Annotated in this window: 38 protein-coding genes (2 of these 38 cut by a window edge); 14 read left to right on the top strand and 24 right to left on the bottom strand. The window is 49.0% G+C overall.

Going from position 1 to position 57,671, the window contains the following annotated elements:
- From AC2YIT_RS12825 to AC2YIT_RS12790, 8 genes are all read right to left on the bottom strand, one after another.
- Window positions 1–3,159, bottom strand: partial view of a SusC/RagA family TonB-linked outer membrane protein gene (locus AC2YIT_RS12825; protein ID WP_430845165.1) — the 5' portion only. 30 nt of this gene lie to the left of the window's left edge; only the first 3,159 of its 3,189 coding nucleotides appear in the window; the start codon lies at window positions 3,157–3,159; the stop codon falls past the left edge of the window.
- Window positions 3,160–3,652: 493 nt separating this feature from the next.
- On the bottom strand, window positions 3,653–7,204 hold the full coding sequence (locus AC2YIT_RS12820; protein ID WP_487279416.1) for a CRTAC1 family protein: 3,552 nt from the start codon (window positions 7,202–7,204) through the stop codon (window positions 3,653–3,655).
- Between the two features lie 103 nt (window positions 7,205–7,307).
- Window positions 7,308–9,047, bottom strand: coding sequence for a RagB/SusD family nutrient uptake outer membrane protein (locus AC2YIT_RS12815; RefSeq protein WP_487279415.1), 1,740 nt, complete (start codon window positions 9,045–9,047; stop codon window positions 7,308–7,310).
- A 51-nt stretch (window positions 9,048–9,098) separates the two neighbouring features.
- Entirely contained in the window at window positions 9,099–12,332 is a 3,234-nt protein-coding gene (locus AC2YIT_RS12810; RefSeq protein WP_430845159.1) for a SusC/RagA family TonB-linked outer membrane protein, read from the bottom strand.
- Between the two features lie 350 nt (window positions 12,333–12,682).
- Entirely contained in the window at window positions 12,683–13,813 is a 1,131-nt protein-coding gene (locus AC2YIT_RS12805; protein ID WP_487279414.1) for a carboxypeptidase-like regulatory domain-containing protein, read from the bottom strand.
- A gap of 116 nt (window positions 13,814–13,929) precedes the next feature.
- Window positions 13,930–14,406 carry a hypothetical protein gene (locus AC2YIT_RS12800; RefSeq protein WP_430845156.1) on the bottom strand — a complete coding sequence of 159 codons (477 nt, stop codon included), beginning with the start codon at window positions 14,404–14,406 and terminating at the stop codon, window positions 13,930–13,932.
- A 20-nt stretch (window positions 14,407–14,426) separates the two neighbouring features.
- Window positions 14,427–15,845, bottom strand: a complete 1,419-nt coding sequence (locus AC2YIT_RS12795; protein WP_487279413.1) for a SusD/RagB family nutrient-binding outer membrane lipoprotein — start codon at window positions 15,843–15,845, stop codon at window positions 14,427–14,429.
- Between the two features lie 6 nt (window positions 15,846–15,851).
- A complete protein-coding gene (locus tag AC2YIT_RS12790; protein ID WP_487279412.1) occupies window positions 15,852–18,971 on the bottom strand; it encodes a SusC/RagA family TonB-linked outer membrane protein in 3,120 nt (1,039 codons plus the stop codon).
- A 221-nt stretch (window positions 18,972–19,192) separates the two neighbouring features.
- Between AC2YIT_RS12790 and AC2YIT_RS12785 the strand changes: the two genes are divergently transcribed.
- A complete protein-coding gene (locus AC2YIT_RS12785; protein WP_430845152.1) occupies window positions 19,193–19,561 on the top strand; it encodes a BlaI/MecI/CopY family transcriptional regulator in 369 nt (122 codons plus the stop codon).
- Between the two features lie 32 nt (window positions 19,562–19,593).
- The gene (locus AC2YIT_RS12780; protein WP_487279411.1) at window positions 19,594–21,351 is read left to right on the top strand and encodes a M56 family metallopeptidase; all 1,758 of its coding nucleotides are present in this window, start codon (window positions 19,594–19,596) and stop codon (window positions 21,349–21,351) included.
- Between the two features lie 57 nt (window positions 21,352–21,408).
- On the opposite strand, the gene AC2YIT_RS12775 is transcribed toward AC2YIT_RS12780, so the two are convergent.
- The 6 genes from AC2YIT_RS12775 to AC2YIT_RS12750 form a co-directional block, all read right to left on the bottom strand.
- Window positions 21,409–23,172 carry a phospho-sugar mutase gene (locus AC2YIT_RS12775; protein ID WP_430845148.1) on the bottom strand — a complete coding sequence of 588 codons (1,764 nt, stop codon included), beginning with the start codon at window positions 23,170–23,172 and terminating at the stop codon, window positions 21,409–21,411.
- Window positions 23,173–23,223: 51 nt separating this feature from the next.
- Window positions 23,224–25,914 carry an MGH1-like glycoside hydrolase domain-containing protein gene (locus AC2YIT_RS12770; RefSeq protein WP_487279410.1) on the bottom strand — a complete coding sequence of 897 codons (2,691 nt, stop codon included), beginning with the start codon at window positions 25,912–25,914 and terminating at the stop codon, window positions 23,224–23,226.
- Window positions 25,915–26,105: 191 nt separating this feature from the next.
- The gene (locus AC2YIT_RS12765) at window positions 26,106–27,806 is read right to left on the bottom strand and encodes a D-alanine--D-alanine ligase family protein (RefSeq protein WP_487279409.1); all 1,701 of its coding nucleotides are present in this window, start codon (window positions 27,804–27,806) and stop codon (window positions 26,106–26,108) included.
- A 161-nt stretch (window positions 27,807–27,967) separates the two neighbouring features.
- Entirely contained in the window at window positions 27,968–28,225 is a 258-nt protein-coding gene (locus tag AC2YIT_RS12760) for a NifU family protein (protein ID WP_430845143.1), read from the bottom strand.
- A 68-nt stretch (window positions 28,226–28,293) separates the two neighbouring features.
- A complete protein-coding gene (locus AC2YIT_RS12755) occupies window positions 28,294–29,400 on the bottom strand; it encodes an Mrp/NBP35 family ATP-binding protein (protein WP_487279408.1) in 1,107 nt (368 codons plus the stop codon).
- 59 nt (window positions 29,401–29,459) lie between these two features.
- Window positions 29,460–30,461: a GSCFA domain-containing protein gene (locus tag AC2YIT_RS12750; protein WP_487279407.1), complete on the bottom strand. Its 1,002-nt coding sequence runs from the start codon at window positions 30,459–30,461 to the stop codon at window positions 29,460–29,462.
- Window positions 30,462–30,609: 148 nt separating this feature from the next.
- On the opposite strand from AC2YIT_RS12750, the gene AC2YIT_RS12745 reads away from it, so the two are divergent.
- From AC2YIT_RS12745 to AC2YIT_RS12735, 3 genes are all read left to right on the top strand, one after another.
- Window positions 30,610–31,080, top strand: a complete 471-nt coding sequence (locus AC2YIT_RS12745; RefSeq protein ID WP_430845138.1) for a DUF6934 family protein — start codon at window positions 30,610–30,612, stop codon at window positions 31,078–31,080.
- A gap of 166 nt (window positions 31,081–31,246) precedes the next feature.
- Window positions 31,247–32,107: a glycoside hydrolase family 16 protein gene (locus AC2YIT_RS12740; RefSeq protein WP_430845137.1), complete on the top strand. Its 861-nt coding sequence runs from the start codon at window positions 31,247–31,249 to the stop codon at window positions 32,105–32,107.
- 38 nt (window positions 32,108–32,145) lie between these two features.
- Window positions 32,146–33,960: a DNA polymerase III subunit gamma/tau gene (locus AC2YIT_RS12735; RefSeq protein WP_430845136.1), complete on the top strand. Its 1,815-nt coding sequence runs from the start codon at window positions 32,146–32,148 to the stop codon at window positions 33,958–33,960.
- Here AC2YIT_RS12735 and coaE read toward each other — a convergent pair.
- The 6 genes from coaE to nusB all read right to left on the bottom strand — a co-directional run bounded on the left by coaE (window position 33,957) and on the right by nusB (window position 37,706).
- Complete coding sequence (gene coaE / locus AC2YIT_RS12730) at window positions 33,957–34,568, bottom strand: dephospho-CoA kinase (RefSeq protein WP_487279406.1); 612 nt, start codon at window positions 34,566–34,568, stop codon at window positions 33,957–33,959. The two genes, AC2YIT_RS12735 and coaE, sit on opposite strands and share 4 nt — an antisense overlap.
- A gap of 29 nt (window positions 34,569–34,597) precedes the next feature.
- The gene (locus tag AC2YIT_RS12725) at window positions 34,598–35,215 is read right to left on the bottom strand and encodes a YbbR-like domain-containing protein (RefSeq protein WP_487279405.1); all 618 of its coding nucleotides are present in this window, start codon (window positions 35,213–35,215) and stop codon (window positions 34,598–34,600) included.
- A gap of 132 nt (window positions 35,216–35,347) precedes the next feature.
- Window positions 35,348–35,647: a preprotein translocase subunit YajC gene (gene yajC, locus AC2YIT_RS12720; protein ID WP_090151062.1), complete on the bottom strand. Its 300-nt coding sequence runs from the start codon at window positions 35,645–35,647 to the stop codon at window positions 35,348–35,350.
- A 25-nt stretch (window positions 35,648–35,672) separates the two neighbouring features.
- Entirely contained in the window at window positions 35,673–36,131 is a 459-nt protein-coding gene (locus tag AC2YIT_RS12715; RefSeq protein WP_430845131.1) for a DUF1573 domain-containing protein, read from the bottom strand.
- Between the two features lie 3 nt (window positions 36,132–36,134).
- A complete protein-coding gene (locus tag AC2YIT_RS12710; RefSeq protein WP_106596093.1) occupies window positions 36,135–36,440 on the bottom strand; it encodes a YtxH domain-containing protein in 306 nt (101 codons plus the stop codon).
- A 99-nt stretch (window positions 36,441–36,539) separates the two neighbouring features.
- Window positions 36,540–37,706 (bottom strand): transcription antitermination factor NusB, encoded by a 1,167-nt coding sequence (nusB, locus tag AC2YIT_RS12705; RefSeq protein WP_487279404.1) that lies wholly within the window; start codon window positions 37,704–37,706, stop codon window positions 36,540–36,542.
- 234 nt (window positions 37,707–37,940) lie between these two features.
- On the opposite strand from nusB, the gene AC2YIT_RS12700 reads away from it, so the two are divergent.
- The 3 genes from AC2YIT_RS12700 to AC2YIT_RS12690 all read left to right on the top strand — a co-directional run bounded on the left by AC2YIT_RS12700 (window position 37,941) and on the right by AC2YIT_RS12690 (window position 40,390).
- Complete coding sequence (locus AC2YIT_RS12700) at window positions 37,941–39,722, top strand: ABC transporter ATP-binding protein (RefSeq protein ID WP_430845127.1); 1,782 nt, start codon at window positions 37,941–37,943, stop codon at window positions 39,720–39,722.
- 72 nt (window positions 39,723–39,794) lie between these two features.
- A complete protein-coding gene (locus AC2YIT_RS12695) occupies window positions 39,795–40,004 on the top strand; it encodes a hypothetical protein (protein ID WP_430845125.1) in 210 nt (69 codons plus the stop codon).
- Window positions 39,995–40,390: a type II toxin-antitoxin system VapC family toxin gene (locus AC2YIT_RS12690; protein WP_430845123.1), complete on the top strand. Its 396-nt coding sequence runs from the start codon at window positions 39,995–39,997 to the stop codon at window positions 40,388–40,390. Before AC2YIT_RS12695 ends, AC2YIT_RS12690 begins: the two co-directional genes overlap by 10 nt.
- Window positions 40,391–40,412: 22 nt before the next feature.
- Here AC2YIT_RS12690 and AC2YIT_RS12685 read toward each other — a convergent pair whose 3' ends face one another.
- Complete coding sequence (locus AC2YIT_RS12685) at window positions 40,413–41,180, bottom strand: XRE family transcriptional regulator (protein ID WP_430845122.1); 768 nt, start codon at window positions 41,178–41,180, stop codon at window positions 40,413–40,415.
- A gap of 131 nt (window positions 41,181–41,311) precedes the next feature.
- Here AC2YIT_RS12685 and dinB point away from each other — a divergent pair, with 131 nt between their 5' ends.
- The 4 genes from dinB (at window position 41,312) to AC2YIT_RS12665 (ending at window position 49,254) form a co-directional block, all read left to right on the top strand.
- Entirely contained in the window at window positions 41,312–42,541 is a 1,230-nt protein-coding gene (gene dinB, locus AC2YIT_RS12680) for a DNA polymerase IV (RefSeq protein ID WP_487279403.1), read from the top strand.
- 24 nt (window positions 42,542–42,565) lie between these two features.
- Window positions 42,566–45,535 carry a DNA polymerase III subunit alpha gene (locus tag AC2YIT_RS12675; RefSeq protein WP_487279402.1) on the top strand — a complete coding sequence of 990 codons (2,970 nt, stop codon included), beginning with the start codon at window positions 42,566–42,568 and terminating at the stop codon, window positions 45,533–45,535.
- 229 nt (window positions 45,536–45,764) lie between these two features.
- On the top strand, window positions 45,765–46,388 hold the full coding sequence (locus AC2YIT_RS12670; RefSeq protein WP_487279401.1) for a GyrI-like domain-containing protein: 624 nt from the start codon (window positions 45,765–45,767) through the stop codon (window positions 46,386–46,388).
- Window positions 46,389–46,443: 55 nt separating this feature from the next.
- A complete protein-coding gene (locus AC2YIT_RS12665; protein WP_487279400.1) occupies window positions 46,444–49,254 on the top strand; it encodes a M16 family metallopeptidase in 2,811 nt (936 codons plus the stop codon).
- A 53-nt stretch (window positions 49,255–49,307) separates the two neighbouring features.
- On the opposite strand, the gene AC2YIT_RS12660 is transcribed toward AC2YIT_RS12665, so the two are convergent.
- From AC2YIT_RS12660 to AC2YIT_RS12650, 3 genes are all read right to left on the bottom strand, one after another.
- Window positions 49,308–49,541 (bottom strand): DUF3820 family protein, encoded by a 234-nt coding sequence (locus tag AC2YIT_RS12660; protein WP_106596107.1) that lies wholly within the window; start codon window positions 49,539–49,541, stop codon window positions 49,308–49,310.
- A gap of 10 nt (window positions 49,542–49,551) precedes the next feature.
- Window positions 49,552–51,021 carry a nicotinate phosphoribosyltransferase gene (locus tag AC2YIT_RS12655; RefSeq protein ID WP_487279399.1) on the bottom strand — a complete coding sequence of 490 codons (1,470 nt, stop codon included), beginning with the start codon at window positions 51,019–51,021 and terminating at the stop codon, window positions 49,552–49,554.
- A 174-nt stretch (window positions 51,022–51,195) separates the two neighbouring features.
- Window positions 51,196–52,680, bottom strand: coding sequence for a glycine--tRNA ligase (locus AC2YIT_RS12650; protein WP_430845111.1), 1,485 nt, complete (start codon window positions 52,678–52,680; stop codon window positions 51,196–51,198).
- Window positions 52,681–52,953: 273 nt separating this feature from the next.
- Here AC2YIT_RS12650 and AC2YIT_RS12645 point away from each other — a divergent pair, with 273 nt between their 5' ends.
- Together AC2YIT_RS12645 and AC2YIT_RS12640 are read left to right on the top strand one after the other, a co-directional pair.
- Window positions 52,954–55,350 carry an ABC transporter permease gene (locus tag AC2YIT_RS12645; RefSeq protein WP_487279398.1) on the top strand — a complete coding sequence of 799 codons (2,397 nt, stop codon included), beginning with the start codon at window positions 52,954–52,956 and terminating at the stop codon, window positions 55,348–55,350.
- A gap of 120 nt (window positions 55,351–55,470) precedes the next feature.
- A protein-coding gene (locus AC2YIT_RS12640) for an ABC transporter permease (RefSeq protein ID WP_487279397.1) crosses the window boundary here: on the top strand, window positions 55,471–57,671 show its 5' portion. The gene runs 172 nt beyond the window's last position; 2,201 of the gene's 2,373 nt are visible here — the first part of the coding sequence; the start codon lies at window positions 55,471–55,473; the stop codon falls past the right edge of the window.

Genomic DNA, 57,671 nt, shown 5'->3' with positions numbered 1-57,671 from the left:
CGTCCGCGACACAGGCATGTAACCGCCGTCGAAACCAAGCGTACGGTCCTCACCGGTCTGAATCTCGGGGTTCAGACCCGTGTATTTGCTGACCGTGAACAAATTCTGTCCCTGCACATAGATCTGCGCGTTGCTGAAACCGATCTTCGCAGCAAGCGGCTTGGGCAACGTGTAAGTGAGTTGCACATTTTTCAGACGGAAATAGGTGCCTTTTTCAACGAAATAGCTCGACGGACGGCTACTGATCTGGTCATCCGCATCCATAATAGGCACAGTGCCTTCTTTGTGATCCGGCTGCCATGCATCGTATAATGCACGTTTCGCACGGTTACCTTGGAACGTATTGAAGTCGGTAAAGTAGCGCAGATAGCTGAAAATTTCATTACCCACCACACCATTACCAAAAACGGTCAGGTCAAAGGCTTTGTAGCCGATATTCACGTTTACACCATAAACAAAATCGGGGTGCGGGTTACCGATAACGGTCCGGTCGTCATCCGTGATCTTACCGTCGTTGTTAATGTCCGCTATTTTGAATTTACCTGCTTTATTGTAAGAACCGTAAGGTGCCCAGGCTTTCGCTTCTTCGTCAGACTGGAATATTCCCAGCACTTTATATCCGTAGTAAGACGAAATCGGCAATCCTGCCTGTGTGAGCGTCACCGCGGGCACACGCGAGCCTGCGCCAAAGTATTTGGTATTCTCGCTTTCATCCAGTTTATCGACCGTGTTGCGATACATCGAGTAGTTGAACGACGCACCATAACGCAAATCGCCTTTCATGGCGGTGTTGCGGTAGGATAGCCCGAGGTCGATCCCTTTGTTCGTCATCTGGCCTACGTTGAATGAAGGCGCGTTCGCGTCACCAGCCGTAAATGTAATCGGCGTCGAGAAAAGCATATCGGTCGTTTTGCGGTTCCAGAAGTCCAATTCAAGGGTCAGCGCGTCGTTCAGGAATGTCGCGTCGAGACCGATGTTATTGGAAGTTGTCGTTTCCCATTTCGCATTTGGATTACCGAATGAGGAGGCGTCATAACCGATAGTAGGCTGACTTCCCGAGCCGTCGATCGGATAACCTGCGTGGAAAATGTCGGCCCGGTAAGTAGTGTAGGCATTGTAGTCCCCGATTTTCTGATTTCCGGTTTTACCCCAACCGTAGCGAAGTTTCATGTCGTTAATAAAGCTCACTGATTTCATGAAGCCTTCATCCGACAACCGCCATCCCAAGCTGAATGCAGGGAACACCGCGCTTCTCGAAGCCTGCTGAAAACGGGAAGAAGCATCGTTACGCAAAATGAATTGAAACAGGTATTTGTCTGCGAAAGCGTAGTTAACTTTCCCGAATTGTGAATAAAGGCTGTAATCCCTGTTTACACCACCGTAGTTGGTCGCCTTTGTAGCGTCACCGAGGTTCAGGTAGTTGATAATGGAAGGAATTTCAAATGCATAACCGGAACGGGAGGCACCGAATTCTTCGGCAAATTCACGAATTGCTTCAATCCCCACATATGCATCTACTTTGTGATTGGTGCCGAAATTGTGGGAATAGCTCAAAGTATTCGTCCAAACCCATTGATACGAGTAGTAATCGGTCGAAGTCGATCCGTTATTAAAGCTACCCTCGACATATTCAGGGTTAGCCCGACCAATGTAGCGGCCCCTTTGGCTTACACCATCAATTCCCAAACTTGTCTTAACAGTCAGATTAGGGATGATATCAAACTCGCCATAAACATTCCCGAATGCGCGCAAACGGTAGGTACGGTTATCTTTCTCGCGGTACAACGTCGCGTACGGGTTCGAGTTGTTACCAAGGTTAGCACCGCGTGAACCGGCAAAATTACCTTTGATATCGTAGATGGGCAGCAACGGATGGTGCTTGTAACTACCCGATACCGCGTTTTGTTCCTGGTTATTACCAAAACCTCCCTTTCTGTTATCGAACGAAACCGCCAGGTTCTCGCCTACACGGAACCGTTTGTTAGCAGTGGAAAACTCAGTGTTAGCCCGGACAGTGTAACGATCATAACCGATGAATTTCACGACACCATCCTGGCTGAAATAGCCTACTGACAATGCATACCGGCTGTTTTCGGTACCGCCGGTTGCGGACAACTGATAATTTTGAATGGGTGCTGAGGCAGTCAATTCTTTCCACCAATTGGTATCTGCCGCCTTGGTGATGGCGTAAATATTTCCAGGGACGAGCGAGTATTTCGCTGGATCTACCTCCGGCGTCCCCTCCTTGCCTTTGCTTGGAAATACGTAATCCGGAACGGTAACTTCGCCATTCGGGCCGAAAGTATACTGACCGTGCGAAGGGGTTTTGCCCGCGTATTTGTCAGCCAGATACAGGTACTGCCCCAGCTCTTTGGCATTTAATGCTTCTACATCCTTGTAAGCTTTCTGCGTTCCGTAGTAAGCATTGAAGGAAATCACCGGCTTCCCGATTTTACCGCGCTTTGTCGTGATGATCACCACCCCGTTTGCCGCACGCGAACCATAAATGGAGGCAGAAGACGCGTCTTTCAGGATCTGGATCGTCTCGATGTCGTTGGGATTAAGGTTACCCTGGTTTTCAGTCGGTACGCCATCGATAATGAAGAGCGGATCGTTGTTACCAATTGTACCGAACCCCCGTATCCGCACGGTTGCGTTCCCGCCCGGTGTAGCATCGTTCACAATGTTCAAACCCGACGCCCGGCCTTGTAATTGCTGCGCGAATGTAGTTGCCGGAACAGATTGCAGATCTTTCGCATTGACGGTTGTTACCGAACCGGTAATATCCCGACGTGACTGTGAGCCGTAACCCGTCACAATCACTTCTTCCAGGGCACTTACGTCACTGGTCATCGATACGTCGATAACCGTCCGATTGCCTATCGCTACCTCTTTGGCCGTGTAGCCAATAAATGAAAAAACGAGGACCTGAGCGCTGGAAGGGACTTTAATGGAATACTTCCCGTCTGCGTCAGTGGTAACGCCAATAGTTGTCGAACCTTTTAGTGTGACAGAAGCTCCCGGCAAACTTGAACCGGACTGTTCATCCACCACTTTGCCGGTGACAGTGATATCCTGTGAAAAAGCGGTTAGGGAGATGAGAAAAAGAAGCACGCAAAAAACCAGCCTGCTTCCCAGGTGAAGGTAGTTTTGTTTCATCGTATTTAGTTAGGTTAATATTCTTATGCTATTCAAAAATATTCATTTAGAATCATTAAATAATCTAATATCCGCAAAATATATTCAATCAAATATTGAATTGTACTATTCCATTCACATAAACAGATGAGAATTGACATTTTCCAAGAATAGACAAGTAAACGAGCCCGATTTTAATCTAATTTTAATGTTGAAATAAATAAGTGTCAGGTTTACAAATAACACAAAATCAACGATTTATAGTAAAAATCGGGTTACAAACGGCCAAATCAGTGAAGGATTCAAAAAGATAAAATATCCAGAAATGGCTCATCGACATATTTGGATACAAATCTGGAATAACTTTATATAATTAACTTAAATATTTACATTTTCAATTACCCAAAATTAACCTCAAATGAGAAAATTTATATTTCAATAAAAAAGCCGCTGTAAGCTCACAGCGGCAAAAAATACTATAATCCGAATTATCTGATATTCCGACGTTTATCACCTATTTCAATACCCTCTTAACTCCTTTTGAGTCAGTTACGGTTACGGATGAAACATAATCGGGCAGAAACAATGCATGACCGGACTGCGAGAGGAACGAAGATCCGTACCCCGGCTCTTCCCGCCTTGACTTTCCGTTTTTTAGATGCAGCAGTACGGACGTCTCGCCAGTCTCCAGGCCAATTCTTCGGGTAGGCTTCGCCGCGCGGTGGAACCGCAACAAGTCACGGTTCTGAGAAGTAACCGAAAGCCAATTGCCGTTCGATGAAGCTACCCGCACGAGAGCCTTCATGTTTCCACCCACCATATAGCCGCTCTCCGAAATACTGAGCGGACGAAAACCACCCTTGCCATCTCCTTTGAGAACAAGCCCATACATTGCATCATACCGTCCTATCGACACCTCGGAGCCATAATCGTTCCCGGAAAGCATCAGATCGAGGTTGCCGTCCTGATCGAAATCCTCTGCCATCATTCCGAAAAGCGGGGCAAACTGCGCCTGAACAGGCAGCTCTCGCAGAGAGAACTTTCCTCCTCCATGGTTCTCTATATAGCTGCTTTTCATCCACGTAGCCGTCAAATGCAATGCGTCTTTCAGCTCTTCCGGTTTCAGAATATCCGGTAAGCCCGACTCCGCAAACTTCCCGTACTCCTGAAAGCGCTGGCGTACCTGGATCACCTGCTTACCCATGTCGTCACGCGTGTTGTAAGGAAACTCCTTGTATGTATCGTCTTGGGCCTTGTAAAACACCGTCGGTATCGCGTCGAAATAGCCGTCGTTGTTAAAATCCTTCGCATATACGCTCACGGGGCGGCTTTCCGAAGCCCTGCTGAGGGTATTTGTGCCCAGATTCCCGCCAATGTAGTCCATGTCGCCGTCGTTGTCAAAGTCACCCGCTACAAGACTGCCCCACCACCCTTTTTGGGCTTCCAATCCGGTGGTAACCTTCCTGAATTTGCCTTTTTCATTTTTGAGGAAAGTCAACGGCATCCATTCACCTGCCAGTAACAGGTCGGCCCAGCCATCGTTATCATAATCAGTCCAAAGCGCGTCGCATACCAGCCCAACACCGGCCAGCTCCGGCGCCACCGCTGCCGTGGCATTTGAAAAGCGCACCATAGTTCCACGAGAGTCATTCCGTAGAATGTAGCTTGAAACTGGCTTCGGATACTTTCCGGACTCTACCCGTCCTCCAACAAACAAATCCAGATCGCCATCGCGATCGAAATCAACGGCTTTTACACATGAACCATTCACCAAAAACGGGGGTAATGCGGCTGTGTCGCGTGTAAAATGACCTTTGCCGTCATTGACATACAGTGCGTTCTTCAATGCATCCGAGCCTTCCTGAATTTCATAGCTACCGCTGACGATATACAAATCCAGGTCCTGGTCCTGGTCGGCATCAAAAAGCAGCACCCCCATATCCTCCGAGGTTTTCTCAAAGCCTTCCGACCCGGGCAGCAAGTCCGCAACCGTGAATTTACCGTCGGGTTTTTGAAGTAAAAAACGGCCTTTATGCAAGTATGCGCCACCAACAAATACGTCCTCCAATCCGTCTCCATTCACATCCCCCACCGCCAGTGCAGGCCCGAATTGTGACATTTTATGCGGCAGCAGTTTTTGAACATTAAAATCGATAATATCCGTTTCCTCATGGCGATAAGGCACATTTAGATCGCCGGTAACATCGGTAAAAAGTGGCGTAACGGTCGTTTCGGCAGGCGCCGGAGCCAGCACCGCATCTTCCTCCCGGACAACTAACAACTGGTTAGCTTTGATATTCTTCAAAACCTGGCTTTTTCCGCCCGGCCAGGTGATTTTCACTTCTTGTAAAACTTTCTCTTTCCCCAATCCGAAATGCAAAACGGGCTCAACTGTCGACAAGTAGCCGCGGTAGGGTGAATTCTCTGCTATCTGTTTTTTTCCGCCTCCATAAGTGACTTCCGCAATGGCACCGATTCCCGCGCCATTATAACGATCCCCCTTAAACGCAACGCGCAGATAATTGCTTTCTTCCGGTTTTAGCTGAATACTGTTATTGCGATAAACCATCGCCGAATCGTTAATATTATTGACGATGTAATCCAGATCTCCGTCATTGTCCAGGTCAGCGTAGGCTGCTCCGTTCGAGAATCCAGGGGTTTCGATTCCCCAGTCGTTACTGACATCTTCGAAACCGAGATTACCTTTGTTTTTGAATGCAAAATTCCTGATCCTGACGCTCGGAATGTAATCAAGCATCATCATCGGAGCCATAATGCTCGATACCTCGTTGCGGTAAGCGATGAAGTCGAGATCGGTAATGTCCCTGGGAAAGCCATTTGTAATGATTATATCGCGAAGACCGTCATTATCAAAGTCAGTAACCATCGGCGTCCAGCTCCAATCCGTCTCGGCAACGCCGCTAAGCAGCCCTATTTCACTGAAAACCGGAGACTTACCTTTCCCCGAAGCACTTCCCATATTGAGTTGCAACGTATTTCTGGCGACCTGATACTGGTAACCGAATAAATCGTTGTTCTGGTAGGTAACGTAGCTATTTGCAGGCGTCATCATCTTTTTACGGCGATTGGTTGCCGGCATCATATCCACTGCCAACACATCCACAAGACCATCATTATTCAAATCAGCCACATCGTTGCCCATCGCCGAGTGCGAGGTATGTTTGAAATAATTTGCGGCCTGGTCGGTGAATGTACCATTACCATTGTTGATGTAGAGGAGGTCGTTCGTGAGGTAATCGTTTGTAATGTACACATCCTTCCAGCCATCCTGGTTGACGTCAGTCACATTGAGACCCAGGCTGTAACCTTCGATCAGGATACCAGCCTCTTTGGATACATTAGTAAAAACCGGATGATTCAATTTGGTGTCCCAGTCGTTACGATATAGCCGATCGGTGCGGCGCGACGAGCCATCAACGATCTTTTTATGATACTTGTTGGGAAAGTTGTTATCATCCATTTCATTGACAATCAGGAACAAATCCAGATCACCATCATTGTCATAGTCGAAAAATGCCGCATTTGTCGTGTGCGTCGTATCTGCGATCCCATACTCCTTTCCCATTTCCTTGAAAACCGGCACTTTGTCTTTCCCCAATCCCTGGTTTACATACAGCAGGTTCTCACGCTGCTGCGCCACCTCGCGTACGGATGCGCACACATAGATGTCCAGCAAGTTATCATTGTTGATATCCACTAAAGCCACACCCGTCGACCATTTGTTCTCCGGCGCTACCCCTGCTTTTTCGGTAACGTCTTCGAATTTGAAGTCACCCTTATTTAAATACAACTTATTAGGAGCAGTGTTGCCGGTAAAATATACATCGGGCAGGCTGTCGTTGTTAAAGTCACCCAATGCTACTCCCCCTCCATTGTAGACGTACTCGAATGCCAGAATATTCATAGTATCGTTTTCGGCAATGCGGTTCGCAAACCGGATACCCGTTTCATCAGCGGGCAGTTCGGTAAACGTTTTGAGTTCTTTTTTACAGGATGCAAGCAGGACTGAGCCCACCAAGACAGGGAGTAAGCGCTTAAAAAGCATTTGCAGGGTGCGATAAAGTTGACAGAATCAGGATATCTCGAAATTAACAAAAGGAGATGGTAAATACATACCATCTCCTGTAAATTAGTCAGGTTTGAAATGCTTAGAAACCAGGGTTCTGTTTCAGAACATCGGCGCCCTGAAGGTCGATTTGGCTCTGTGGTATCGGTAACAATTCGTATTTGGCAGCGAATTTGGCACCACCTAATGCACCGGTAAGTTGCTTCGATTCGAACGTCAGGTAGGCATTGAGTTCCTTTTCGGCAACACCCCAGCGTACCAGATCGAAAAACCGGTGGCCTTCGAGGTTCAGTTCCAGTTTTCTTTCAAAACGCACAGCGGTACGGGCTGCTTCCTTGTCAGTCCATGCAGTTTTATAAGTTCCGATCACATATTTCGCTGCCGGAGCCCCTCCCTTCTTTACGAACCCGTCGGGATTCGCCGCGCGGGCGCGCACCATATTTACATATTCCCGTGCTTTTTCAAGCGTACCAGCTTCTATTTCTGCCTCTGCGGCCATCAGGAGTACGTCGGCGAAGCGGATTACGGTGTAGTTGATCGCCGTATAACCCGGTGTCCAGGAACTGTTGTCCTGCAACGAGCCTACGTCGGTTTTGTAATAAGCATACTTTTTAGGACTGTACGGACCGCCATTGGCCTGGTTACGAATCCAGTCGGCGCCTGGGTGATCGATCCAGTCAAGGAATGGAATTCCGCGACGGCCTACCGAGTGGTCGAGCCGTGGATCGAGGTTGCCAGCGTCAGGGGTGAATTTATCTTTCGAAAGTAAACCCATATCCGATACCACCGCATTTTTGTCTGAATTGTACGAACCATCCAGCAGTGGCAAACCATTGGCATCGGTACGGTGCGAATTCACCATTTCGAAGCTTGGCTGGAAGAAACCGCAGCAGTTACCGGGGCCATTCGCACCCGTGTTGTAAGGCCAGTTGAGGTCAAACTCAGGGTTCGCATTGTTTACGCTACCTGTGTTGGCTGCTGCCTGTATCGCGAAAACGGATTCGGAGTTATTATCATTCGAAGCGCGGAATACATCGGCATATTTAGGTACCAAAGCATATTTCTTGCCATTGGTAGTCTGCCCGTTTGCAATGATCTGATCAAAAAGCGTTTTAGCCTCAGGAAATTTTTTCTGATAGAGATACGCCTTGGCCAGGTACGAGGCTGCTGCCCATTTGTTGGCACGGCCCACGGCATCCTGTGTTACCGGCAGGTTATCAAACGCAAATTTGAAATCCGCCTCGATTTTAGGCCAAAGGTCAGCATCGTTCTTCACCTTTTCGATACCGGTTCCATAGTCAACCGACTCGTCCACATAAGGTGTATTGCCAAATGCCTTTTTCAATTCGAAATAATAATGTCCGCGCAGGAAGCGGGCCTCTGCGCTAATGCGCGTCTTAGTCGCATCCGTGACATCCGGATCAGCCTTGGCTACGAGGCGCAGTACGGCGTTCGCGCGTGAAATACCTTCATAATTACCTACCCATTTATCAGAGATAACCCCCTGAGTACTCAGGTATTCATAGCGCTGGATCGGGTTGATGTCGCTAAAATCACCGGGGTCGGTACCTTTGTTGGCATCGCCTCCGCGGATGCTTCCCCAAACCCAGTTGCTCGGGCTGGCCATCCTGCCGCCCGCGCCCTTGCCGTTGATCTGGCCATAGACCCCGATCAGCACCCCTTCGAGCCCTTTTGTAGAGGTAAGAAGTTCTTCACTCACCGCGCCTGTGGCTGGCTTATCCAGAAAGCTTTCTTTACAGGAGAAAAACACCGTCATAACGCCGGCGATAATCACCATACTATTTGTTAATATCTTTTTCATCGATTCAGAATATTAATGATTCATTCAATGTAGAAACAGCCTGCTTAAAGATTAGAAACCAAGGTTCACACCAAAAACCCAGCTTCTTGTTACAGGATAGTTCCCCACATCGATCCCGAATTGCGTGTCCGCGTTACCACCTACACCAGGATCGAGTCCCTGGTATTTGGAGATTGTGAAAATGTTGTTCGCTGAGGCATACAATCTCAGTTTCTGCATTTTTAGCTTAGCCAGCAGCGTTTTCGGCAGGTTATAGCCCAGCGAAATGTTCTGCATTCTCACATAGTTGCCATTTTCCACATAGAAGGAATTGGCTTGTGTATTGGTACTGAAGTTAGAAGCGCTTTCAAAAATAGGAATAGTAGCGCCGGTGTTCGATGGTGACCAGGAGTCTTTCACCCTTTCACTGATGGCTGCACCGGCAAACGAAGGATAGAAATCAGTAAACCATTTGGAAGCATTGAAAATCTTGTTACCAATCGAAGTATACATATAAGTTTCGACCTCGAAATTCAGGTAAGTCAATTTCAGATTCAAACCGCCGGTGAATTTCGGAACAGGGCTACCAAGATACATGCGGTCGTCGGCATTGATCATGTTATCGCCATTGATATCTTGATAGCGGAAACGGCCGACACCCTTTCCGTCCTGTGCGGGTGCTTGCTTCACTTCTTCCTCAGTCTGGAAGAGGCCGAGTACATTATAGCCATAGAATGCCGAAAGCGAATGACCCAATTGGTTACGGATTGGCTGCAGACCGCGGTACCCCGGGTTGATACTTGTCAGGTATTTATCACCGCCAAGATCGCCGATTTCGTTTTTCAGAATGCTACCAGTCACATTCAGCTCATAGCCCAGCTTGCCGCCCGCCTTGCCTTTTGTAATGACCTGAAAATCGATACCCTTGTTGGTAATGGTGCCTGCATTCACGTACGGAGGCGTCGCACCCGAGCCTACAACGGCCGGCACCCCTTTCTGAAACAGCAGATCTTTGGAATCTTTCTGCCAGAAGTCAAGGATCACATCGAGTTTGCCATTAAACAATGTCGCATCAAAACCGATATTTTTGGTCACACTGGTTTCCCATTTCGCTGAAGCATTGCCTAGTTTGCTGCGGTAATAGCCTTCGACGGCACTGGTGTTGGAGCCGGTAATATCATATGCCGATGTTCCGATACCCGCCGAGTAGAGGCTGAATTGGTTGTCGGGACGCACCGGATTGGAATTACCCATGTGACCATAACCTCCGCGGATTTTCAAATCGCTTAGGAATGTAAGGCTCTTCATGAAGTTTTCGGAAGTGACGCGCCATGCCACCGACACCGCTGGAAATGTCCCATAACGGGTGTCAAAGCCAAAGCGTGACGCACCATCTCGGCGTAATACCCCGGACACAATATACCGGTCGTTGAATATGTAATTCAAACGCCCGAACAGTGAATACATCGTTACGCCATTAGCGAGTTGGCTGTTCACGACTTTCGAAGACACGTTCGACATATTCACATAATTTATGTCATTCGAAAACGGGTTCAAGCCTGATGCCTGCAAATCGCGACTTTTGTCTAGAGTTAATGATTCCTGACCTACCAAAAAGTCCACATTATGCAAACCGAATGTCTTGCGATATTGCGCGGTGTTCGTAAATGTCCACGAAAAGCGGTATCCCGAACCTTCGCCATAGCCTACTGCTGAGTTATTTTCGGAGTTTTCGTATTGACGGCGCGAATAGTTCCAGTAAGTATAGTTGTTATACTGGGCACCCAGGCTGGATCGCAACGTCAGGTTTTCGATCGGATCGAATTCCAAGTAGATGTTACCAGCTCCGTTCGCGTTGAAAGCGTTGTTGTTTTTCATACCATCCCTGGTCGCCACGGGGTTTCTCGGGTTGTTGAAACCCTTCGCCGCCGTTCCCGCATAACCGCCGAACTCGTCATAAACGGGAATGATCGAAGGCATACGGAATGCACTTAGGATGTCGTTCTCGTCGTTCGCTACCCCCTGGCCGTTATTCGCTCCGCCAATACCGAGCACCTGACGGTAGGTTCCCTGAATGTTCTCTCCGAATCTCAGGTTCTTAAGGATATTGAATTCGGTATTCACGCGGAAAGTGTACCGTTTGAAGCTGTTGTTCAAAAGAATACCTTTCTGATCCTGCAAACCCAATCCTACAAAGTAACGTCCATTTTCACCGCCTCCTGAGAAGCCCAGCGAGTGACGAGTAACAGGTGCTGTGCGGGTGATCGCGTCATACCAGTCGGTACCTGCGCGGTTTGCCCTTACCACCTGATAGACCGTTCCTGCCGTAGGATCTACATTGTATTTTTTACGCTCCGCAGCCAGATCGACGTTACCGGTAACGCCATACGTTCCCCCCACCATCAGGTAATCGGGTATCACAGGCGTTGCGCCTGTACCGAATTGCGGGTGCGTCCAGTTTTTATCGCCCGGCTTCCATCCCGAGTTGCGGAATGCATTCCAGGTCCAGTCCGCAAAATCCGTAGGATTCATCATTTTCTGACCGCTGCCCGGGGTTGTAAAACCGACCAACCCGTCGTAGGTAACGCTCAGCTTTCTGTTGCGGGTACCTTTCTTGGTTGTATAAACCACCACGCCCCCAGCTGCCCGCGCTCCATAGATAGAAGCCGTGGTTGCATCCTTCAATACAGTGGTCTGGTCGATATCATCCGGGTTAAGGAAATCCGTCGAAGTCACTTGCAATCCGTCCACGACATACAATGGTTCATTATTTTCAAAAGAACCGAAACCGCGTACGCGGATCTGGCTATTGGTACCAGGCTGACCGTTAGTAATGACCGTCACCCCCGCCACGCGTCCCTGCAACTGCTGTTCAACGTTTCCTGAAGGTACCGCCGTAAGGTCTTTCGCTTTTACGAGTGATACCGCCCCGGAAGTTTCGCGGCGTTTGTCGGTCGTATAACCGGTCACCACCACTTCTTCCAACGCCGCTACATCGTCTTCCATTTTCACATCGATCACCGTCTGGTTCCCTACGATGATCTCTTTCGTTTTGTAGCCGACAAAGCTGATGACGAGCACATCTTTGTCTGATCTGACATTTACTGCAAAACGTCCTTCCGCATCTGTGTTCGACCCGAGCTGCGTACCTTTTATCAGAATGGTAGCTCCGGGAATTCCTGTGCCCGCGGGATCTGACACAACGCCAGTCACTCTCCGATCCTGAGCAATAGCTGAAAAAACAGTCAGAAAAAGGAGGAGGAAAGTGAATAAATCCCGACCGGGACTTTTGTAGATTATTTTCATATTCCTTAGTTAGGTTAATAAATTATTAGGCACATCAAATTTATAATTATTTAAGCAAATATTTATACGTCAAAAAGACACTATTTTATTTTTTTATAGAATAGTACCATAAATTGATAAAAGAGCGCTACATTATATCACTATCGGTTACATATGTTTTTTAACACGAAAACACCACTTAATCGTTTAAGGAGCCTTATACTATACGATATTAGCACACTTTAATAGAAGATGAGTGACAAATACGCAGGGGACATATGCGTTTTAAGCACAATGCTATGTTCACTCACAAAAAGGTGAGTAACCCAATCATTAGCTACGGAGATTGCTATACGTAAAAAGAAGGATGATTATTCGTCACGCTTCCAGTCAGCGGGAAGAAGGTTCGAGAAACGGTCGTTGCCAAGGTCGCCGGCAATTTCAAAACCCATGGGCATTACAACCCATCCTTGCGGTGTTGTAACCATGTAACCTTGCGGAAATGTTATCTGTGTATAAGCATAGGACATATCCGAATAGGGCGACTTGCCGTGCTTGTTCATGTTAAATACTTCCAGCTGCGTCCGCGACACCACCAATCGCTCGGTGGGCAGCTCTCCCGGGCGCACCAGGCGCATACCGCGCACAGGCTCGATCCGATTGTGGATATGATTATTAATGGTGTTATATCCGTTGACGCTTCTGACCGATTTAAAAATGCGGAGAGAATCCGGAATTACCTGAAAAACCTTGAAACCCTGCTCCTGCAAACTATCGGACACCATGCTCGTCAGCAAATGTTTGAGGGAACCTTTATAAGCTTCTTTCTGATTGGCGCGCCATTGCTTGCGCTGCGCGTCATCTTTCGGGGTCAAAAGCTCGAAACGCGTGGCACCGCCATAGTAAACCTTTCCATTGAAATAATCGAAATCATCCAGATCCTGGTGAATGCGGTAACCCAATGCGTAGTTCTCTATAATCAGCGGCTTCGTTGTCTGCGCTCCAAGATGCCCATCGTCGTCTTCCGATATCCGCAATACCTCCGGGTTCAGCACTTTACACAACTTGCTGAATTTACCCCTTCCCAACAGCTCACGAATAATGATTTTCAAATGCCTCTCGCGTTTCTTATTCTTTTTTGCCACAATAGTCACCCCTTTCAACTCCTGCCCTTCGCGTAATTTGAAAATAACTGTCTTGGTCCCCGGCTGTTCAAAGCGGAGCGTTTGCTTCATGGTTTCGTAGCCCAGGAACGATACCACCAGTTCGAGGTTACCCACCGCGAGGCCAGGCAAACGATAATTGCCGTTTTCGTCGGAATTGGTCCCTATGGTCGAATTATTAATGAAAACATTGGCGAAAGGCAGCGGTTTACCGGTTTTCTCGTCGGTAACCTTTCCGGTAAGCGTAACTGTACCATTCTGTTGCGCGTACGTAGTTGCGCTCGCGAGAACAATCACGACCAATAGCAATAAATAACGGGTAAGGGATATGCGGTTCAAAAAGGGGTGCATCGGATATTCAGAGCTTTAAACCTCAAAGATAAATGAGGAGTTTGTAAACTTTGAACCGATACCCCAAATACCCTCCAAACGTTGCATATCCCTTTCACTTTCAGCTAAGGCTTTGTTTTTAATGTGGCTGTCTTTTGGGACGAGGCATATGAATTTTCAGCAACAATCTCAGCAAAAATGATCGAAGTCACGTTTTTGCCCTTTGGCGCCGTAATGGGCACTTTCATAACATAATTGCGCAGCTCTGCATCATACTTCTGAGCACCAGCGGGAACGGTCGCAATAAGTGTCTGCGAACCCGAGGCCGTCGGCGCGGAATAGATTTTGAATTCCTTAACAGCTACTTCCGACGTATATTCAATATTCACATTCACGGTACTGAGCGAATCCACCGTGATAGTCGTTTGGAGCACGCCGGCCGCATTATAGACTTTCGCATCGCCAAGCCAGACAACGGCGATCTGGGCGACCTTCCCGTTACTGACCAACAACTCCTCGAACAAATCCGGCTCTTTATAGCAGCTGGTAAGTATCACCATGGAAACCAGGCAGGCAAGAATATATTTCAAGATCAGTTTCATATTATTTCTGTTTTAAAAGTCTATTTGTTGATCAGCCACATCTGCACTTCGGGATCTTTTTGGTTAGCAAGCACAGTTTTGGAGTTCCGGGTAATTTCCGAATCGGGGTATTTCATCCGTTGAATGCGTTTGCCCTGCAAATCGGGGTTCGGATTGGTCGGCATCGGGAAATCCAGGTAGTCATATTTTCGGATATCCGTCCAGATATCACCGATAAGCAGCATGGATTTGAACTTTTCGGTAACGATTTGCTTCGCAGTCAGCCTGGAAGCACCTACATCGATCTTGGCGTCTTTCAGGAATTTGTCAATATCAGCCTGCTCAACACCTACTTTTTTCATATTAGCAGAAATCATCTCCTGATAAGCCGCATATCCGGCCGCCGAGGTACCTCCGCCTGCATTGCCGGTCAACCTCGCTTCCGCTTCGATCCCTTTCAGCTCGGAATAAGTCATCATAACCAGCGGTGAATTAATATTCGAATGCCAGGCTTTGTTATTCAGATCGACCGTGGAGCCGCTGCCGGAGCCCGGTATCACGCCGGAATAGACCGTCTGGTTGTTTTTCAACCCAATCACTTTCGATAGGCGCGGGTCGGCAACGCCCTGAGTGGTGCCATTAAAAAGATCCACAATCGTATTGGAAAACGTGACCGAGAGGTTACCCGTCGTATTCGGAATAGCCACTTTACTATACCAGGGGCTGAGGTTTTTGGAATTATACTGCAATTGAAAATCATCTTCATTTCCCTTCATACCCTTTTCCAATGCCGCAAGCGCCCCCTGTGCGGCCTGTTGGGGATTCCGCAATGAACCATGCCAAAGGTAACGGGCGCGCAGCGAATAGGCCAACCGGGTCCATTTGCCCAGATCCCCCTGGTAAATAAGGTCATCCTGGCCAGGTTTGGCACCGGTGCTACCACTGAGCTCGGTCACCGCCTCGTCGAGGAGTTTGTTAATGGTCGCATATATCTGTTCCTGCGTGTCGTACGCGGGAGAGAAATTCTTCTGATCGGCCTGGCTGTATGGCACGTTCTCCCAATTGACGGTCGCCAGGCCGAGATTATAGGCCGTAAGCACTTTTGCAATACCTACATAGGCCGGCGAGGCTTCCTCCTGCCCTTTTTTGATAATAGCATTCAGTTGCGGCAATGCATAGAGATAAAGGTTTGACCAGCCCAGTGTATTATCCGTTTCGGCATACGTATCAATGCCGTTAGCACCCAGCGCACTGCCCAGTTGCTGCGCATACTGACAAGCCACATAAGCCTGCTGAAAACTGGCTTCGGCGGTGTAGAACTGGGCGGTAGGCAACAGCTCCTGCATAGTCGCGTCGCCTTTTAGGGTTCCGTCCGTATTGACGTCCAGGAATTTATCACAGGCTGTCAGCAACAGAAGCAGCAGAGGCAGTATTTTGAATATGTATCTGATATTTTTCATGTTTTCCTAAAAGTTGACATTGATACCCAACTGAAAACTGCGTGTAGCCGGATTGTTCCGTCCCACAAAGCCAATAATGTTGGTCCCCGAGCCAAACGTGAGGGCTTCCGGATCATACCCGCGGAATGGTGTATTTAAAAAGAGGTTTGTACCAGTAAAATTGAATCGAACACCTCCCTTGAAAATCGATTGGGCCAATGCCGCTTTCGGTATCGCATAGGAAAGGCTCACCGTCCGCAAACGGAACCACGAACCGTCCTGAATATTAAACTGCGCCGAGTTGCCCATATAACGCGCTGTCGACGGGTTGTAGAACGCATCATCGAGCACCACCGACTTGGTGTTGGGAACGTATGTTACCGAGTTGTCCGCCCCTTTTTGTTCGACAACGCCTTTAAATACTACCCGTTCATAGCGCCGGCCTGTAATCTCGATCGACCCTGCGCGAAATGCGTTGCGCTCGCCCAGATCGACCACATCACCGCCCTGCCGCCATTCCAGTAGGAACGAAAGACCCAATCCGCGGTAGTTGAAGGTGTTGGTAAGTCCGGCTGTCCAATCGGGTAACGCATTGCCCCAGGGAACAGTCACCTGGCTGGTAAGCGGGAAACCGTTCGGCTGAATAAGCAACTGGCCATCCGGCGCACGCAGGTAATCGAGGCCCCAGAGCTCGCCGAGCTTGCTGCCTTCCCGCACTTTCAGCACGCCACGGCTGCCATTATCGAAATAGGATATTTCTTCCAGCTCATCCGGCATCTCGATCACTTTACCCGACATTTTTGTAAAATTCAATGACATGTCCCAGGTGAAACGGCCAGTTGTCACCGGCTTGAAAGTGGCCAGCAACTCAATGCCCTTGTTTCGGATCAGGCCGATATTGGTGTAATAAAATGAATACCCCGACACGTTCGAAACCGGCGCGCGAACGATCTGATCCTTACTATCCATTGTAAAATAAGTCGCATCGAGCATGAGCCGGTTCCTGAAAAAACGCAGCTCGGTACCGAACTCAATGGAGGTGGTACGCTCGGGTTTGAGGTTGTCCGCCGCCGTGGTAGACCGGCGGACATAGCCGGGTACCGTGTTGCCGAACGGAAAGTTGTCGGCCAGCTCGTAATACACGCCTATCACGTACGGGTCCGTACCTTTACCCACCTGCGCCCACGATGCGCGGAGCTTCCCGTAGCTGAGGATACTATTTTTAGGAAGATTTTCGGTAAAAATGTACCCGGCGCTGAATGAAGGATAAAAGAACGAGTTATTGGCCTTGGGAAGCGTCGATACGATATCGTTACGCCCCGTCGCATTCAGGTAGAGAATGTCCTTGTAGCTCAGTTTGGCATCTGCGAAGAAGCTCACGATCCGGTATTGCAGCGGTGAGTAAAAACGTTTTTGCTGGTTACGGTAGCTGCTGATCTCGTCGGTAAAAGGTGCCTTCCAACCTTCACCGCGCTCGTAATAGCTGTCGGGCCGCTTGCTGCCTACCACCGAATTTCCCACCATCAGCGAGCCATTCCAACTTTCGTTGAGCTGCTTGGTGGCCGTCACATATAAATTAGAGTTGATTTCGCGGTAATTGATATTTTCCTTAATTAAAAAGCCCTTAACGGCCGTGCCTACATCGAAAGTACTATCGACCTGCCGCTTGCGGCTCTCGTTGAACGCATCCATCGTGATCTGGTATTTGGCGCTCAGCCAGTCGGTAATGTTGTAGTTCAAGGTGACGTCGGCGATGTAACGGTTGACGGCATCTATCCGCGGGCTCTTTCTGACGAGGTAAACGGGGTTATCCGTGAAACCGGGCAACAGGTTCTTGTAAGATCCGTCGGGATTCAGATAGTCGTTCACATCATAGGTGTTCGGCCAGTAGGACAATGCGCTGAAAACCGATTTATCGCCGGCAGGCGGACGCTTTCCACCCGAGCGAATGTAATTGAACGAGCCCGACGCCGAAAAGCGCTTCGTAAAATTGTAGGTACCGGCGATTTTGGCGGAAGTCCTTTCAAAATAGGTAGCCGGCACAATGCCTTGCTGGTAATTATGTCCCGCTGAAACATAAATGTTGCCCTTTTCGCTTCCCTTGGCGAGTGTAATATTATTGTTGGTTCGAAAGCCCGTTTGGTAAAACCCTCGGAAGTTGTCATAAATGCGGTCGGTAGTGTTACCGATGATTGACGGACCGAACGACTGATAAGGCGTCCGCTGGCGTACTTCGGTTGGCGAGATAAACTCTCCGAAACGGCCTTGCAGGAAGCGCGTCTGGATATCCGGTGATTTGCCCAGCACATCCACCCCACCTGACAACGACAACGAGACGTTGAGTTTCCCCGACTTTCCGCGCTTGGTGGTGATGATAATGGCGCCGTTGGAAGCCCGCAAACCGTAAAGTGCCGTTGCCGCGGGGCCTTTCAGTACCGAAATGCTTTCGACGTCGTCGGGGTTGATATCGGCAGCTCGGTTGGTGTTGGCAAACTGCTCGGCAGCTCCGGGAGAGGCCGAACCAGCGCTGGGCAGCGGGTTGCCGGCCGTAGTAGCATTGCTGATGATTATGCCGTCGATCACAAACAGCGGCTGGTTATCGGCGCTCCCGCTGAGCGAAGTAATGCCTCTCAGAATGATGTTCACCCCTGCCCCCGGCGCACCGCCAGAGCCGGTGATTACCGCGCCGGCAATCTTCCCCTGCAATGCGCCCACCATATTCGGATTGCCCGACTCTTTGATTTCATCCGACCGGATCGACTGCACCGAATAGCCGATCGCCCGCTTTTCCTGCGTCTGCCCGAGTGCAGTAACCACGACCTCGTCGAGTATCGACACATCGGCTTCCAATTGCACATTCACATTGGAACGCTGATTACCCAAAACGACTTCCTGCTTTTTAAAACCAATAAAACTGAATACCAATACAGCCCCTGGTCCGGCCTGCACCGAATACGCCCCCTTTTCGTTGGTGGAAGTGCCTTGCGAAGTCCCTTTGACGCTTACACTGACGCCCGGAATCTCGGTACCGTCTTTGTCCGTGACTATCCCCGTCACCGGACCGTTTTGTGCCCGAACGGCATTCCAGCAGAAAGCCATCGTCAGGTACAGCAACATTGCGTTGTTGTGAAGTAGTTTTTTCATCATGCGTTAGCTAGGTGTCGTTATATGATACATGTAATTTACAATTCGTTCTTTAAAAAGTATCACTTAGAGTCATCATAAGACAACAAAAGGTAACATATTGATTACCCAGCGGTGTATCTGGCCTTACCCTGTGCATGTATTTCTTTTCAAGTTTTCGTCGGGAAATACCATTACTAGAAAAATAGTTTGTTAACTATAAAAATAGTTTTAATATTTACGACATGGAACTTGAAAAGCTCACCAACAAAGAAGAGGAAGTCATGCAGGTGCTATGGAAGCTGGGCACCGCATTTGTTAAAGATATGCTTCCGCTTTTCACCGAGCCGAAGCTACATTACAACACCGTTTCGACCATTATCCGGAATTTGGAAGAAAAGGGTTATGTATCGCATAGGCAATTCGGGAATACCTATGAATACTTTCCGGTCGTGAAGCAGGAGGATTACCAGAATCATTTTGTCTTGGGCAAGGTCGTTGGCGGGTATTTCAACGATTCTTACAAGGACCTGGTTGCCTATTTCGCGAAGCAGGAAAAAGTGACGCCGGACGATCTGCGCGAGATCATCCGGATGATCGAAGAAGGAGAATAGAGTATTGATGTATCACATTCATCCGCCGACTTATGCTGATCCCTTACCTCATGAAAGTCAGCCTCGTGCTGGCCGTGCTCACGTTGGCCTATCGCTGGCTGATCCAGTTTGAAACGTTTTCGAAGCTTAATCGTGTGCTGCTCTGGCTCAATGTAGCCGCCTCATGGACATTACCATTGATCAGCCTGCCCAGCTGGGGTCCTGTGGGGGTACAAACCGACTTCCACCACAGCATTCCGAAAGTAGTGGGGAAGCTGCCGATGCTCAGTGCACCGATTGCGACCATTCAATCACAGCCTTTCGCGGCATCTACAGAAGCAACGTTACCGGCAATGAACGCCGCAGATTGGATTAGTGCCATTTACTTTTCGGGCATGCTCGTAATGGCAGGGTATTTCCTTTTTCAGATTTGCCGCTTGTTCCTGTTGGTTGCCCGCGGCCGGAACGAAGAGCACCCCGACGGCCCTTCCGTCGTGCATGTGGCTGGCGTTTCACCTTTCTCGTTTTTCAAATGGATAGTGCTCGACCTTTCGAAGCATTCCGGTCGCGAGCTGCGCAATATCATCGCGCACGAGGCTGAACACGCGCGGCAATGGCACAGCGCCGATTTGCTGCTGGCCGAGATCCAGAAGATTTGTCTGTGGTTCAACCCGTTTGCATGGGTTCATCAAAGATTAGTACAGGAAAACCTCGAATACCTCGCCGACCGCGCTGTGCTGGATAGTGGTTTTGAGAAAAAGCAATACCAATACAATTTATTGAATGCAGTCTTGCAAGCGCGGGAACTGCCGCTGACCAACTCATTTGCCCGGTCGCTGCTCAAAAAACGCATTCAAATGATGAACCGGAAGCCTTCGCATTACCTGGTTTGGGGCAAATATGCAGCTGTGGTAGCATTAGTCTATCTTTCGTCGGCTTTCGTGGCCCCATATCGGGAACAAATTGTTGAGCTAGCGCCTGAGGTGATCAAGCCGTTAGTGAAGCCGCTGGTCGGAGAAGTGATCTTACCACCCGTTGTAACGCAAGATTCCGTTTCGAACTCGGTGAAAAACGAAGAAGCTAGTCCGCTTCCGTTACACGCAACGCTTGCCGATCAAGTGCTTGACACGGTTCAGAGTGCGAAACAGCCCAAAGTGAAGGGTGTACAGATCGTGGGTCAAACTTTGTATTGGGCTATCACGCCGATGATGACCTGGGATGATATCAATGAAATCAAAGCGGAGGTTCAAAAGTTCGGGCAGGAGTTCCAGATCAATCAACTGCAATTCGATCCATTACAAAAATACATTACCGCCGTATCAGTCCGCATTAACACCAAAAATGGATTTGGAACAGGAGAAGAACACGCCAACAGCGAGTTTGAGCCTATGAAAGGCTACTCGGGATATATCTCCGAACAGGGAAGCGGCATGGGACAACTCCCTCCCGACCCCCTCGGCAAGGAAATGGAACAAGATTACCAACAAGCCCTCGCTATCGCAAAGAAAAATGAAGTAGCCTATTTCGAATACAAGCTCGGGCAAAGCCTTGGAACGCACACGGCAAACACATTTACACGGCAAGTTCTGACCGGGGCATCCGCGGAGAATTTTTATAACAAAAACGGTTTCGGCAAATCAGCCGACAATACTTTACACGTATCGGAATACCATAAAAATGCCACTTTTTACCTGAACACAAACCCTTCCACATTTACCGAGCTGAATAACATCCCATTTTCCAGAGTCGAACGGATAACCTTACTGGAAGATAACGCCAGGCGAAAATACATTGTGGTTTACGCCCAATAAAATGCGAAGGCGGCCCAAACGAGCCGCCTTCGCATTTATTAAACTATCAATAAGGCATTATTTCAAATTCAGCTCCTCGCCTATCGCCTTCACCTTCTCTTTCAAGGAAGCATAAACACTGTCGAAATCCTCGTTCTTTTCCAGCGCAGCACGCACTCCTACATAAAATTTGATCTTCGGCTCCGTACCGGATGGACGGCAAGTGAATTTCGTGCCGTCTTCGGTGAAGAACTGCAATACATTCGAAGATTCGATACCCATTTCACCTGACGGAATAGCAACCGTATTACCCGATTTGAAATCCGTTGTGGTCAATGCTTTGTAATCGTCCATTCTCACAACCGGCGATCCTGCGATGGTTTTTGGCGGGTTAGCACGGAAATCGGCCATCATCTGCTGGATTTCGTCGGCGCCTGACTTACCCTTTTTGGTCAGTGAGATCAGCCCTTCGTAATAGAAACCAAACTGTTTGTAGATTTCCATCAGCATATCGAAGAGGCTCAGCCCTTTGTCTTTCGCATAAGCAGTAAGCTCCGCGATCATCGCGCAGGAAGCGATTGCGTCCTTATCGCGCACCGCGTCGCCGATGAGGTAACCGTAGCTTTCCTCGCCGCCGCCGATAAATTGCTCCTGTCCTTCTTTTTCGCGGATTACCTGTGCGATGTATTTAAAGCCGGTAAGTGTATTGTAGCATTTCACGTCGTAAGCGGCCGCCATTTTGTCGATCAGGTCGGTGGTAACGATGGTTTTACACACAAACTGCGTTCCCGTGAGCTTGCCCGCGTCTTTCCACGCATTCAGGAGATAATAAATAAGCACACTGGCAGTCTGGTTTCCGTTCAGGAGCTGGATTTCTCCGTGGTGGTTTTTCACCGCGATACCCACACGGTCGGAGTCAGGGTCGGTACCCATTACCAGATCCGCATCAATTTCCTTCGCTTTTTCCACCGCTTTGGACATGGCTTCGCTTTCTTCCGGATTTGGATAAACGACCGTCGGGAACTGGCCGTTACCTTTCGGTTCCGCCTGTTCTTCAATCACCGTCACTGCTTCGAAACCCATTTTGGCCAGCAATTGCGGCACCAGCGTCACTCCGGTTCCGTGCAATGGCGTATAAACGATTTTCAGATCTTTCTGGCGTTCCAATGCACCCTTCGAAATGGAAAGGGAAAGAATATGATTGATGTATTTTTCGTCCACCTCGGCACCAATTTTAGTAATTTTCGAGGCATCGCCATCAAATTTCACCTGGTCGATCGACGTGATCGCATTTACTTCGTTAATAATATTGGTATCGTGCGGCGCCACCACCTGCGAACCGTCGGTCCAGTACGCTTTGTAACCATTATATTCTTTCGGGTTGTGCGATGCTGTCACCACTACCCCACTTTTACAGCCCAGCAGGCGGATTGCGAAAGAAAGCTCCGGTGTCGGGCGCAAGCCTTCGAAAAGGTAAACCGAAATGCCATTTGCCGAGAAAATATCCGCGATAATTTTCGCAAACTCATCTGATTTGATACGGCTGTCGTAAGCTACGGCCACACTTTTTGCCTCGTTCGGGAATGCCTTGTTGAGATAATTAGCCAATCCCTGGGTAGCCGTACCCACGGTGTAGCGGTTCATGCGGTTGGAACCAATGCCTATGAGGCCCCTTAATCCGCCTGTGCCGAATTCGAGGTCTTTATAAAACGCATCCGTTAATTCAGTATCGTTGCCTTCATCGATCAATTGTTGAATGGATTGTTTCGTATCGATATCATAATCACCGTTGAGCCAGCTGCTCACTTTGGTCATCACATTCGGTTCCAATTTTGCAGTCATAATCGAGTTAAATAGAATTAATTAAGAGAATTTAAAATGTATGTACCGTTCCTATTTGCTAATCTCCATCGGTTCCTTCTCAATTGCCGAGAACTGCTCCTTCGCGGTTTTATGGATCAATTCTGCAACAAGGCCCGTCCAACCGGTCTGGTGGCTCGCCCCGCATCCGCGCCCATTGTCACCGTGGAAATATTCGTAAAACAGAACGTGATCGTTAAAGTTAGGGTCTTTCTGCATTTTCTCATCATGACCATACACCGCGCGCTTCCCTTCCGAATCCTTCTTGAAAATATCAATCAGGCGACAGGCAATGGCCAATGCCGCGTCTTTGATCGTTGTAAGGTTGCCGGAATTCGTCGGGTATTCGATCATGAAATCCTCACCATAATAGGTATGAAATTTCATCAGTGAGTCAAAAATGAGGTAATTGAGCGGGAACCAGATCGGCCCGCGCCAGTTGGAGTTGCCACCCATAATGTCGGTCAAAGCTTCCGCAGGCGTGTAATCAACCTGCAATACCTCCCCGTTGATGTAAAACTTGTAGGGATTTTCCTCGTGGTATTTGGACAATGCACGCACACCGTAATCGGACAGGAACTCGCTCTCATCGAGCATCCGTTTCATGATCATTTTCATCCGGTGGCCGCGCAGGATCGACAGCAATCTGTTTTCTCCCTTACCTGATTCAAACCAGCGGGAAATCAAACGTGCCAGGTCCGGCCGGTTGGCCAATACCCATTCTACGCGTCTTTTGAAGATCGGAAGCTTGTCCAGATTCTGCGGGTCAAGGATTTCCACCGCAAATAGCGGTATCAACCCTACGATCGAGCGGACTTTCAGTAGAATGCTTTGCCCATTCGGAATATGGATCACGTCATAGTAAAACTGGTCTTCCTCATCCCAAAGGCTGATCGACGAGTTTTTACCTCCTATCGACTCCATCGCACCTGCAATGTGCAGGAAGTGCTCGAAGAATTTGGAAGCCATATCCTGGTAAACACCGTGTACCAGCGCCACTTCCACAGAAATGCGCAGCATATTCAATGTATACATCGCCATCCAGCCCGTCGCGTCCGCCTGTTGGAGCTTACCACCGAACGGCATAGGCGTCGAACGGTCGAATACGCCGATGTTATCGAGTCCCAGGAAGCCGCCGCTGAAAATATTGTTACCGGTATCGTCCTTCTGATTGACCCACCAGGTGAAGTTCAGCAGCAGTTTGTGGAATATCTTTTCCAAAAATTCAATATCCCCTACGCCATTATTCTGCTCCCGGTCGATCTCGTAGACTTTCCAGGTCGCCCATCCGTGCACCGGCGGGTTTACATCGGAAAAATTCCATTCATATGCGGGTATCTGCCCGTTCGGATGCATGTAGTACTCCCGCAGAAGGATTTCGAGTTGTCTTTTAGCAAAATCGGCGTCCACCCTTGCCAGCGGCACACAATGGAAGGCCAAATCCCAGGCTGCAAACCACGGGTATTCCCATTTGTCAGGCATTGAAATAATATTGGCCGCATATAAATGCTTCCAACCCGAGTTACGGCCCCACTTACGGCCCTGGTTCGGCCCTGGCTGTGCTGGGTCGCCCTTCAGCCATTCGTATACGTTGTAATAATAGAATTGCTTGCTCCAAAGCATCCCGGCATAAGACTGCCGCTGAATCGAGCGGAGGTCGGCGTCGGTTACGTCGCGCTGTAAGTCATCGTAAAATTCATCAGCCTCGCGGATTCTTTTGTTAAAAAAATCTTCAAAACCACCGAAAGGCTCTGAAATGGAGTGGTTTACAAATCGCAAGCGAAAAGTAGCGCTTTCGCCGCCCTTAATTGTCCGGGTAAAACGGGCAGCTGCTTTTGTCCCAATGTTGTTCGGGTTAACCGTATTCGATTTCTGACCGCTTACAATGTAGTCGTTGATACCATCCTTCGGATAAGCGGTATTGTTCGCCGTACCGTAAAGCTTTTTGAAGTTCGTCTCATTCTCGCAGAAGAGCAATTCATCCGCGCCGTCGAGGTAAAGGTTATATTTCCCGTGCTTCCGGTGTGTTACTTCGATCAGGCGGTTTGAAATGCCATTCATGATCGGTTTGTAATTGAAAGCTTCGTAACCCCACGACCAGGTGTTCCGGAACATAATCTGCGGTAGCACGGTAATCGGCGCATCTTCCTTACCCCGGTTAAAAACCGTCACCTTCATCAGAATATCCTCTTCGTCGGCCTTGGCGTGCTCGATGAAAATATCGAAATATTCATCGTTATCAAACACACCTGTGTCCATGATCTCGTATTCGGGATCTTGTTTGCCCCGCCGACCATTCTCCTGGCGCAGTTTGTCGTAAGGAAACGGCTGCTGCGGATATTTATACAGCATTTTGGTGTACGAATGTGTAGGTGTGCTATCGAGATAATAATACATCTCCTTCACATCTTCCCCGTGATTCGACTCGCGGTTAGTCAGACCAAAAATGCGCTCTTTCAGTATTTTGTCCTTATGGTTCCAGAACCCGAAAGACAGACATATATGTTGCTTGTTATCAGAAAAACCGCCGATCCCGTCCTCACCCCAGCGGTATGCTTTGGAAAGGGCCATTTCATGGGTAATATAGTTCCAGGCATCGCCATTACCGCTATAATCTTCCCGTACCGTGCCCCATTGGCGCTCCGATAAGTAAGGTCCCCATTTCTTCCATCCCTTATTTTCTGTTTGAAGACTTAACCTAACTTTTTCAGCTCCTTGTGCCATTAATCCGTCAATTTTTCGAAAGGAATGAATTTCAATAATTACCCAATTTAGAAAACCGGCTTTCAAAAACACCAGAAACCGGAAGAAAATTGAAAAAATTTAACAATCCAGGAGACGGTTTCGAGCGGCTACAAAATGGCGCATAAACGGCTCATAATGAGTCGTAATAAGTTACCATCGAATACTTACTACTAAATTACAGGGTCAGCAGTCTGCGTAATGTCGTAGGAAACTTCGCCCGCGTAGAAACGAGTGAGCGCAGCCGCTTTTTTCGAGGTTTCAACCAACAGCGGGTCGCGTTCGGCGTGCAGCAATTCCTCCACATCCGAAATATACTCCTTGAACATCAATGGATTGGGTAATTGATAAAACAGGCCGTCGGAAGCTTTCAGTACAGGTACCGGCTTCACTTTTCCTCCGGCATTCAGCAGGCCATAACGACGGCGCGCCTCTACGTAGGCTTCATCGGTAGCGTCGAAAACAATGTGTTCAACCGGTTTTTGGGCTGCAACACCGGCATTAATACGTTCGTCGAGCTTCGCGAGCAGCGCGCGTAGCGCCCATGTGTGCTTGCCCGTACGTATGCGCTCGCGCAGGGACTGGCGGACGAGGTAGGTCAATGCCTGGGTTACGTTCAAACCGATCTCCGCCATTTGCTTGAAGATGAAGGAGGTAGGCGACATACCTGGGATCGTATTTGGATCATGGAGCAGGATGGTACCATTTTCTGTCAGGAAGCCATCGATCCGGACACAGGCATTGATACCCAGTTGCTGGAAGGTCGAGGCGATCATCTGCTGGATTTCCTGGTTCTTTTCGAGCGTAGTATCCACCGGAGTTCGCTTGCGGCTTGCGCCAGGCTTATATTTTGTATTGAAATCAAAAACCTGCACCATTTTAATCACCTCGCTCGGCGGCAATGCCAGCGGCGAACCGTCGTCAAACTGGATGCAGCCGCAGGAAAATTCCTGGCCGTTCACAAATTCTTCCACCAATACCTGGTCTTCCGCATTGGAACTGCTCAGTAACGCATGGTCATTGCCTTCAGAGAAGTAAATTTCCAGCTCGCTGATCAAGGTCGTAGGATGGTAGATCGTCTTTCCGTCCAGGATCACCGGGAAACCGATACCTTCGTCCAGGTTAGCGATTTTTTGCCCCCAGGCCAGTTTTTCGGCTTCATCCAGCTCCTTCCACGTCTCCGCATCGAGCTCAATCTGGAAAAAGCATTGATTTACAGCAGACACGAATTCTTCCAAAGAATCCTCCTTCACAATCGCAACGCCGATCGACGAGCCCTGGTGCGGGGCCTTAATGACCAGCGGCAGTCCCAAATGTTTTTTCAAAACCTGGAAAAGCAATGGATAATCCTTGGGAACCCACTGGCTGTACTTGAGTGTCCAGCTCTTTTTCTCCTGCCCGTTCACGAGGGCAATCATTTCATTTTGTAATATTTTATCAATTCCGACAGCCGACCCCATCAGACCGGGACCACTGTACGGGATTTTATACCATTCCAGCAAACCCTGGATCGCGCCGTCTTCGCAGTCGGGGCCGTGCATGGCCAGGAACGCGAAGTCGAAATGCTCCTTGAATTCGGCAGGTGAAATCAATTTACCGATTTCAGCAGAAACACTGGCCGCGGCCAGTTCGGGGAAAGATTCAATATAGGTTTTGAAACCATCTTTTTGAATGCCCGGCGCGGGATAGAACTCCCGGATCTCAGACGAATACATCAATTCCTTTTGCAACAGAATGAACCTGCCGAAGCTGTCCACAAAAACCGGTACCGGCTCAAAAAGTGACTTATCGAGGTATTCAAATGCTGTTTTACCACCTGCAAATGATATCTCCCGTTCGCGGGAAGGACCTCCAAAAAAAATTCCGATACGCATGTTGATATTCCTGATTAATGCATCCCAATGATGCCCGCAATATAAGCGACTAATCGCGAGGAATCAATTTCTGCCTATTTAGCGCGCAGATTAAAACGCAAAAAGCAGCTTCCCGTTCAGGAAACTGCTTTTGATCAATATTTGATATCAATTTTCCGCTGTTATGCCAGCTCCGGCACATTCGAGGATACTACCTTGTTAATGTTAGGCACCGCCTTCCGGATCGATTCTTCCAGGCCTGCGCGGAATGTCATTGCGCTCATCGGGCAGCTTTGGCAGGAGCCTTGCAATTCCAGCTTCACAGTCATGTCGTCCGTCAGCTCCACCAATTTCACATCACCTCCGTCTGCATGCAGGTAAGGACGCACAGTTTCGAGCGCCTGCTCGATCAATTCTATGGTTTTTTCTTTTGAATCCATTTTTAAAAAGTCTGTCTGCTAAGATGCAAGATTATATCCAAAAAATCAAATCATTCAGTTACTAACTGCTAAACCTGGATTTCAACAGCTTTTGTCTTCTCACGTGATGCATTGCGGATCGCAATCTGCTGTGCCAATGCCTCAGCGGCATCCCTAAATGCCTCATTCACGATTGGATTGGTGTCCATTACCGCCGGACGGCCGTCGTCGCCTGCCTCGCGGATGCCTTGTACCAATGGAATCTGACCGATCAGCGGCACATCGAATTTATCTGCCAATGATTGCCCGCCGCCTTTGCCAAAAATATGGTATTTGTGATCCGGCAGCTCTTCCGGCGTAAACCAGGCCATATTTTCAATCACACCTAAAACGGGGACATTGATTTGCGGCTGTTTGAACATCGACAGACCTTTGATTGCATCGGCCAGGGCCACTTTTTGGGGAGTTGTTACCACCACCGCGCCGGTTACCGGAACGGTTTGTACCAATGTCAGGTGAATATCGCTGGTACCCGGAGGCAGGTCGATTAACAAGTAATCCAGATCGCCCCAGTCAGTATCCCCAAAAAACTGCCGCAATGCCTGGCTCGCCATCGGACCTCTCCACACTACCGCGCTGTCCGGCGGCGTCAGGAAGCCGATCGACATCATCTTAATACCATACTGGCGGATCGGGTTAATATAGTTTTTGCCGTCTTTCGGTGTAATCGTGGGCTGCATATTCTCCGCGCCAAACATCACCGGGATCGATGGACCTGAAATGTCTGCATCAATAATACCCACTTTCGCGCCCGAGCGGTGTAATGCCATCGCGAGGTTGGCCGTCACCGTCGATTTACCTACCCCACCTTTGCCGGATGAGATCGCGATCACGTTTTTCACGCCGGGAATCAATGGCCCTGTGTGCCGGGTAGTCGTCACATTCGCCGTCAGTTTGATGATCACCTCCACTTCCGGGCTCAGATGCTCGTGGATCGCATTTTCGCAATTCTTTCTGATCAGTTCTTTGAGGGGGCATGCCGGGGTAGTAAGCACTACGGTAAACCGCACCTGGTTCACCCCGATTTCTATATCCTGGATCATACCGAGCGTCACCAGATCCTTTTTCAGATCGGGCTCTTCCACAGTACTCAATGCCTGCAATACTTTTTCCTTATTGATTGTAAATTCTCCCATTATTATGGTTGGTACTTTGACTTAATATTATGCAACACGAAATACCGCTAATGAGTTTGTTACATTCCCGGAAATTCTCCGATCCTGCGTTCCACTTCCTCCATTTCGGCCGAAACGTCCAGATTTCTTGAAAGCGCATTCAGCTTGCTCCACAGCGATTTCAGCATTTTTAAATGCCCCGGTGTGAGGCCGTGCTGCGGCCTGTGCGCTAGCGTGTCCCGGACGGATGCCCATTCGCTCATGAATTTCAATGAGTCCGCTTCGATATAGTTGTTTGCAAATGCATTGAAAATGTATTCTTCCGCAATACTGCTCGGATGGATCATGTCTTCCTTATAAAACCGATAATCGCGCAATTCGTCGATCATGATCTCGTATGACGGAAAGTACTCCACATGCTTGTATTTCTCCGAAAGCCGGTGGGCTACCAGACGCAACGTCGACTTACTCACCTGGTTGAGCGGAAGCGTGTCGCGCGTGTGACGCACGGGGCTTACCGTGAGCAATATCCGCAGCTTGCGGTTATAGGGTATCAATTTTTGGATTAACTGTTCAAATGCAATCGCTATCTGATCGAAATGGAGAAGTTCCTTGATAAAACGATCGGCCGGCACTTTATGGCAGTTACCAACGATCAGATTCGTCTTCCTGTGGCGATAGGCGTACGCCGTGCCCAGCGTAATCACCAGTAAATCCGCCTCTGCGAGGAATTCACGGATTTCGTCCAGCTTATCTGAAAGTTGTGCATCCAGCGCCGCCTGACCATTCGCCCATTGCGAAGAATGAAAATCGTGGTGTAGCCAGATCTGATCCGGATTTTGAAGAAACAATGCGGGATTAGGTCTTTTTTCTTCCACCGCGCTGTCAAGGATCTTACAAATCGTCAGCGGATTGAAAACCGTACCCATCGGATTATTGAGCACATCGAATTTAAAATCAGCCAATTGCCCCCCCAACACCTCGGCAAAGCAAGAGCCGATGGTTAGTATTTTAGTTTGATGATCAATCTTCCAATCCGGGACATCCAGGGCAACTTCCGTACTCAACTTTATTTCCTTCATTACATAAAAACGACAAGCGGGCTACAAAATTAAGCATGAAAACCACAGGATTTCACTAAATGCTGGGGTTTAGCAATTTATAATTTGGGTTATAGAAAAATTTAATATGTTTGACCGCATTTCAGAACACACTATAAATCGTTAATCTATGGATAAAAGGGGCTACCCGTTCGAAATCGACGTTGATGGGCTCATTTATAAATTTGAGAGTGTTAGTGAGAATAAAAAAATTCTAAAAACTGTTTCGTTTGAGCGGATTGGCAACACCAATATCTTCAACGTTGCGTTGCTCGATCCCGTAGAAAATGGCGAATTAAGTGATCAGGTAGAAAGCAGAAACGGCGATCTTCAGCTAGTACTAGCCACCGTTTTTCAAATAGTCTGTGATTTCTTAAACCAGTTTCCCGATTCCGCGGTCGGTTTTCGTGGAAGTGATGCCCGCAGGCACAGGCTATACAGAATTGCCATTACACGTGAACTAGCGAATGTAGCTGGGAAATATGAAGTATACGGCATCACAGCAAGTCTGGCTGTGGTTGTCTTTGAACCAAATGTAGATTACGACCACTATCTTATTAGAAAATCAAGGCTATGGACAAGCGACAAAACTTCAAATTGACCCCGGAGCAGCAGAAAATAGTTGACGAAAAAGTAAGGGACCTCGCAAGAGCTGTAAGAAACGTCGACTTGAATAATCTCCCAAAACGTGAAAGCGATCCGGAGACTTCCAAGTCAACAAATGGTCCAAAACATACCGAAAGAGCATAAAGGGGTAACTCACAACTATGCCAGAAACCATCATACCTCTTCGCCGACTTACATTAGCGATTGTTATCATCGCGATTTCCACAGTTGCTAGCTGCGCCCAGCCGTCAGAAAAGCCTAGAGCGGCCGCACCACAATACGAATTCGCCTCCACTCCATCCTGGCAGGATGAATTCAATACGCCCGGCAAGCCCGACGCGACCAAATGGTCCTACGACCTGGGTGACCATGGTTGGGGGAATAATGAGCTGGAAAACTATACCGATAAAATCGAGAACGCCAAAGTCGAAAATGGCAACCTCGTGATCACTGCCATTAAAGAACCGTCGGGCAAGCAGCAGTACAGCTCTGCTCGGCTGGTTTCAAAGGGAAAAGCGGATTTTACGTATGGCAAATTCGAGATCAGGGCGAAGCTGCCGAAAGGACGCGGGACCTGGCCGGCGATCTGGATGCTGGCGAGTGGGAAGGATTATGGCAACAAAGGCTGGCCGGATAATGGCGAGATCGACATTATGGAGCACGTCGGGTTCGACCAGGACCGGGTGCACGGCAATATTCATACAAAAGCATTTAACCACGCCATTAAAACCAATAAGGGTAACAATGTAATAGTAGCAGGTCTTTCGGAGGATTTTCATGTGTACACCTGCGAATGGACGCCGGAAACCGTGACAATTCTCGTGGACGGCAATGCCTATTTCACATTCAAAAAGGAGGCTTCCTACCAATGGCCTGAATGGCCGTTCGACAAGCCTTTTCATTTAATTTTAAACGTCGCCGTCGGTGGCAACTGGGGTGGACAAAAGGGCGTGGATGACAGCATTTTCCCGCAAAAAATGGAAGTCGATTACGTGCGTGTGTACCCGCTCGTAACGAAGTAACGACTTTGAAAATCCAGTGTACGGAAGTATCTTGCACCATGGATCATTTTGTTGTTTCGGCCAGGAAGTATCGTCCCGTCACCTTTGATTCGGTGGTGGGTCAATCACACATCACTACCACATTAAAGAATGCCATTCGCACCAATCACCTTGCACAAGCTTTCCTTTTCTGCGGTCCGCGCGGTGTAGGAAAAACCACCTGTGCACGTATTTTGGCCAAAACCATCAACTGCCAGAACCTCGGCGACGATGTGGAGGCCTGCGGCGAATGCGAGTCTTGCGTGAGCTTCCAGAACAACGCTTCCTTTAATATCCACGAGCTCGATGCAGCTTCCAACAACTCGGTGGAAGATATCCGTAACCTGATCGATCAGGTGCGATACCCGCCTCAGACCGGGAAGTACAAGATCTACATTATCGATGAGGTCCACATGCTTTCGCAGGCTGCTTTCAATGCATTTCTGAAAACACTGGAAGAGCCACCTTCGTACGCCATTTTCATTCTTGCTACGACGGAGAAACATAAGATCCTGCCAACGATTCTTTCGCGTTGTCAGATCTTCGACTTCAACCGCATTCAATCGAAAGATATCACGCACCACCTTGCCGATATCGCGAAAAAGGAGGGTATCAATGCCGAACATGAAGCCCTGGAACTGATCGGCCAGAAAGCCGACGGCGGTTTGCGGGACGCGCTTTCGATGTTTGACCTTAATGTCACGTTTTCTACCAACAATCACCTCACTTATGCGGCGGTGCTGGAAAACCTGCACATCCTCGACTACGACTACTATTTCAAAATCACGGACGCGCTTACGGCGGGCAGTATTGCCCGTTCGCTGGTGCTGTTTGACGAGATTTTAAGGAAGGGATTCGATGGCCATCTGTTTGTGATAGGGCTTCTCGAACACTTCCGAAACCTGCTTGTGTGTAAGGACCCGGCGACAGTAACACTGTTGCAAGTTTCCGAATCGGCTGAGCGAAAATATCTTGAACAGTCCTTAATGGCCGATCTCAGTTTCCTGCTCTCGGCGCTGAGCATTACCGGGCAATGCGATATCAATTATAAATCGGCAAAAAACCAGCGGCTGCATGTGGAGATTTGTCTCATGAAACTCGCCAATTTGCCCCAGGTTCTTCAACTTCACTCTCTTGCAGCCGTTGATGAAACGGCAAAAAAAAAAGTTGAGCCTCAACAATCCCTGAATAATTCGGCGGCGACATCAGGAGCCGGAACTACGCCGCAGCCTGTTGCACCCACTAGTGGACAGCCGTCAAACGGAGCCAGCTATGCGCAGCCGGCAATGCCGAAAGTGCAATCTACACAAGCAGCGCCCCAGCAGACGCCTCCGCAGCAGCCCGCTACTTCGCGGCTCAAAAATACGATCTCACTAACTCCGTCACTGACACCGCCTGGACCGGCAGCCAAAGAGCCGACTGCCCCGTCGGCAATTGAATATGCCGCTGTTCCAAATGGTGCAAAAAGGGAAGAACTAACATTGGCGAACCTGCAACGTTTTTGGTACGAATTCTCTCAAAAGCGCCTTCAAGCCGGAAATTCAACCACGGAGCAAATCACATTGAACCGTGAAATTCAGCTCAATGGTTCTACAATCGAAATCGCGCTCGATAACGACCACCAACAGGATGCGGTCATGAATATGCGATATGAGTTGCTGGGCTTCCTAAAAGCGAGGCTCGATGCCCCGAAACTGGATATTAACCCTCGTGTTGCGCCACAGGAAGTAAACAGATTGCCTTACACACCTGCCGAGAAATTTAACTTCTTGGCCGAAAAAAACCCCTACTTGCTCGAATTGAAGCAAGCACTGGGACTGGATGTGGACTTCTAGCTTTGGGAGGATTTCCTTTTCAAGAAAAGTTCGTGCAAATGCAGTACTTGCGGGATCAACTCAGAAGCGTCGTCGTTATTCACAATATAATCGGCTATTTCGCGCCTCGATTCATCGGAAACCTGCCGTTCAATGATCGCCCTGATTTCCTGCTCAGGTCGTTTGTCCCTTTCCAATATCCGTTGAATGCGTAGCGCTACCGGCGCTTCCACCACGACCACAACATCCACTGCATTGGCCTGCCCGGCCCTGGCCATAATTGCAGCCTCCTTCACTACATACGGTGCGCCCGCATGTTGAACGACCCAATTTTGAGTGTCGCGAAGTACAACAGGGTGAATGATCGCATTCAGTTCTTTCAACAATGGCTCATTTTTGAAAACTTTGGAAGCGACAAACCGGGTATTATACATCCCATTGCTGTCGTAAGCCTCGTTTCCAAGCAATGCAATTACCTTCTTACGAATCTCGTGATCATGGTTGGTAAGCCATTTGGCGCGACTATCGGCATAATAAATGGGAATATCCAGACATTCGAACAGCCTGCAAACCATACTTTTACCAGAACCAATACCCCCGGTAATACCTATCAGAAGCGGACGATCCATGTGGTTGTTGGTCAAGTAAAAGAATAAGACTATTGCTGTGCTGGCGCAGTCAGAAATTGTGCGACTTCGAAACTCACATAAACGTCACGATGGCTCACTTCCACCAACGGGGAAACCGGCAGCGGGATAGGCAAGCTCTCGTCGTAATTATTCTGGATCTTAGGCGTAGGCACGCGAACCTTGATCGTATCCGGGAAAGTTTTGATGATTGAAACCGGCCCATCTACCGAAATAAGCGAAGGCGAGACGTTGATAAAGCTGGAAATCACATAGCCTTCACGTACATCAATACCCGCGCTATCAACCCGAATCGGGATAATCTTCCTGATTTTGGGCTCGAAATTAAGCTCAAAAGTATCGGCTACCACATAATTGACGTGCAGGTTCGGGAACATTTCCGTGATCTGGTCGGTAAGCGTCGTAGAGTTGATAAAACTGGATACCGTCGGGTTCTGAACGCGATAAACCACGGGATTCGCATTGAAATTCAGCCAGGATTTTTGAAGCAAAGTCCAGCCATCTCCCGTCACATTCACCGAAATCCGCTTGGGCAGCGGCTGCATCGGTACATAGGCTGCATTATCGTACTCGATCGACAGCGGATAATTCAGTTTAAGGGAGTAATTGTCCTTATTGAGGACATTCATTAACCAAAAAAAGGATGCTGCAAGCAAGCATCCTATAAACGTTTTGATCTTGTTCTGGTTGGGTGGGACTTGACTCACAACAATTTTGAAAATGCATGCATTAGTGCGAATGCATGCCGTTCATGATTAGTTTTACCCGGCAATGGTACGCGAAATCGCCGATTTCTCGACCGTCAGTTTCACTCCTTTATCCAATTCAAGCGTAACCGTCGCCTCTTCCACTGTGTAAACTCTGGCATGGATGCCGCCGATCGTTACCACCTGGTCTCCTTTTTTCAGGTTGTTAAGCAATTCCTTTTGTTCCTTTTGCTTTTTCTGCTGCGGGCGGATCATGAAAAAATAAAATACCCCGATGATACCAACCCACATTACGACCTGGTAAATCATGCCTTGGGAACCGCCGGCTGCTTGTGCTAAAATAGAATAATTCATTGTAGTAGTTGGGTTGTATAAAATATTACTTCTTCGTCGTTACCGAATCCGCTGTGGCCGGCTTAGGTGCCGCATTGACAATACCTTTCAGCCTCAACTCGGTATTAGCCGGTTCTGTATTGGCATAAACAGTGATCGTTTTCACTTGCGGACCTGCTTTATGCTTACTATCGAAACGGACCTTGATACTCGAAGTTTCCTTTGGTCCGATCGGATCCTTCGGCCACTCGGGTGTAGTGCACCCGCATGATGAGCTGATATTATTGAGAATCAGCGGATATTCGCCATCATTGCGGAACTTGAATTCGTGTTCTACAATGGCGCCTTCCTGGATAGTGCCGAAATCGTATTCCGCACTATCGATCAAAGCAAAAACAGGCAGTTTTGAATTTGCCTGTTTTCCTTCATCACTCTTTTCATTTTTGGAGCACCCGGAAATAGCCATCGCTAATCCCAGAAACGCGAAAAGGGCTATTTTTTTCATAGGTCATTCGCTGGCCTGGCCCTTGATCTGTGCCATCAGGCGGTCTACGTCTTCCAGAAGCTTTTCGGCTTTTTCGCGCGCATCATTCACAACGCGCTCGCCCTCCGTCCGGGAAAAATTGTCTGGCAAGTCTTTCTTATCCACCAGGTCCTGAATCACTTCTTGCAGTTTTTCACGGTATTTGGACAGCCTGTATGTCAGCTGGGTACGGAGCACCTCTCCTTTGTCAGGCGCATAAAGGATACCCAACGCTGCACCGGTGGCAGCGCCTGTCAGAAATGCGATTAAAGTATTACTGGTTTTACTCATGGTTTTTGCTGTTTTGTGCTGCAAACGGGTGTCAGCTCATGTATTTATAATGGCCTCCAAAAATTGTTCCATTATACCCGGTCACAATTTCGGCAGCTTTTACTTATTATCAATCAATCCGCGCCCGCTTTTTCTGATCACGCCTTCTTTGGCAAGTTTCACTGAAAGCACGTCCAGAACGCCATTCACAAACTTACCACTTTTTGGGGTACTGTACCTTTTGGCGATCTCAATAAACTCATTGATGGTCACTTTCACAGGGATACCCGGAAAATGGATGAGCTCCGCGAGGGCTGTTTTGAGGATAATGAGATCCACCAATGCAATTCTTTCCAGTTCCCAGTTTTTCAACTGGTCTTCCAGATAAATATCGTACTGGTCGCTTTCTTTCACCACGATCTTGCAAAGTTCTTCCACGAATGCCCGGTCCTCTTCCCAATCTTTGGTAAGCGGCGCAAGCTGGAATGTCTCGGCAAAATCGGCAGTACGCAAAGTTTTGATCGCAAGGCTGCGGATCAGTTCGCTGTGATCTGCCCAGTAAAGATCGCGCTGTTCGAGGTATTCGAGCGACACCTCGTGTTTAAGGATAATCTGACGCAGGACGTGCTGAATAATCTCCTGGTCTTCCTCCGGCGTGTGTGTCGCCGACTTGCAATATGTTTCGTAGGTTTCGTCCCTCCGCAACCCCTCCCGGTAAATCTTCCGGATCAGGTTCATTTCGTTGGTCCAGTTGATGCCGCTGCGGATAATCTCCTCTTCCAGCGCCTTATCTTCCTGCAAAACCTTGATCACCCGGTTGGTATCCAGCCCAGAATCCTTGGGAAATGGTGCCTCCGGATCGTCGTACCTGCGCTCGCGGTCGATTTTTGCCTGGTGTGAAAGTTCGATCAGCATCGACAGGATTCGGATAAAATCGGCGTAAATCGTCTCCGTTTCATTCAAAACCCTTCTAACGAGTTTTTCTCCATCCGTATTAGTCTGCCGGTTATATGCTTCATAGGCCGTCTGGGCAACCCTCAGCACGCGCTCGGGAAGTTCTTCGTCACCGTTGGGCTTGCCGTTCTTGATAAATTCGTCGAGCGTCATGTTCGCCAGTCTTTTCATACCCGAAAGCTTTTTCTTGTCCTGAAACTCCATCGAGTTAAGGTCAGGAGCAAATGCTTCTTCAATCTGATCGAGTGCCAGTAAACGGTTCGCATCGGCTGTAAGCTGCCGTGCATAAAGTGCCTGAACCGCTTTGGTTCTTAGTAATCTTCTATTCAGCATATGCCGGAATACTATTTGGATAAAAGGTACAGTAAATCAAAGAACGTGTCTGCATGTATCGCAGGGCCATTCTACCTGGTACCCTGCATGAATTGTTTTTAAAATCGACCGCAAAATTAGACTATTTTGTTCACAATCGGAAAATTGGGACGCGTCGTTTTAATTTTGCAACGTTTTGGTAAAATAGGATGTTGGCTAGAAAGCGTCCAGCACGGCTGATCAAAATCTGAACCGGTGAAAGCATTAAAATCTCTCAACAAATATTTGTGGAAATATAAGTGGTACCTCATCCTCGGTATCATTTTTACAATCGTATCCAATCTTTTCGGCATTATTCCGGCGCAGCTCGTCCGTTACGCGCTCGACCTGGTGATCGAAACGCTGGACATTTATTACCTCTACAATGGCGTATCGCTGCAAAGCGGTATGTATGACATTTTTGCGTTCAGTATCCTGCTCTACGGTTTCCTAATCCTGCTCATGGCGCTGCTCAAAGGAATATTCCTCTTTCTGGTCCGACAAACGATCATCGTCATGTCGCGCCATATCGAGTTCGAACTCAAAAACGATATTTACCAGCATTACCAAACGCTTCCGGCTGCGTTTTTCCGTCGCCACAGCACCGGCGACCTTATGGCCCGTATTTCGGAAGACGTGAGCAACGTCCGCATTTACGTCGGCCCGGCACTTATGTACGGCATTAACCTCATTGTGCTATTCTTCCTGGTGATCTCCTACATGATTTCTGTCAGCCCGAAGCTCACGCTTTACGTGTTATTACCATTACCGGTGCTTTCGGTAAGCGTATATGTGGTCAACAGCATGATCATGAAACGCTCACAGGAGATTCAGAAGCAGCTTTCGGCGCTCTCAACTTACGTACAGGAAGCATTTTCCGGAATACGCGTGATCAAATCTTTCGTTCAGGAGGGCCGGTCTTATGCCAATTTTCAAAAGGAGGCAGAAGTTTTTAAAACCAAATCACTGGGTCTTACGAAAGTCGATGCGTTCTTCTACCCTATGATTGTCCTTTTGATAGGACTAAGCAACATCCTGGTCATTTATGTAGGCGGTCAGGAAATTATCAATGGCCGCCTTACTCCGGGCAATATCACCGAGTTCATATTGTATGTCAATATGCTTACCTGGCCTGTGATGGCATTGGGATGGACTACAAGCCAGATCCAGCGCGCTGCATCGTCACAACTCCGGATTAATGAGTTTTTGAACGAAAAAACGACGTTGGTATCCGAGGAAAACATCACCAAACCGCTGGACGGCAAGATTACCTTCCGCCACGTCGGATTTGTCTATCCGGATTCTGGCATTAAAGCATTGCATGATTTTGATCTGACGGTCGAAGCCGGCGAAAGCGTGGCGATTCTCGGCACCACAGGCTCGGGTAAAAGCACCCTTGCCCACTTATTATGCCGCCTCTACGACCCAACCGAAGGACAGATCCTGATCGACGGCATTCCGATGAAAGATTACGATGTCCACGGCTACCGTCGGCAGATCGGCTACGTGCCGCAGGATGTGTTCCTTTTCTCGGATAGCATTGAGAATAATGTACGATTCGGCACCGAAGACATGCCATTTGAAAGAATCGAACAGGCCGTGAAAGACGCCGATCTTTACAATAATATCAAAGACTTTCCGCAAGGCTACGAAACTATGCTCGGTGAAAGAGGCATTACGCTATCGGGCGGTCAGAAACAGCGTCTTTCGATCGCACGCGCCATTGCCCGCGACCCGAAAATCCTCGTACTCGACGACTGCCTCTCGGCGGTAGATACCAACACCGAAAACATTATCCTTAACAATATGAAGCGGATCATGGACCAGCGGACCTCCCTGATCATTTCCCACCGCGTATCTTCTGCCAAGCTCGCCGACAAGATCGTAGTCCTCGACGAAGGCCGCATTGTAGAGCAAGGCACCCACACGGAGCTCATGGCGCTGAATGGTGCTTATAAGGAACTGTATGAGAAGCAATTGATTTCCGAAGAGGTGTAAAATACAACCTACGATTGAAATGCAATAGTGATTGATTAACTTTAAAAATCATAAAAGCTAATTCATCACACTATGCAACAAACCATAACAATCGACATTGTCGACGAAAAGGCACTGGATCTTCTAAAAAATCTCGAAAGTCTGAACCTGATCCGTCTGCACCAGGCAACAATACCAATAAAAGACACCAGCGCAATACGTCTCCTGAGAGGCAAGATGACCAAGCAATCCCCCGAAGAAATCGAACGTCAATTCAAGGAACTGCGGGGGTCGTGGAGTTAGCCTATCTTTGGGACACCAATATCGCTATCTATTATCTGCAACAGGAATTTGCGCCTGCTCCGGCCCAAGTGATGAATGATATTGCTGATACCACACGAATTTGCATTTCTGCAATCACCGAAATAGAACTGTACAGTTGGAAATCAGGAGCCCAAGTCGACTTCGATATAGTTCGCCTTTTTGTCGATCTTTCCCGTTCTTTCGGCCTTGAAGAGGAAATCAGGTTCAAAGCCGCAGACCTGAGAAGACAGCGTAGGATCAAGCTTCCAGACGCCGTAATTGCAGCAACAGCGATAGTTTATAACTTAACTTTAATCACCAACAACACAAAAGATTTTGCCGGGATTGAAAACCTTCGTATGCTTAATCCATTTAGCCAGAAATAGTCAGACACTATAATCAAAACCCTTATTTAGCCAGTTTCTTCACCTCCTGCCGCAACTCCCTCATTTCCTGGTACAGGCCTTGCAAACTTATTTCTGTCTTGTCCTCTTCCAGGTTGAAAGACAATTTACTGTTTACCTGCCATACTTCTCGGATCTCGTTGCGGTCCACGCGGATCGGCGCATAGTCAGGATTGAGCGATATCAGGTTCACAAAGGCGGAATCTTTTTCTTTCCGGACCTTTTTAACCAGGACACTGTCGATTGTGATAACGACATACATATCCTTATCATTTATCGCATCCCAGTCATCCACCGCGCGAGCCCAAATCCATTCACCTGACTGCAACGCCGGTGTCATACTATCGCCATCGACCTGAAACCCTCTGAACGTCGCATTACGGTATTCCGGCAGCGGTATTGTAAAGGCAGGCAAAGCTTCAAACCATTGCGCATCACCGATATTGTTGGGATAGCCGGCCGCCGCTTTCGCGCTAACGAGCACAATATTGTCGTTCCCCGCCTGATCGACCGTCACTACTTTCGGATTGACGAATACTCTGTCCGTATATAGGTACTTCTGCGGACTGTCTCCAAACAGCCAGAGTGGATTAATGTGGTACTTTTTGAGCAGCTCCTTCACTACCTGCCCGGGTATGCGCGTACGCCCCCGCTCGATGTCGGCAGTGGTGGCACTGATACCCAACTCCTCGGCAAATGCCGCCTGGGTCAGACTGAGCTCTTCTCTGATCTGCTTGAAACGCCTGAATTCTTCATCAATAGCCATAAGCATGGTAATGTTACCGATTGACAATGTCTTGACCCTTCAAACTTACAAATATTTTGGAATATTTCCTTTTAAGAAATGGATTTGATCCATATATTTGGAATAAATCCATAATTTTGTAAAAACTCCAAACGACAGTGAACCGTGCGATATTACATTTTGACCTGGATACCTTTTTCGTATCCGTAGAGCGCAAGCAGGATAGCCGGCTTAAAAACAAACCTCTACTTGTGGGCGGCACCGGCGATCGGGGCGTAGTGGCGGCTTGCAGCTATGAAACGAGGCAATTTGGCGTACATTCCGGCATGCCTATGAAAATGGCCCGCATGCTTTGTCCCGAAGCGACCGTCATCCGTGGAAACGGAGAAGCGTATTCCAAACAGTCGAAGGAAGTGAGCGAGATCATCAGCCAGAGCGTCCCCGTGTTTGAGAAGGCCAGTATCGACGAGTTTTATGCGGATCTGTCGGGCATGGACAAATACCACAGTTGCTATGGAATGGCCAGCGAGCTCCGGCAGCGCATTATCCGCGAAACCGGCCTGCCTATTTCGTTTGGGCTGGCTACCAATAAACTGGTATCAAAGGTTGCGACCGGGGAAGCCAAGCCGAACAATCAGCTTAAAGTGGATGCCGGCCAGGAAAAGCCGTTCTTGGCGCCGATGGAAGTACAGAAAATTCCGATGGTAGGTGAAAAAATGAACCAGACACTCCACAACCTCGGGATCCGGTATGTAAAAACAATCCAGGAAATGCCTATGGAGATCATGGGGCAGGTTTTAGGCAAAAATGGCATCTCGCTCTGGAACCGTGCCAACGGGCTCGATAACTCCCCTATCGTGCCATTCCACGAGCGCAAATCGATTTCCAGCGAGCGGACTTTCGGTAGGGATACCGGCGATGTGAAGAAAATGCGTGAAATGGTGCGCGCGATGGCAGAAACGCTGGCTTTTCAGCTGCGAACTGGCGAAAAGCTTACGTCCTGTGTTTCGGTCAAGATCCGTTATTCCGATTTCAACACATTTTCCAGGCAATTGAAAATCGCCTACACGTCCGCGGACCATGTGCTGATCCCGCATATCGAACGGCTTTTCGACCAGCTTTATAATCGCCGGATGATGGTAAGGTTGGTGGGGGTCAGTTTCAGCGACCTGGTGACGGGGAATTATCAGATTAACCTCTTCGACGACACCGAAGAGCGGCTGAACCTTTACCAGGCCATGGATTACATTAAAACCAAATACGCTTATAACAAAGACGGCGACCAGATACTGAGCTGGGCCAGCACAATGGGTATCTCGGACATCGGCGCGATGGGAAACCCGTTCAACGGCGAGCCGCCCTTTATTCCGGCGCATCGAAATGCCTAGCGACGTTCCGATTTTCAAATACTCATGTTACTCAACTGCCATTCTTATTTCAGCCTTCGCTTCGGGACGATTCCCGAGGATGAACTTCTTGCGCTTTGTCGTGAGAATGGATACGACTGCATTGCGCTGACGGACATTAATAACACCTCGGGTTGCCTGAATTTCATTCGCATGGCACCCAGGTTCGATATCAAACCCATCGTCGGAATCGACTTCCGCAATGGAGTGACGCAGCAATTTGTGGCATTGGCGAAGGATAATAACGGCTTTCAGGCCTTGAATGCTTATTTGTCGGCTCAGAAACTGGCGGGCACTCCATTTCCTGACAGCGCGCCGGAAATGGAACATGTGGCGTTTATTTACCCTTTTGAAAAACTGAACAAAGAACGCCGCGAGCAGTTCCGCCCCAACGAATACATCGGTATTTCGATGCAGGACCTGGATAAACTGCACTACTCGCCGCTGCATCGGTTCATGGACAGGCTGGTTATTCAACAGCCGCTGACTTTCCGAAACAAAAAGGACTTCAATGCGCATCGGTTGCTGCGGGCCATCGACGGCAACACACTGCTGAGCAAGCTCACGGTCGGTGAAACGGGCAAAGAGAATGAACAGATCGTGCAAGCGAAGGTCTTGGAATATCATTTCAAACAAAAGGACTTTCGGACTATCCTCGAAAACACGCGTAAGCTGATGGACGAATGCAATATCCATTTCAGTTTCGGGAGCGAACGTGAACACCAGAACCTGAAAGTTTTCAGCCAAAGTGAGGAGGAGGATTTCAAACGGCTGAGATCGATGAGCTATCAGGCACTTGGCTACCGCTATGGCGACAATATCACTGATGAAATTTTCGACCGCATCGCCAAGGAACTAGAAATGATCCGGCAGCAGAATTTCGTACCGTTTTTCCTGGTCAATCACGACATTGTGAATTATGCCCGCCGAAAGGGCTATTATTATGTCGGCCGGGGCAGTGGGGCGAACAGCATCATCGCCTATTTGCTCAATATTACCAATGTCGATCCTATTGAGCTGGATTTGTATTTCGAGCGGTTTATCAACCTTCACCGCAAAAATCCGCCCGATTTCGACATCGATTTCTCCTGGCGCGACCGTGAGGATGTGACGCGCTATATTTTTGATACATACGGCAAAAACGGCCAGGCGGCGCTCCTGGCAACTTACAGCACTTTTCAACACAGCTCGGCCGTGCGTGAGTTAGGGAAAGTATTCGGTTTACCCGCTTATGAAATCGATGCATTAAGCAATGGTAAATATGACCCGAAGAAACTCGATCAGCTTTCGGGGCTGGTCATCAGGTATGCCGACTACCTGCAAACCAACAACCAACCGAATCATTTGAGCATCCATGCCGGTGGTATCCTCATTTCGGAGCGCCCTATGCATTACTTCACGGCCACGGACGTCCCGCCTAAGGGCTTTCCTACCACACAATTCGACATGGTGATTGCCGAGGATGTGGGGCTAAATAAATATGATATTCTGGGCCAGCGCGGACTCGCGAAGATCAAGGAAACACTTGAAATCATCCGGTACAACCGTCCAGATGCCGCTGATTTTGACATCAACGACGTGCGGAAGTTCAAAATCGACCCGAAGATTAACGATCTGATCAGGGAGGCGCAATGCATCGGCTGTTTTTATGTGGAATCACCGGCAATGCGGATGCTGCTGAAAAAACTCGAAGTGGACAACTACCTCGGACTCGTGGCGGCCAGCTCCATTATCAGGCCCGGTGTCGCCAAAAGCGGCATGATGCGCGAGTACATTCTGCGTCACCGCCATCCCGAAAAGCGTAACGAAGCTCATCCGCGCCTTTTGGAACTGATGGAGGAGACTTACGGCATTATGGTATACCAGGAAGACGTAATCAAGGTTGCACATTATTTTGCCGGGCTCACGCTCGGCGAGGCCGATGTGATCCGCCGTGGCATGAGCGGGAAGTTTCGCGGACGTGAAGAATTTGAACGGGTTAAAAAGAAATATTTCAAGAACTGCCGGAGCAAGGGCTACGACGAGGACATGACCATGGAGATCTGGAACCAGATTGCCAGCTTCGCCGGATTTGCCTTCGCCAAAGGGCATTCCGCATCCTATGCCGTCGAAAGCTATCAGACATTGTTTCTGAAAGCTTATTTCCCGCTGGAATTTATGGTAGCTGTCCTCAATAATGGCGGCGGCTTTTACGCGCCCGAGTTGTACATACACGAGGCACGCATGCTCGGCGCACTCGTACATGCGCCATGCGTGAACCACAGCGAAGCCCAGGCGACCATCGAAGGGCATGAAATTTATCTCGGCATGCAATTCCTGAATGCATTGGAAGAAAAAACGATCGAAAGGATTCTCAGCGCCCGGAGGCAAGACGGCCCGTTCGCATCCCTCAACGATTTCCTCGACCGCGTTCCCATTTCGATAGAACAATTGACGATCCTGATCCGGATCGATGCATTCCGGTTTACAGGTATCGGGAAGAAAACACTGCTTTGGAAGGCGCATTTCCGGCTGAGCACCACGCCTGTCAAAGTGCCTCAAAAGCAATTGTTCCATACCGAAATCAAGGATTTTAACCTGCCGGAATTTCATTCCTCTATCCTGGATGATGCCTATGACCAGATTGAATTGCTCGGCTTTCCGCTTTGCAGCCCTTTCAACCTGCTGAAAAACCCGTTGCCCAAGAGTGTCATGTCGCGCGATCTGCACAAGTATGTAAACCAGGAAGTGGTGCAATACGGCTATCTGGTAGCCCTGAAAAACACGCGAACGAACCGGGGTGAGTCGATGCAGTTCGGAACTTTCCTCGATTACGAAGGGCAATTTATCGATACTGTCCATTTTCCCACGGCGGCTGCCAAAGTGAATGGATCAGTTAAAGGCGTTTACAAAATTCGCGGCGTTGTGACGGAAGAATTCGGCTTTCTCACCGTAGAAGTAGCGGAAATTACGCGAATGGAGTCGGCGGCGCGGTAGTCTCGGACTTTCCGAAGATAGCCTCGTCGTTGACACCGTTCCTCAGGGCGCATTGCCTCCGGGCGTCCGGCTCACGACTGCTATGTATTTCAAACTGCCGAATGCCCTCCCAAGCCGCCATTGTAATGATTTTTTTCCAGGATGGCTGCGATTTCCTACGACTGCTGCCATACTGTTGTCAACTGGCAAGCATTAATTGCAGCATTAATAACCTGAAAACAGCCCGGTCATGGAAAAAATTGATCTTACCAAAGAATTCAAAACTTACTATTCGGCGAAAAGCGAACCGGAAATCGTTCATCTCACGAAGGCTCAATACCTGTCCATTCAGGGAAAAGGGGACCCGTCGGATAAAGGTTTTGCGCAGAAAATCCAGACGCTTTATCCCGTGGCTTATGCGCTCAAATTTGCATTCAAAGCACGAGATAAGGATTTTGTAGTTGCCAAACTGGAAGGCCTCTGGTGGTACGATGAGAGCCGTTACCGGCACGCGACCATCCACAATGCACCCCAAACCATTCCCCGTAGCGAATGGGAATACAGATTGCTGATCCGCATTCCGGATTTCGTTACCCGAAAGGACGTCGAATCAGCTGTAAATGAATGTTATACAGCAAAAGGCATCGTGGACATTAAAGACGTAACCTTCTTTGAACTGGAAGAAGGAAAAGTGGTACAAATGCTGCATACCGGGCCGTTTGACAGCGAACCGGAGTCTTTGGCCAAGCTAATGGAATTTATGACAGCCCGTAATTTGGGGCGTAATGGTCTGCATCATGAGATTTATCTGTCTGATTTCCGCAAGACGCCACCCGACAAATTAAAAACCATTCTGCGCGAACCGGTTAAATAGATTATTTCAATATCTTTCGCCCCTCCTGAATTTCATCAAAATTAAAAGTAGAAAAATGAAAAAGGCGTTCATAGCATTATGCTTGGCCGGATGGGGTGTGGTTTCTGTCGCAACGGTGCACGCACAGGACCTGAACACTCAAAAAATCCCTCTCGATCCCAGTGTAAAGACCGGAAAACTTAAAAACGGAATCACCTACTACATTAAGAAGAACGCAGAGCCCAGGAACCGGGCAGAACTCCGCCTGGCGGTTAAAGCGGGATCGGTACTCGAAACCGACGCGCAACAGGGGCTGGCGCACTTCATGGAACACATGAATTTTAACGGTACCACGCACTTTCCTAAAAACGAGCTGGTCAATTTCCTCCAAAAAACGGGGGTGCGCTTTGGAGCCGACCTGAATGCCTATACCGGTTTTGATGAAACCGTCTATATGCTGCCCATCCCGACAGACTCCGCGGGATTGCTCGAAAAAGGGATTCAGGTGCTCGAAGACTGGGCCCACGGCGCATTGCTCGATCCCTCCGAAATAGAAAAAGAACGCGGCGTGGTGCTCGAAGAGTCGCGCATGGGACGTGGCGCGCAACAACGCATGCGCGATAAGTTCCTGAAAGTGATCCTGAACAACTCACGTTACGCCGAGCGATTACCAATCGGAAAGGACAGCATTTTGAAAAGCTTCAAGCCCGAGACCATCAAGGCGTTTTACCAGGATTGGTATCGCCCCGATCTTATGGCTGTGATTGCAGTCGGTGACTTTGATGTAGCCAAAGTGGAAGCTCTCATTTCCCAGAAATTCGGCTCCATGAAACCGCCGGTCAATCCCAAAAAACGCATTCGCTATGATATTCCACTCGATGGTTCTACTAAAGTAGCCATCGTAACTGACCCGGAATATCCTCAGAACCTCATTCAATTAATTTACAAACAGCCTAATACGAAAGAAAAATCGTTGCAGGATGTGCGGAACAACTTCGCGCAGGAGCTGTACAATGCGATGATGGGCCAGCGGATGCAGGAACTTACCCAAAAAGCCAATCCGCCGTTCCTCTACGGTGCGAGCCAGTATGGCGATTTCCTCGGAAATCTGGATTCCTACACTTCTATCGCGCTTGCTAAGGACGCGGCTTCGATGAAGACCGCATTGACGACGCTCCTGGAAGAAAACGCACGGGTACAGAAGTTCGGTTTTACGCAACCTGAACTCGATCGTGCAAAGAAAGACTTTTACAATGCCGTCGAAGAAGATTACAAGGAGCGGGACAAAACGAAATCCGCCAACCACGTGCAGGAATATCTCAACCACTTCCTTCACGACAAGGCGTTTATGGGCGCCGATGCCTATTTCGAATTTGTTAAAAAGCACCTGGATGGGGTGACGCTGGCCGAAATCAACGGACTGGCTAAAAAATACGTTACCGACAAAAACAGGGCGGTGGTGATCATGGGACCTGAAAAAAGCAAGGATGCTCTCCCCACAGAAGCGGAAATCCGCACATTGCTGAATGAAGCCGGCAAAGATGTGACGGCGTATGTAGACGACGTTGTAGATGCGCCATTATTGAAATCGGAACCTGTTGCCGGCAAAATCGCAGGTGAAAAGACGCTCGACAAACTAGGCGTTACCGAGCTTACGCTTTCGAATGGCGTGAAGGTGCTATTGAAGCCTACCGACTTCAAAAATGACGAAATCCTGATCAAAGCGACTGCCAAGGGCGGATATTCGCTCTTCCCGGGTGAGCGCGAGACAGGCATTTTCACGAGCTACCTCGTCCAATCCGGCGGCGTGGGGCCTTATAACCAGACGCAGCTGCAAAAGTTCCTCGCGGGCAAAACCGCCAGCGCAGGCCCCTACCTGAGCGAACTTACCGAAGGCATCGGCGGTAATACAAATCCGAAAGACCTCGAAACGACATTTCAGCTGATATATGCCTATTTCACAGAGCCCCGCAAGGATGCGGATGTCGTGACGGGTATATTGGCTAACCAGAAGGCCTACCTGGAAAATATGCAAAAGACTTTAACTCCTGAAAAAGTCTATTCCGATTCGTTAAATGCGGTATTGACAAGCCACAATCCCAAAAGGCAGCCGCTGAAACCGGAGAGCATCGACAAAGTGAATCTCGACCGGGCATTTGAAATCTACAAAAACCGCTTCGCCGACGCATCCGACTTTGTGTTTACGATTGTGGGGGCATTCAAGCCGGAGACGATCAAGCCATTGATCGAGAAATACCTGGGTAGCCTGCCGTCGAGCGATCGGGACGATACGTTCAACCACCCCGATATTTTTCCACCGAAAGGACGCATCGAGAAGGTGATTTATAAAGGTTTGGAACCCAAAAGCAGGGTAACACTCGTTTCGAGCGGGGAATATGACTATAATCCCGAAAACAATGTACAGATTGAGGCATTGCAGGAGATTTTGCAGATTAAACTGATCGAATCACTTCGGGAAGAAGAAAGCGGCGTCTACGGTGTAAGTGTTTCGGAAGGTACCGATAAATTCCCCACCGGCCATTACCGCTTCTCCATTGGCTTCGGCTGCGCGCCCGAGAATGTGGATAAACTGGTAAAAAGGGCGCAGGAAGAAATCGACAAGATCAAAACAAACGGTGCAGATCAGAAGGATATCGAGAAATTCGTCGCAGAAACCCAGCGCAAAACAGAGACGGCACTGAAGACGAACGGCTTCTGGCTCGATTACCTCGACGATAATACATTCCTCGGCGACGATCTGAATGAAATTTTCGAGCAAGACCGGTTGCTGAAATCAGTAACCGTGGCCAGTACCAAAGCTGCCGCGCGGAAGTATTTCAATGATGACAATTTCATCAAAGTGGTGCTCATGCCGGAGAAGAAGTAACTGATTAATGTAAACAAATGGCCCGGTTCCGCATTTGGAACCGGGCCATTTGTTTATGCGACTTTTCGCAACCCCTGGATCAGAGACTCTAATCCGTTCATCTTGATTTCCAGCATTGTTCCCAGCAACATGCCCAGCTTGCCGGATGGAAAACCCTCCCGGTAGAACCATTCGAGGTAGGATACCGGGAGATCGGCGATCACCTGATCCTTGTATTTACCAAAAGGCATTTTGTAGCTAATCAGATCTTTGAGGATCTCGCTGTTCGGATGTGTTAACTCTTGCATACTCGTGTTTTCACGCCTGATTACCTGCGCGAAGTTTAAAAATCAGGTTCGTTTTTAAATCAAATAATTCCTTTTCAAGCCCTACCGGGTATGTGTGCGGGTTTACAAAGCGTTTAATTCCCTTATAAAAATGTGCCAGCTGCTGCTGCAAACGCTTCCGGGTATCGTGTACAGACGGCAATTTGTAGATCAGCTGACCCTTTGCGAAAACGGGGACGAGCAAATCCTCGTAATGCACTGACTCGTCGAATGACCTATTTTTTGTAAAATCATACGGGTCCACCATTGTAGCCTTGCCGATCAGCGGAGTTTCGATATCGAATATCATATCCGAAACAAAGCCGCTCGCATCCTTGAACCGCCTTACCTGCTGAATTCCCGGCGTCGATACTTTGATCGCCTGCTCTGATAATTTCAGTTTGTAGTCCCATTCGCCCGAGTCGGTCCGGATCGCCGCGAGCTTGAAAACACCACCCAATGCAGGTTGATCAAATGCCGTGACGAGTTTTGTACCGATCCCCCATACATTGATTTTCGCTCCCTGGATTTTCAGGCTGTCCATAATATATTCGTCAAGGTCGTTACTCGCCACAATGCTGGTTTTTTCAAAGCCCGCTTCGTCCAGAATTTTCCTCGCTTCGATACTCAGATACGCAAGGTCGCCCGAATCAAGACGGATGCCAGCGAGATCGTGCCCTTGGGTGCGCAACTGCTTCCCCACTTCTACCGCATGCCGGACACCATTTAATGAATCGTAAGTATCCACGAGCAAAGTCACATTGTTGGCCATGTACTTCGCATAAGTTTCGAATGCTTCCAGTTCACTGTCGAACGACATCACCCAGCTGTGCGCGTGGGTGCCTTTCACGGGAATATCGTACAATTTCCCCGCAAGCACGTTGGAAGTAGCATCGAACCCGCCAATATATGCGGCACGACTTGCTGTTACACCTCCATCGGGTCCCTGTGCACGGCGCAGGCCGAATTCAAGCAATACATCGTCCTTAGCGACCAGTCGCATCCGGGCTGCTTTGGTAGCCACCAGCGACTGAAAGTTAATCAGGTTCAACAAGGGCGTTTCAAGGAGCTGGCATTGCAGAATCGGCCCCTGAATGCGCAGCAACGGCTCATTCGGAAACACTACCGTGCCTTCCGGAATGGCGTCGATGCTACATTGCAGCTCCATTTTGCGGAGGTAATCGATGAACCCGTCATCGAAAAGCCTGTTCCCGTCCCCGCCGGTGAGCGATGCGATATACGCCAGGTCCTGTTCATTGAAACGGTATTCCTGCAAGTACTCAACCACGCTGCTAAGCCCGCACGCGACGGTAAATCCGCCCTGAAATGGATGTTTTCTGAAATAGAGATTAAAAACAGCCTCTTGCTCGGCTTTGCCCGACTTCCAGTAGCCGTAAGCCATGGTGAGCTGGTACAGGTCTGTCAGAAGGCTCATCGAAGTATCGTAAAGCTGGTTGATCATTTCACTAGGGATTGGTGTCTTAAAACCGCCTAGTTACTAAATAATCGGCATTATAACTACCAAAACTGATTTACCTGCCCGGCTATCGACCAAAAGGTAAATGGGGTAACTGTTAAAATAAAAAAGCGGAGCTGCCATGGTAGCAACCCCGCTCAATAATCCTATTCAAACTGATCAGATTGCTTCGAGAATACGCTCGATCGCTACCTGATAACCGATTTTTTCCTTCAATTCGCTGATATGCACACGTTCCTGCTCCATCGAATCGCGGTGACGGATGGTAACGGTTTCGTCCTCCATCGTCTGGTAATCCACCACGATACAGAACGGCGTACCGATCAGGTCCTGGCGAGTATAACGCTTGCCGATCGCCGCATTGTCGTCGTAAACTGTACGGAATGACGATTTCAATGAGTTAGCCAGCACCTGCGCTTTTTCTGCCAAACCATCTTTCTTCACCAATGGCAACACCGCCGCTTTGAATGGCGCCAATGCCGGGTGCAGTTTCAGAAAGGTACGTTCCTTAGCGCTGTCGCCCTCGCCTACCGATTCGACGGTATAGGCATTACAGAACGTCGCAAGGAAAAGACGGTCGGCGCCAACGGAAGTTTCCACAACGTAAGGAATGTAGTTACCGTACGGCTTGCCGTTTTCATCCAGATCTGCGTCGAAGTATTGTTGTTTTTTCTTCGAAAGTTCCTGGTGGTTGCGCAAATCGAAATCCGAACGCGAGTGGATACCTTCGATTTCGCGGAAACCGAATGGGAATTCGAATTCGATATCAACAGCCGCTTTCGCGTAATGCGCCAGCTTTTCGTGGTCGTGGTATTTCAATTTTTCAGCAGGCAGTCCGATCGCCTTGTGAAACTTCAACCGCGCTTCTTTCCATTTGTTATACCATTCTTCTTCCGTGCCGGGACGCACGAAGAATTGCATTTCCATTTGTTCGAACTCGCGCATACGGAAGATGAACTGGCGCGCCACGATTTCGTTACGGAATGCCTTACCGATCTGTGCGATCCCGAAAGGGACCTTCATACGGCCGCTTTTCTGCACATTCAGGAAGTTTACGAAAATTCCCTGCGCCGTTTCCGGGCGGAGGTAAATCATATTCGCATCCTCAGCCACCGATCCCACCTGCGTGCTGAACATCAGGTTGAACTGCCGAACTTCCGTCCAGTTGCTGGTCCCCGATACCTGGCATTTGATGCCCTCCGCGATGATCAGGTCGCGAACGCCATTGAGGTCTTCGGCACTGAGCAGACGGCCCATTTCAGCCAGCAATGCTTTGGCTTTTTCGGGCTCGCCGTCTTTTTCATATTGTTCAGCTTTACCTTCCAGCAGCTGGTCGGCGCGGTAACGCTTTTTTGAATCCTTATTGTCGATCATCGGGTCGTTGAACCCATCGACGTGCCCGGATGCTTTCCAGGTAAGCGGGTGCATGAAAATCGCGGCGTCGATACCCACGATATTGTCGTGAAGCTGCGTCATAGCCTTCCACCAGGCCGCTTTCAGGTTGTTTTTTAGTTCAACACCGTTCTGACCATAATCGTAAACGGCTTGTAATCCATCATATATTTCGGAAGACGGGAATACAAAACCGTATTCCTTCGCGTGCCCAACAATGTCTTGCAGAGAGGTAGCAGGTGCCTGGCTCATTCTATTCGTTTAAAATCAATAAGAAAAAAGACTAGTAAATCCATCAAAATCATGAATTTGGCAAAATTAGGGATTTTGGCGGCATTGCGCATTCTTCGCCTGACGGAAATCCCGCGTTAATTTTTCGCAATTGCGCGTACGCCGCTGAACAGGATTGTCCGTTAGCGAACATCCAGCGCGCCACATTTCACCATAAATCACTAATAATCAAACAAAAACATCATTGGCATATAATTTATTTGTTTAGAATCGCTGACTAACAAACCTTGACTTATGCTATTCAACTACCTCAAAATATCGATCAGGAACTTCCGTAAGCAGCGGTTGTTCAGCGGGCTGAATATCCTGGGACTCGGGATCGGCATCGCGGCCGTGTGGCTGATGGTGCTTTATGTGGCCGATGAACTGAGCTACGACCGCTTCCACGCCAAGGCCGACCGCATTTTTCGTGTGACTCAAGAGGCCGGGTGGGAAACCGGGAGTTTCAAGCTCGCTCCTACTTCGGCACCATTCGCGCCGGCATTGCAAAATGAATATCCTGAAATCGAGAAAACCGTTCGGATCAGCGCCGAGGGCGGCGGTAAAATCCGGTTCGGAGAGAAGCAGGTAGATGCACCTGATATCTTTTTTGCCGATGGATCGGTTTTCGACATATTCTCTTACTCATTCCTGTATGGTAACCCGGCAACTGCCCTGCGCGAGCCCCAGAAAATCGTCCTGACAAAAACCCTTGCAACACGCATATTCGGCGATGCTTCGAAAGCGATGGGGCAAACTGTGTTTTTCTCCAATAATTATCCCAACGTCATTACCGGCGTCATGGAGGACGTCCCTGCAAACTCCCACTTGAATTTCAGCGCATTGCGGTCGCTTCCCGCAGACTATACCGGCGGATGGCAGGACGGGGACATTTATACTTACCTACTTTTAAAAGACGGTACCGATGCGAAGAAGTTGGAAGCCAAGTTCCCCGCTTTTTATGCCAAATACCTGCAAAAACAAATGGGTAATGCCGATTACCACCTAAACTTACAACCGCTGACCTCCATTCACCTGCATTCGCACCTGGATTACGAGATCGGTACCAATGGAAATATTAAAACAGTTTACATCTTCTCGGCTATCGCATTCCTGATCCTCGTGATCGCTTGCATTAACTATATGAACCTCTATACGGCCCGCTCGCTCAAACGCGTGCGCGAGGTGGGCGTGCGAAAGGCCATCGGGTCACAGCGTTTCCAGCTCATCGGTCAGTTTCTGACGGAGTCGTTCATGATGACCATCCTCGCCGGTTTTGTAGGTTTTTTATTAGCAAAAGCCGCATTACCGTTTTTCAACCAGTTGGCCGAAAAGTCACTAAGTCTTGATTTTCAAAACAATGATATGCTGACAATCGGTATCGCGGGTGCTTTTCTGCTGCTGATCGGCCTTCTTAGCGGGCTATACCCTGCGCTCATGCTCTCGGGCTACCGACCCGTTATTGCATTGAAAGGCCAGCTCGGCAGCCATGCGGGAGGTGCGGGTTTCCGGCAATGGCTGGTGGTGTTCCAATTTGCAGCCACCGTGGTGATGATCGCCTGCTCAGGCATTGTGTACCGTCAGATTCGCTATGTTAATCATAAGGATCTGGGTTTTAACAAAGAACAGGTCCTGACCTTTCATATCGATAAAAACGAGGTCCGGACGCAGGTGGGCGCATTGAAAGAAAAACTGGAACAGAATCCGGTCATCGAAGGCGCTGCCGCAGCCAGTAACCCCATCGGCAACAACACCATCGGATCGGCTGCTTTTTTTATTGAAACCAACCATGGGGAAATACCTTCCAGTACCCAAATGACGCAGCGTTTCATGGCCGACGCCGATTACCTGCGTACGATGGAGATCAAATTGCTCCAAGGCCGCGATTTCATCAAAAACTCCCCTACCGACCTGGCGGGTTCAGTTCTCGTGAATGAGGCATTGGCCAAGAAGCAGGGTTGGTCTAATGCTGTCGGAAAGAAATTACGCTACCCTGCGGACAAGGACGGCAGCATGAAGGAATTGGCCGTCGTGGGCGTTACCAACGACTTCCATATCTATTCGCTGCAACACAAAATTGAACCGCTGGTGATTCAGTTCGCCCCGCCCCAGGAGCAGGATAACATGTATGTACGCATTAATGCCGCCAAAACGCCCGAAGCACTTGTACACATCCGCGAAGTTTACAAGACTTTCGACGCCAATGCCCGCCCGGAGTTCCATTTCCTCGACGAGAATTTCGCCAGGCAATACCAGGCAGAACAACGCCAGGGAAATGTATTGCTGGCATTCGCGATACTGGCCATTGTCATCGCCTGTCTGGGTTTGTTCGGGCTCGCCGCATTTGCTGCCGAAGCCCGTACGAAGGAGATCGGCGTCCGTAAGGTGCTCGGTGCGAGTGTCCAGGACGTGGTACTGATGCTTTCGAAGGATTTTGTCAAACTTGTGCTCGTAGCCATTGCCATCGGTACGCCGATAGCCGTTTACGCGATGAGCGAATGGCTGCAAAACTTTGAATACCGGGAAACATTATCCTGGTGGATATTCGCCGTGGCGGGCGTCATCGCGATCGTCATCGCACTGGCAACCGTGAGTTCGCAGGCATTGAAATCGGCGTTGACAAACCCTGTTAAAGCTTTAAGAGCGGAATGAAGGGGAAGGAGAGGGAGGATGGAGGAAGGGGAAGATGGAAAAGTTTCCTATTCTCCATGCTGCTTCTTCCCTTTCCTTCCCTTTCTCCCGTTCCTCCTTTCCTTCCAAACCCCAAAACCTATGCTCAAAAGCTACCTTAAAATCGCCATCCGCAACCTGTGGAAGCACAAGCTGTTCTCTTTCATCAACATCGTCGGTCTTGGCCTCGCTATGGCGTTTTGCTTTATGCAGCTCATACAGGTGCAAAGCAGTTTTGAAAAGGATTCTTTCCATCCCTATCCGGAGCGTACGTTCCGCATCCTTACCGACGCTACCGACAATGTCGGCGAAAAGCATTCACTTGCTTCAACGCCGTTCCCCCTCGGCCAAATGCTGGCGAACGGGCAGAGTGTAATCGAAAAGACGGTGCGCATTAACCGGTCGTTCGGCACAAATCTGAGCAACGGCATCAAAACACTCCGCACATACGGAATTTATGTAGAGCCCGCGTACTTTGAAATCTTTGGATTCCCATTGGAAAAAGGGAAACCGGCCACCGAACCCTGGACGGCTGTGCTCACGCACGAGATGGCGGAACGCTACTTCGGCGACGCCGATCCGATAGGCAAAACACTTACAAACAGCGAGGTAGGGACATTCACCATTACCGGTGTTTTCAAGCCGCTCAAAAGATTCCGGACGCATTTGGATACCGACATGGTGATATCAATGGCTACGCTGCCGCTCATGCAAAAGGACTTCAAAGCCGAGGACTGGCTTAGCTATAACACCTACACTTTTGTATTTCTTACCAAAGGCTCTTCCCGCACAGACCTCGATCAGGCGCTGGCCCGCGTTTCCGCAGAGAACCAGAAGACGGTCCGTTTCAAGGATATTAAAATGCATTCATTCCGCAGCCAGGCGTTATCAGAAATTTCTCCGGACTGGGAGGGGCTGCTGGACAATCCTGGCGTGGAGCCGATGTGGAAAATGGGTGTAAGCCTGCTTATTCCGCTGGTGATTATCGTATTGGCAGGTTTCAACTATATTAACCTCACGCTCACGCGATCGCTCAGCCGAGCACGAGAGGTGGGTGTACGCAAGGTCGCGGGCGCAAAAAAATTTCAGCTGGTCAGCCAGTTCTTAGTCGAAACGGTCGTGATTGCCTTGCTCGCGTTCGGGCTTGGTTATCTCGGGCTGTTATTTTTGCAGGAATACATCCATGTGGGCTGGCTCACATGGGAGGTGGGCGACACGCGCATGCTTTGGGCGATCTTCATCGGCTTCACATTGTTTACCGGCTTCCTGGCGGGCATTCTGCCTGCGAGGATTCTATCATCCTACCAACCGGTCCAGATCCTGAAAGGCGAAATGGCGCCCACCGGGCTGGGCAAATTCGGTTTCCGGAAAACACTCACCGTTATCCAGTTCGTGGTGGCATTGGTCTTCATGACCGGCACCGGCATTATGAACAGCCAGTTTGAATACATGGCTACCGACAACGAGAATTTCAACCGGAAAAACATCCTGAACGTTTCGCTGGCACCCGACAGCGATTTCAAACTTCTGGCCAATGAGATGGGCAGAGAAGCGGGTGTCAAACGCGTAGGCCTTACCTCCGCCACCTTGAATGAAGGCGCGGGAAAAGCTAAACTTTCACCGTTATCTCAGAAAGGCCAGGTTAATCCGGTAGAAAGCTTCATTTATGCATCCGACCGGAATTTTATCGAGAATATGCGGCTGCAATTCATCGCCGGTGAAAATGTCCCCGCCTCTACTGACACCACCATCCATTTCGTGGTCCTGAACCAAAGAGCGGCGCAGTCGCTCGGATGGAAAAACCCAAAGGAGGCGGTTGGACAAACGATCCTGCTGAATGAGACGCAGGTGATTGTATCGGGGATTGTGAAAAATTTCTGTTTTATGCGTTATGAGTTGCCGGTGGCACCACTCGTGCTCGCTTTCGATCCGCGTGAAATCAAAGTACTTTCTTTGGAAGTAGCCGCGGGGACCGATCGTGAACGCCTCGCTGCCGCATTGGGCAAGATCTGGAAACGGTATCATCCGCACGAGTCGTTTGTGTATTCCTGGTATGAAGACCAGCTTTACGAGGATTATCTGGAAAATGAAGATCAGAAGATCACCGATTTGCTGGTATTCGTCGTATTCACGATCGCGGCAATGGGTTTGCTGGGAATGGTCACCTATTCCACCGCCAAGCGTGTAAAAGAAGTGGGCGTGCGAAAAGTAATGGGCGCCAGTACAGCCCAGATCATGCAACTACTATCCGGCGCATTTGTGAAGCTGATCCTGGTCGCAGCGATCATCGCGATGCCGATCGG

It is taken from the genome of Dyadobacter sp. SRI_021 (genome assembly GCF_057586235.1).
This window is presented reverse-complemented; position numbering and strand designations above follow the sequence as displayed.

What these genes read in the sequence shown, in the direction of transcription:
- AC2YIT_RS12820 (WP_487279416.1), bottom strand. Translation starts at nt 7,204, where the DNA reads ATGCTTTTTAAGCGCTTACTCCCTGTCTTGGTGGGCTCAGTCCTGCTT.
- AC2YIT_RS12815 (WP_487279415.1), bottom strand. Translation starts at nt 9,047, where the DNA reads ATGAAAAAGATATTAACAAATAGTATGGTGATTATCGCCGGCGTTATG.
- AC2YIT_RS12810 (WP_430845159.1), bottom strand. Translation starts at nt 12,332, where the DNA reads ATGAAAATAATCTACAAAAGTCCCGGTCGGGATTTATTCACTTTCCTC.
- AC2YIT_RS12800 (WP_430845156.1), bottom strand. Translation starts at nt 14,406, where the DNA reads ATGAAACTGATCTTGAAATATATTCTTGCCTGCCTGGTTTCCATGGTG.
- AC2YIT_RS12795 (WP_487279413.1), bottom strand. Translation starts at nt 15,845, where the DNA reads ATGAAAAATATCAGATACATATTCAAAATACTGCCTCTGCTGCTTCTG.
- AC2YIT_RS12790 (WP_487279412.1), bottom strand. Translation starts at nt 18,971, where the DNA reads ATGATGAAAAAACTACTTCACAACAACGCAATGTTGCTGTACCTGACG.
- AC2YIT_RS12785 (WP_430845152.1), top strand. Translation starts at nt 19,193, where the DNA reads ATGGAACTTGAAAAGCTCACCAACAAAGAAGAGGAAGTCATGCAGGTG.
- AC2YIT_RS12780 (WP_487279411.1), top strand. Translation starts at nt 19,594, where the DNA reads ATGCTGATCCCTTACCTCATGAAAGTCAGCCTCGTGCTGGCCGTGCTC.
- AC2YIT_RS12775 (WP_430845148.1), bottom strand. Translation starts at nt 23,172, where the DNA reads ATGACTGCAAAATTGGAACCGAATGTGATGACCAAAGTGAGCAGCTGG.
- AC2YIT_RS12770 (WP_487279410.1), bottom strand. Translation starts at nt 25,914, where the DNA reads ATGGCACAAGGAGCTGAAAAAGTTAGGTTAAGTCTTCAAACAGAAAAT.
- AC2YIT_RS12765 (WP_487279409.1), bottom strand. Translation starts at nt 27,806, where the DNA reads ATGCGTATCGGAATTTTTTTTGGAGGTCCTTCCCGCGAACGGGAGATA.
- AC2YIT_RS12760 (WP_430845143.1), bottom strand. Translation starts at nt 28,225, where the DNA reads ATGGATTCAAAAGAAAAAACCATAGAATTGATCGAGCAGGCGCTCGAA.
- AC2YIT_RS12755 (WP_487279408.1), bottom strand. Translation starts at nt 29,400, where the DNA reads ATGGGAGAATTTACAATCAATAAGGAAAAAGTATTGCAGGCATTGAGT.
- AC2YIT_RS12750 (WP_487279407.1), bottom strand. Translation starts at nt 30,461, where the DNA reads ATGAAGGAAATAAAGTTGAGTACGGAAGTTGCCCTGGATGTCCCGGAT.
- AC2YIT_RS12745 (WP_430845138.1), top strand. Translation starts at nt 30,610, where the DNA reads ATGGATAAAAGGGGCTACCCGTTCGAAATCGACGTTGATGGGCTCATT.
- AC2YIT_RS12740 (WP_430845137.1), top strand. Translation starts at nt 31,247, where the DNA reads ATGCCAGAAACCATCATACCTCTTCGCCGACTTACATTAGCGATTGTT.
- AC2YIT_RS12735 (WP_430845136.1), top strand. Translation starts at nt 32,146, where the DNA reads ATGGATCATTTTGTTGTTTCGGCCAGGAAGTATCGTCCCGTCACCTTT.
- coaE (WP_487279406.1), bottom strand. Translation starts at nt 34,568, where the DNA reads ATGGATCGTCCGCTTCTGATAGGTATTACCGGGGGTATTGGTTCTGGT.
- AC2YIT_RS12725 (WP_487279405.1), bottom strand. Translation starts at nt 35,215, where the DNA reads ATGAATGTCCTCAATAAGGACAATTACTCCCTTAAACTGAATTATCCG.
- yajC (WP_090151062.1), bottom strand. Translation starts at nt 35,647, where the DNA reads ATGAATTATTCTATTTTAGCACAAGCAGCCGGCGGTTCCCAAGGCATG.
- AC2YIT_RS12715 (WP_430845131.1), bottom strand. Translation starts at nt 36,131, where the DNA reads ATGAAAAAAATAGCCCTTTTCGCGTTTCTGGGATTAGCGATGGCTATT.
- AC2YIT_RS12710 (WP_106596093.1), bottom strand. Translation starts at nt 36,440, where the DNA reads ATGAGTAAAACCAGTAATACTTTAATCGCATTTCTGACAGGCGCTGCC.
- nusB (WP_487279404.1), bottom strand. Translation starts at nt 37,706, where the DNA reads ATGCTGAATAGAAGATTACTAAGAACCAAAGCGGTTCAGGCACTTTAT.
- AC2YIT_RS12695 (WP_430845125.1), top strand. Translation starts at nt 39,795, where the DNA reads ATGCAACAAACCATAACAATCGACATTGTCGACGAAAAGGCACTGGAT.
- AC2YIT_RS12685 (WP_430845122.1), bottom strand. Translation starts at nt 41,180, where the DNA reads ATGCTTATGGCTATTGATGAAGAATTCAGGCGTTTCAAGCAGATCAGA.
- AC2YIT_RS12675 (WP_487279402.1), top strand. Translation starts at nt 42,566, where the DNA reads ATGTTACTCAACTGCCATTCTTATTTCAGCCTTCGCTTCGGGACGATT.
- AC2YIT_RS12670 (WP_487279401.1), top strand. Translation starts at nt 45,765, where the DNA reads ATGGAAAAAATTGATCTTACCAAAGAATTCAAAACTTACTATTCGGCG.
- AC2YIT_RS12665 (WP_487279400.1), top strand. Translation starts at nt 46,444, where the DNA reads ATGAAAAAGGCGTTCATAGCATTATGCTTGGCCGGATGGGGTGTGGTT.
- AC2YIT_RS12660 (WP_106596107.1), bottom strand. Translation starts at nt 49,541, where the DNA reads ATGCAAGAGTTAACACATCCGAACAGCGAGATCCTCAAAGATCTGATT.
- AC2YIT_RS12655 (WP_487279399.1), bottom strand. Translation starts at nt 51,021, where the DNA reads ATGATCAACCAGCTTTACGATACTTCGATGAGCCTTCTGACAGACCTG.
- AC2YIT_RS12650 (WP_430845111.1), bottom strand. Translation starts at nt 52,680, where the DNA reads ATGAGCCAGGCACCTGCTACCTCTCTGCAAGACATTGTTGGGCACGCG.
- AC2YIT_RS12645 (WP_487279398.1), top strand. Translation starts at nt 52,954, where the DNA reads ATGCTATTCAACTACCTCAAAATATCGATCAGGAACTTCCGTAAGCAG.